Source organism: Catenulispora pinisilvae (assembly GCF_015356865.1).
GTDB lineage: Bacteria > Actinomycetota > Actinomycetes > Streptomycetales > Catenulisporaceae > Catenulispora > Catenulispora pinisilvae.
The window spans coordinates 1-56,318 of record NZ_JAAFZA010000040.1 but is presented as its reverse complement, the minus strand read 5'-3'; the positions used below and the strand labels follow the sequence as shown (position 1 = coordinate 56,318).

General features: G+C 70.4%; 51 protein-coding genes and 1 tRNA gene (1 of these 52 running past the window's edge). 22 read left to right on the top strand and 30 right to left on the bottom strand.

Annotated features, from left to right (window positions below; translation table 11 throughout):
• Positions 1-2,157: the 3' portion of a GH92 family glycosyl hydrolase gene (locus IZR01_RS13905; RefSeq protein WP_323746720.1), read on the top strand. It extends 519 nt beyond the left edge of the window; only the last 2,157 of its 2,676 coding nucleotides appear in the window; its start codon lies beyond the left edge, outside the window; its stop codon occupies positions 2,155-2,157.
• A 106-nt stretch (positions 2,158-2,263) separates the two neighbouring features.
• On the opposite strand, the gene IZR01_RS13900 is transcribed toward IZR01_RS13905, so the two are convergent.
• The 8 genes from IZR01_RS13900 to IZR01_RS13865 all read right to left on the bottom strand — a co-directional run bounded on the left by IZR01_RS13900 (position 2,264) and on the right by IZR01_RS13865 (position 12,484).
• Positions 2,264-4,384, bottom strand: a complete 2,121-nt coding sequence (locus IZR01_RS13900) for a serine/threonine-protein kinase (protein ID WP_194924055.1) — start codon at positions 4,382-4,384, stop codon at positions 2,264-2,266.
• A gap of 70 nt (positions 4,385-4,454) precedes the next feature.
• Positions 4,455-6,041, bottom strand: coding sequence for a fatty acyl-CoA synthetase (locus IZR01_RS13895; RefSeq protein ID WP_194924054.1), 1,587 nt, complete (start codon positions 6,039-6,041; stop codon positions 4,455-4,457).
• A 111-nt stretch (positions 6,042-6,152) separates the two neighbouring features.
• Complete coding sequence (locus IZR01_RS13890; protein ID WP_194924053.1) at positions 6,153-7,103, bottom strand: LysR family transcriptional regulator; 951 nt, start codon at positions 7,101-7,103, stop codon at positions 6,153-6,155.
• On the bottom strand, positions 7,100-7,327 hold the full coding sequence (locus IZR01_RS13885; protein ID WP_194896268.1) for a hypothetical protein: 228 nt from the start codon (positions 7,325-7,327) through the stop codon (positions 7,100-7,102). Before IZR01_RS13885 ends, IZR01_RS13890 begins: the two co-directional genes overlap by 4 nt.
• 123 nt (positions 7,328-7,450) lie before the next feature.
• Positions 7,451-8,725, bottom strand: a complete 1,275-nt coding sequence (locus IZR01_RS13880) for an ROK family protein (RefSeq protein ID WP_194896267.1) — start codon at positions 8,723-8,725, stop codon at positions 7,451-7,453.
• A gap of 92 nt (positions 8,726-8,817) precedes the next feature.
• The gene (locus tag IZR01_RS13875) at positions 8,818-10,134 is read right to left on the bottom strand and encodes a sugar ABC transporter permease (RefSeq protein ID WP_228555115.1); all 1,317 of its coding nucleotides are present in this window, start codon (positions 10,132-10,134) and stop codon (positions 8,818-8,820) included.
• Positions 10,131-11,108 carry an ATP-binding cassette domain-containing protein gene (locus tag IZR01_RS13870; protein WP_323746469.1) on the bottom strand — a complete coding sequence of 326 codons (978 nt, stop codon included), beginning with the start codon at positions 11,106-11,108 and terminating at the stop codon, positions 10,131-10,133. The genes IZR01_RS13875 and IZR01_RS13870 overlap by 4 nt, the downstream gene beginning before the upstream one ends.
• Positions 11,109-11,320: 212 nt before the next feature.
• Positions 11,321-12,484 carry a sugar ABC transporter substrate-binding protein gene (locus IZR01_RS13865; RefSeq protein WP_194896266.1) on the bottom strand — a complete coding sequence of 388 codons (1,164 nt, stop codon included), beginning with the start codon at positions 12,482-12,484 and terminating at the stop codon, positions 11,321-11,323.
• Positions 12,485-12,806: 322 nt separating this feature from the next.
• Between IZR01_RS13865 and IZR01_RS13860 the strand changes: the two genes are divergently transcribed.
• Entirely contained in the window at positions 12,807-13,589 is a 783-nt protein-coding gene (locus IZR01_RS13860) for a nucleotidyltransferase domain-containing protein (RefSeq protein ID WP_194924052.1), read from the top strand.
• A gap of 56 nt (positions 13,590-13,645) precedes the next feature.
• On the opposite strand, the gene IZR01_RS13855 is transcribed toward IZR01_RS13860, so the two are convergent.
• A complete protein-coding gene (locus IZR01_RS13855) occupies positions 13,646-14,479 on the bottom strand; it encodes a pentapeptide repeat-containing protein (protein WP_194924051.1) in 834 nt (277 codons plus the stop codon).
• Positions 14,480-14,521: 42 nt separating this feature from the next.
• The gene (locus IZR01_RS13850; RefSeq protein WP_194896263.1) at positions 14,522-15,448 is read right to left on the bottom strand and encodes an LLM class F420-dependent oxidoreductase; all 927 of its coding nucleotides are present in this window, start codon (positions 15,446-15,448) and stop codon (positions 14,522-14,524) included.
• Positions 15,449-15,603: 155 nt separating this feature from the next.
• Here IZR01_RS13850 and IZR01_RS13845 point away from each other — a divergent pair, with 155 nt between their 5' ends.
• Positions 15,604-16,767 carry a pyridoxal phosphate-dependent aminotransferase gene (locus IZR01_RS13845; RefSeq protein ID WP_194896262.1) on the top strand — a complete coding sequence of 388 codons (1,164 nt, stop codon included), beginning with the start codon at positions 15,604-15,606 and terminating at the stop codon, positions 16,765-16,767.
• Positions 16,768-16,805: 38 nt separating this feature from the next.
• On the opposite strand, the gene IZR01_RS13840 is transcribed toward IZR01_RS13845, so the two are convergent.
• The 3 genes from IZR01_RS13840 to IZR01_RS13830 form a co-directional block, all read right to left on the bottom strand.
• Positions 16,806-17,657 carry an SDR family oxidoreductase gene (locus IZR01_RS13840; protein ID WP_194924050.1) on the bottom strand — a complete coding sequence of 284 codons (852 nt, stop codon included), beginning with the start codon at positions 17,655-17,657 and terminating at the stop codon, positions 16,806-16,808.
• Positions 17,654-18,271, bottom strand: coding sequence for a TetR/AcrR family transcriptional regulator (locus IZR01_RS13835; protein ID WP_228559398.1), 618 nt, complete (start codon positions 18,269-18,271; stop codon positions 17,654-17,656). The genes IZR01_RS13840 and IZR01_RS13835 overlap by 4 nt, the downstream gene beginning before the upstream one ends.
• Positions 18,272-18,372: 101 nt before the next feature.
• The gene (locus tag IZR01_RS13830; protein ID WP_194896260.1) at positions 18,373-19,134 is read right to left on the bottom strand and encodes a dienelactone hydrolase family protein; all 762 of its coding nucleotides are present in this window, start codon (positions 19,132-19,134) and stop codon (positions 18,373-18,375) included.
• A gap of 100 nt (positions 19,135-19,234) precedes the next feature.
• Here IZR01_RS13830 and IZR01_RS13825 point away from each other — a divergent pair, with 100 nt between their 5' ends.
• Positions 19,235-19,849 (top strand): P-loop nucleotide/nucleoside kinase family protein, encoded by a 615-nt coding sequence (locus tag IZR01_RS13825; protein ID WP_194896259.1) that lies wholly within the window; start codon positions 19,235-19,237, stop codon positions 19,847-19,849.
• Positions 19,850-19,936: 87 nt separating this feature from the next.
• On the opposite strand, the gene IZR01_RS53215 is transcribed toward IZR01_RS13825, so the two are convergent.
• Both IZR01_RS53215 and IZR01_RS13815 read right to left on the bottom strand, forming a co-directional pair.
• Complete coding sequence (locus tag IZR01_RS53215) at positions 19,937-20,683, bottom strand: transglycosylase family protein (protein WP_194896258.1); 747 nt, start codon at positions 20,681-20,683, stop codon at positions 19,937-19,939.
• A 357-nt stretch (positions 20,684-21,040) separates the two neighbouring features.
• Complete coding sequence (locus IZR01_RS13815) at positions 21,041-22,498, bottom strand: alkaline phosphatase family protein (protein WP_194924049.1); 1,458 nt, start codon at positions 22,496-22,498, stop codon at positions 21,041-21,043.
• Between the two features lie 135 nt (positions 22,499-22,633).
• Between IZR01_RS13815 and IZR01_RS13810 the strand changes: the two genes are divergently transcribed.
• Positions 22,634-23,125 (top strand): nucleoside 2-deoxyribosyltransferase domain-containing protein, encoded by a 492-nt coding sequence (locus tag IZR01_RS13810; RefSeq protein WP_194896256.1) that lies wholly within the window; start codon positions 22,634-22,636, stop codon positions 23,123-23,125.
• A gap of 130 nt (positions 23,126-23,255) precedes the next feature.
• On the top strand, positions 23,256-23,831 hold the full coding sequence (locus tag IZR01_RS13805; protein WP_194896255.1) for a hypothetical protein: 576 nt from the start codon (positions 23,256-23,258) through the stop codon (positions 23,829-23,831).
• Positions 23,832-23,956: 125 nt separating this feature from the next.
• Here the strand turns inward: IZR01_RS13805 and IZR01_RS13800 are convergent, their stop codons facing one another.
• Entirely contained in the window at positions 23,957-25,420 is a 1,464-nt protein-coding gene (locus IZR01_RS13800) for an Ig-like domain-containing protein (RefSeq protein WP_194924048.1), read from the bottom strand.
• Positions 25,421-25,652: 232 nt separating this feature from the next.
• Entirely contained in the window at positions 25,653-26,396 is a 744-nt protein-coding gene (locus IZR01_RS13795; RefSeq protein WP_194924047.1) for an ArsR/SmtB family transcription factor, read from the bottom strand.
• Positions 26,397-26,461: 65 nt separating this feature from the next.
• Here IZR01_RS13795 and IZR01_RS13790 point away from each other — a divergent pair, with 65 nt between their 5' ends.
• The 5 genes from IZR01_RS13790 to IZR01_RS13770 all read left to right on the top strand — a co-directional run bounded on the left by IZR01_RS13790 (position 26,462) and on the right by IZR01_RS13770 (position 30,609).
• The gene (locus tag IZR01_RS13790) at positions 26,462-27,082 is read left to right on the top strand and encodes a flavin reductase family protein (RefSeq protein WP_194896252.1); all 621 of its coding nucleotides are present in this window, start codon (positions 26,462-26,464) and stop codon (positions 27,080-27,082) included.
• Positions 27,083-27,200: 118 nt separating this feature from the next.
• A complete protein-coding gene (locus IZR01_RS13785) occupies positions 27,201-28,844 on the top strand; it encodes a GMC oxidoreductase (protein ID WP_194924046.1) in 1,644 nt (547 codons plus the stop codon).
• Positions 28,834-29,919: an NAD(P)H-dependent amine dehydrogenase family protein gene (locus tag IZR01_RS13780; protein WP_194924045.1), complete on the top strand. Its 1,086-nt coding sequence runs from the start codon at positions 28,834-28,836 to the stop codon at positions 29,917-29,919. Before IZR01_RS13785 ends, IZR01_RS13780 begins: the two co-directional genes overlap by 11 nt.
• Complete coding sequence (locus tag IZR01_RS13775) at positions 29,916-30,395, top strand: carboxymuconolactone decarboxylase family protein (RefSeq protein ID WP_194924044.1); 480 nt, start codon at positions 29,916-29,918, stop codon at positions 30,393-30,395. Before IZR01_RS13780 ends, IZR01_RS13775 begins: the two co-directional genes overlap by 4 nt.
• A 4-nt stretch (positions 30,396-30,399) precedes the next feature.
• Positions 30,400-30,609 carry a hypothetical protein gene (locus tag IZR01_RS13770; RefSeq protein WP_194924043.1) on the top strand — a complete coding sequence of 70 codons (210 nt, stop codon included), beginning with the start codon at positions 30,400-30,402 and terminating at the stop codon, positions 30,607-30,609.
• Between the two features lie 152 nt (positions 30,610-30,761).
• On the opposite strand, the gene IZR01_RS13765 is transcribed toward IZR01_RS13770, so the two are convergent.
• Both IZR01_RS13765 and asnB read right to left on the bottom strand, forming a co-directional pair.
• Complete coding sequence (locus IZR01_RS13765) at positions 30,762-31,349, bottom strand: hypothetical protein (protein ID WP_228554888.1); 588 nt, start codon at positions 31,347-31,349, stop codon at positions 30,762-30,764.
• A gap of 145 nt (positions 31,350-31,494) precedes the next feature.
• A complete protein-coding gene (gene asnB / locus IZR01_RS13760) occupies positions 31,495-34,158 on the bottom strand; it encodes an asparagine synthase (glutamine-hydrolyzing) (protein WP_194924042.1) in 2,664 nt (887 codons plus the stop codon).
• Positions 34,159-34,420: 262 nt separating this feature from the next.
• Between asnB and IZR01_RS13755 the strand changes: the two genes are divergently transcribed.
• Positions 34,421-35,341, top strand: a complete 921-nt coding sequence (locus IZR01_RS13755) for a hypothetical protein (protein ID WP_194924041.1) — start codon at positions 34,421-34,423, stop codon at positions 35,339-35,341.
• Between the two features lie 3 nt (positions 35,342-35,344).
• Here the strand turns inward: IZR01_RS13755 and IZR01_RS13750 are convergent, their stop codons facing one another.
• The 3 genes from IZR01_RS13750 to orn form a co-directional block, all read right to left on the bottom strand.
• On the bottom strand, positions 35,345-36,667 hold the full coding sequence (locus IZR01_RS13750; protein ID WP_194924040.1) for a (Fe-S)-binding protein: 1,323 nt from the start codon (positions 36,665-36,667) through the stop codon (positions 35,345-35,347).
• 87 nt (positions 36,668-36,754) lie between these two features.
• Positions 36,755-36,829, bottom strand: a tRNA-His gene (locus IZR01_RS13745).
• Positions 36,830-36,957: 128 nt separating this feature from the next.
• The gene (orn, locus tag IZR01_RS13740; RefSeq protein ID WP_194895498.1) at positions 36,958-37,602 is read right to left on the bottom strand and encodes an oligoribonuclease; all 645 of its coding nucleotides are present in this window, start codon (positions 37,600-37,602) and stop codon (positions 36,958-36,960) included.
• Positions 37,603-37,751: 149 nt separating this feature from the next.
• On the opposite strand from orn, the gene IZR01_RS13735 reads away from it, so the two are divergent.
• Complete coding sequence (locus IZR01_RS13735) at positions 37,752-38,126, top strand: cupin domain-containing protein (protein ID WP_194895497.1); 375 nt, start codon at positions 37,752-37,754, stop codon at positions 38,124-38,126.
• A 227-nt stretch (positions 38,127-38,353) separates the two neighbouring features.
• Here the strand turns inward: IZR01_RS13735 and IZR01_RS13730 are convergent, their stop codons facing one another.
• The gene (locus IZR01_RS13730; protein WP_194895496.1) at positions 38,354-39,385 is read right to left on the bottom strand and encodes a GlxA family transcriptional regulator; all 1,032 of its coding nucleotides are present in this window, start codon (positions 39,383-39,385) and stop codon (positions 38,354-38,356) included.
• A gap of 290 nt (positions 39,386-39,675) precedes the next feature.
• Between IZR01_RS13730 and IZR01_RS13725 the strand changes: the two genes are divergently transcribed.
• The 3 genes from IZR01_RS13725 (at position 39,676) to IZR01_RS13715 (ending at position 43,241) form a co-directional block, all read left to right on the top strand.
• The gene (locus IZR01_RS13725; RefSeq protein WP_194924039.1) at positions 39,676-41,178 is read left to right on the top strand and encodes an FAD-linked oxidase C-terminal domain-containing protein; all 1,503 of its coding nucleotides are present in this window, start codon (positions 39,676-39,678) and stop codon (positions 41,176-41,178) included.
• A complete protein-coding gene (locus IZR01_RS13720) occupies positions 41,172-42,428 on the top strand; it encodes an FAD-binding oxidoreductase (protein ID WP_194924038.1) in 1,257 nt (418 codons plus the stop codon). Before IZR01_RS13725 ends, IZR01_RS13720 begins: the two co-directional genes overlap by 7 nt.
• Positions 42,429-42,692: 264 nt before the next feature.
• Positions 42,693-43,241, top strand: coding sequence for a glyoxalase superfamily protein (locus IZR01_RS13715; protein WP_194895493.1), 549 nt, complete (start codon positions 42,693-42,695; stop codon positions 43,239-43,241).
• Between the two features lie 21 nt (positions 43,242-43,262).
• Here IZR01_RS13715 and IZR01_RS13710 read toward each other — a convergent pair whose 3' ends face one another.
• On the bottom strand, positions 43,263-44,801 hold the full coding sequence (locus tag IZR01_RS13710) for an FAD-dependent monooxygenase (RefSeq protein ID WP_194924037.1): 1,539 nt from the start codon (positions 44,799-44,801) through the stop codon (positions 43,263-43,265).
• Between the two features lie 69 nt (positions 44,802-44,870).
• On the opposite strand from IZR01_RS13710, the gene IZR01_RS13705 reads away from it, so the two are divergent.
• Positions 44,871-45,491, top strand: coding sequence for a TetR/AcrR family transcriptional regulator C-terminal domain-containing protein (locus IZR01_RS13705; RefSeq protein ID WP_194924036.1), 621 nt, complete (start codon positions 44,871-44,873; stop codon positions 45,489-45,491).
• Positions 45,492-45,673: 182 nt separating this feature from the next.
• On the opposite strand, the gene IZR01_RS13700 is transcribed toward IZR01_RS13705, so the two are convergent.
• From IZR01_RS13700 to IZR01_RS50470, 3 genes are all read right to left on the bottom strand, one after another.
• Positions 45,674-46,144, bottom strand: a complete 471-nt coding sequence (locus tag IZR01_RS13700; RefSeq protein WP_194895490.1) for a DUF6114 domain-containing protein — start codon at positions 46,142-46,144, stop codon at positions 45,674-45,676.
• 3 nt (positions 46,145-46,147) lie between these two features.
• A complete protein-coding gene (locus tag IZR01_RS13695) occupies positions 46,148-46,762 on the bottom strand; it encodes a DUF6230 family protein (protein WP_194924035.1) in 615 nt (204 codons plus the stop codon).
• Between the two features lie 167 nt (positions 46,763-46,929).
• The gene (locus IZR01_RS50470) at positions 46,930-47,865 is read right to left on the bottom strand and encodes a TetR/AcrR family transcriptional regulator (RefSeq protein WP_228559396.1); all 936 of its coding nucleotides are present in this window, start codon (positions 47,863-47,865) and stop codon (positions 46,930-46,932) included.
• 236 nt (positions 47,866-48,101) lie between these two features.
• Here IZR01_RS50470 and IZR01_RS13685 point away from each other — a divergent pair, with 236 nt between their 5' ends.
• Together IZR01_RS13685 and IZR01_RS13680 are read left to right on the top strand one after the other, a co-directional pair.
• Positions 48,102-48,983, top strand: coding sequence for a hypothetical protein (locus tag IZR01_RS13685; RefSeq protein WP_228554886.1), 882 nt, complete (start codon positions 48,102-48,104; stop codon positions 48,981-48,983).
• Between the two features lie 7 nt (positions 48,984-48,990).
• Entirely contained in the window at positions 48,991-49,644 is a 654-nt protein-coding gene (locus tag IZR01_RS13680) for a Tat pathway signal sequence domain protein (protein ID WP_194924034.1), read from the top strand.
• A 99-nt stretch (positions 49,645-49,743) separates the two neighbouring features.
• Here the strand turns inward: IZR01_RS13680 and IZR01_RS13675 are convergent, their stop codons facing one another.
• Both IZR01_RS13675 and IZR01_RS13670 read right to left on the bottom strand, forming a co-directional pair.
• A complete protein-coding gene (locus IZR01_RS13675) occupies positions 49,744-50,871 on the bottom strand; it encodes a phosphotransferase family protein (protein ID WP_194924033.1) in 1,128 nt (375 codons plus the stop codon).
• Positions 50,872-50,975: 104 nt separating this feature from the next.
• Positions 50,976-52,277: an adenosylmethionine--8-amino-7-oxononanoate transaminase gene (locus tag IZR01_RS13670; protein WP_194924032.1), complete on the bottom strand. Its 1,302-nt coding sequence runs from the start codon at positions 52,275-52,277 to the stop codon at positions 50,976-50,978.
• A 200-nt stretch (positions 52,278-52,477) separates the two neighbouring features.
• Here IZR01_RS13670 and IZR01_RS13665 point away from each other — a divergent pair, with 200 nt between their 5' ends.
• The 3 genes from IZR01_RS13665 to IZR01_RS13655 all read left to right on the top strand — a co-directional run bounded on the left by IZR01_RS13665 (position 52,478) and on the right by IZR01_RS13655 (position 55,444).
• Positions 52,478-53,668, top strand: coding sequence for a L,D-transpeptidase (locus tag IZR01_RS13665; RefSeq protein ID WP_194895484.1), 1,191 nt, complete (start codon positions 52,478-52,480; stop codon positions 53,666-53,668).
• Positions 53,669-53,815: 147 nt separating this feature from the next.
• Complete coding sequence (locus tag IZR01_RS13660; RefSeq protein WP_194895504.1) at positions 53,816-54,940, top strand: aldo/keto reductase; 1,125 nt, start codon at positions 53,816-53,818, stop codon at positions 54,938-54,940.
• Positions 54,941-55,144: 204 nt separating this feature from the next.
• Positions 55,145-55,444 (top strand): DUF2218 domain-containing protein, encoded by a 300-nt coding sequence (locus IZR01_RS13655; protein ID WP_194895483.1) that lies wholly within the window; start codon positions 55,145-55,147, stop codon positions 55,442-55,444.
• A 33-nt stretch (positions 55,445-55,477) separates the two neighbouring features.
• Here the strand turns inward: IZR01_RS13655 and IZR01_RS13650 are convergent.
• Positions 55,478-56,318, bottom strand: an 841-nt coding sequence (locus IZR01_RS13650) for an epimerase (protein WP_194924031.1), incomplete at its 5' end; no start/stop codon positions are given.

The following is a 56,318-nucleotide window of genomic DNA, read 5'->3' as shown; positions in this document are numbered from 1 at the left end:
GCCCGGTTCACGTTCCCGGCCACCAACCAGGCCGACGTACTGCTCAAACTGCTGGACAGCCAGAACGGCACCAGCGCCTCCAGCGCACAGCTGGTCGGGAACAACGAAGTGGTCGGCACCGCGACCTCCGGCGGCTTCTGCGGCGAGGCCGGCAGCTACACGCTGCACTTCGACATGGTCTTCGACCAGTCGTTCACCTCGGCCTCGCAGATCGTCACCGAGAGCGGCCAGCCCGGCCCGAACTCGGTGTTCCTGCAGTTCGACGCCAGCTCCAACCACGTGGTGCAGGCCAAGGTCGGGCTGTCCTACGTGAGCGCCGCGAACGCCACCGCGAACCTGGCGGCGGAGAACTCCGGGTTCAGCTTCGACGCGGTCCACACCGCCGCGCACAACGCCTGGAACGCCCAGCTGGGCAAGATCCAGATAGCCGGCGGCAGCGCCACCCAGCAGCAGCTGTTCTACACCTCGCTCTACCACGCGCTGCTTCACCCGAACACGGTGACCGACGTCAACGGCCAGTACATCGGCTTCGACAACGCCGTGCACACCGCACCGGCCGGCCATCCGCAGTACGACCAGTTCTCCGGCTGGGACGTCTACAAGGGACAGACCCAGCTGGAGGCGATGCTCGACCCATCGGTCGCCTCCGACGCGGCACAGTCCCTGGTCAACGACTATGCCCAGGGCGGGACCTTCCCGCAGTGGGGCTTCATGAACTTCTACAACTGGGTCATGGACGGTGACCCGGCCACGGCCGCGATCTCGAACTACTACGCGTTCGGCGGCACGAACTTCGACACCTCCACCGCGTTGTCCGACATGCTCACCGAGGCCACGACCAACAACAACGTGCGCCGCGGCACCTCGCTGGAGAACCTCTACGGCTACCTGCCGTCCGACCTGTACACCTCGGCGCTGGGCTGCTGCAACGTGCGCGACACGGCCTCCAGCCTCATCGAGTACGACAACGCCGACTTCGCGCTGTCCCGCTTCGCCAACTCGATGGGCGACTCCTCCGACGCCACCAAGTTCAACGTCCGGGCCAACAACTGGAAGCACATCTTCAACCCGGCCAACGATTTGCTGAACCCCGTGCAGAGCAACGGCACGTTCGACAGCATCACCACCTCGACCACGACCGGCTTCACCGAGTCCACGGCCGCGCAGAACCGCTTCGACGTCGGCTTCGACCAGCCGGCCCTGGCCGCGCTCTACGGCGGGAACAGCACGATCAACGCCGATCTGGACTACTACTTCCAGAGCACCAACAGCGACCAGCCCGACCAGTCGTTCCTGTCCAACGAGGTGGACCTGGGCACCCCCTGGTTCTACGACTGGACCGGCGAGCCCTCGCACACCCAGTCGGTCGTGAACCGGGTGGAGAACCAGCTGTATCAGGACACTCCGGCCGGCTTCCCGAACAACGACGACCTGGGCACCATGTCCGCCCAGTACGTCTGGGGCGCTCTGGGCATGTACCCGGTGACCCCGGGCAGCGCGGACCTGGCGTTCAACAGCCCGCTGTTCACGCAGATCGCCATCCACCTGGACTCCGGCAACACCGTCGCCATCAACGCCCCGGCCGCCTCGGCGAGCAACTACTACGTGCAGTCGCTCACCGTCAACGGCACGGCCAGCACCCACACCTGGCTGCCGGCCGCGAGCTGGAAGTCCGGCGTCACGCTGAACTTCACCCTCGGCTCCACGCCGTCGAACTGGGGCACCGGGGCCGGCGACGCGCCGCCGTCCTACGACGCCAGCACCCTGCCGGGCACCGGCCCGCTGGTCTCCGGCATCGCCGGCAAGTGCGCGGACGACAGCAACCGCGGCACCACCGACGGCACCAAGGTCCAGCTCTACACCTGCAACAACTCGGTCGCCCAGCAGTTCACCGTGCGCTCCGACAGCAGCCTGGGCATCATGGGCGGCTGCCTGGACGTCAGCCAGGGCGGCACCACCAACGGGACGTTGGTGCAGCGGTACACCTGCAACCAGAGCGGGGCCCAGGTGTGGCAGCCGCAGTCCAACGGATCGCTGGTGAACCCACAGTCCGGGAAGTGCCTGGACGATCCGAACAGCACCACGACGGACGGGACGCAGTTGCAGATCTACACGTGTGACAACACGCCTGCCCAGGTGTGGAAGTTGCCGTCATGAGGTTCGCGCTGATCGCACTGTTCGCGCTGTGATGTGAAGTGAAGTGAAGTGTGATCAGGGGCCTGGTTCATGCGAACCAGGCCCCTGATGCATTGTTCGATCGCTTCTACGGCGCCGAGCCGTGGCTGCCGTTGCACATCGGGACGTTGCCGTAGGCGCCGTTGTTGTCGCCGCCGTGGGCGTTGACGGCGTTGACCCAGCCCCACTTGGAGTCGTTGGCCTCGGTCCAGGCCCACCAGCTGTTGTAGTACTGGCCCTGGGTCACGGTCGATCCCTGGGCCTGGCAGATCACCCAGTTCGAACCCTGAGGGAGGTAGCCGACGGTGGTACCGCCACTGACGACTGGGGACCCGCCGGTCGAGCCGTTGCCAGCGGGGTCGAAGCCGCAGTAGATCCCCGTGCCCTGCGAAGTCGACTTGGTCCCGCTGCACGGCACCGCAGCGGGCGCCGGGGCCTGCTGCGACGTCGACGGCGGCACGACGACACTGCTGTGCGTCGGCGGCGGGGCCTGCGACGTGGTGTGCGACGCCGGGGCGCTCGACGAGGCCGCGGACGTGTGCTGGGCCGAGGACGAGGACTGACCCTGACCGGTCGGACCGCCCTGCGCGGGCGCGGATCCGGAGGCCGAGCTGGTGCTGCTCCCGGCGGGCGGGGCGCCGCCTGAGGTCGGCAACGCGTCGCCGGGCTTCGAGGCGGCGCCGCCCGGGAGGTCTCCACCGTCCTTGCCGGACACGCTCTGGGAGGCCGCCGCGTTCGCGCCGTTGCCCTGTGCCGTCGAGTTCGACTTGCTGCCGCCGGAGGCGAACGCGATGACGCCGACCGCCACCGCGACGACGGCTGCCGCCGCCCCGCCGATGAGTAGGGCGGGCTTCTTGCGGCGCTCCGGCAGTTGCTCGGTGTCGCCGGAGCGTCGCGGCGGTCGCTGGCCGTGCGGAGCGTATGGGCCACCCGGACCGCCGGGACCACCAGAACCACCAGAACCGTCGCGCCCGGACATGTCCCCGAAACCGGCAGCGTTGTGGGCAGCGCCGGTGAGACCGCCGGCACCGGCGTTGGCACCGGGTCCGAAGTCGACGCCGAAACCGGCCGCACCGCCCGACCCACCAGGTCCGCCCGGCCCGCCGGGCCCGCCCGGACCGCCGACCCCAGCCGGACCGCCGGGCCCGCTCGGAGTCGCGGCGCCGCCCGGGCCGGAGCCCGCGCTCGCACCCGCGGCCGCGAACCGGGGATCGTTGTGCACGTTCAGCCGCGCCGTCTCGGCCGCCGCGTGCGCCGCCGTCAGGTCGTAGTCCCGCACCGTGTGCATGGCCAGCGGCTTGGGCAGCCAGCTCGTGGCCAGCTCCAGCGTGTCGCCGGTGGTGCCGCCGCCGGACCAGTCGGTCAGGGACATCGGCACGCCGGGCCAGTCGCTGGCGCCGCGCAGCCGGGCGGCCTCGCCGGCCATCTGGACGGCGTCCGGCCGCGCCGCCGGATCCTTGGCCAGGCATTGCGCCACCAGCGGCCGCAGCGCCTCGGGCAGCTCGGCCAAGTCCGGCTCGGCGTGGACCACCCGGTAGGCGACCGTGACCGGCTCGCCGCTGCCGAAGGCCAGCTTGCCGGTGGCCGCGAAGGCCAGCACCACGCCGCCGGCGAAGACGTCGCCGGCCGGCAGCATCGCCTGGCGCTCGATGCGCTCCGGCGCGATGAAGCCGGCCACCCCGAGGACGCCGGCGTGGGTGGCGGTGAGCTTGGTGTCGTCGGTGGCGCGGGCGATGCCGAAGTCGATGATCCGCGGGCCGTCGGCGGCCAGCAGGATGTTGTTCGGCTTGATGTCCCGGTGCACCACACCGGCCGCGTGCACGGCCTCCAGCGCCTGGCCCAGGCACTGCGCCAGCACCGCGACGGTCTCGGTGGGCAGCGGCCCGAACCGGTTGACGGCGGCGTCCAGCGTGGGGCCGGCGACGTACTCGGTGGCCAGCCACGGCGACTCGGCGTCCGGGTCGGCGTCCAGCACCCGGGAGATCCACGGCCCGCTCACCCGGCGCGCCGAGGAGATCTCGCGGCGGAAGCGGGCCCGGAAGTCGGGGTCCTGGAGGAAGTCGTTGCGGACCACCTTCACCGCCGCCGGTCTGCCGGCCGGATCCCAGCCCAGGTAGACACTGCCCATGCCGCCGGCTCCCAGCCGACCGGTCAGGACGTACGGTCCGATCCGGTGCGGGTCCCCGGCACCAAGCGTCTGCATCGTCATCGGCCCCCATCCCGTTCTGCGACTGACGATCAGATGGTTACCATACCGATGATGGGCATGATCGTGGTCATCAACCGCCGTGGAGCGCGCGCAATTCGCGCTTGAGGACCTTGCCGGAGGGGTTCTTGGGCAACGCCGCGACGATGACCACCTTCTTGGGCGTCTTGAACCCGGCCAGCCGTGCCCGGCAGAACGCGACGACGTCGTCCGGCGCCAGGTGCTCCCCCGGCTTCACGACCACCGCCGCGCAGACCATCTCGATCCAGTACGGGTCCGGCACGCCGAACACCGCCACCTCGGCGACCGCCGGATGCTGATAGACGGTCTCCTCGACCTCACGGCTGGCGACGTTCTCACCGCCGGTCTTGATCATGTCCTTCTTGCGGTCGACGACGCGCAGGTAGCCCTCGTCGTCCATGACGCCCAGATCGCCGCTGTGGAACCAGCCGCCGCGGAAGGCTTCGGCGGTGCGTTCGGGGTCGTTCCAGTAGCCGAGCATGGTGTGCGGACCGCGATGCACGATCTCGCCGACTTCGCCGCGCGGTACCTCGCGTCCATCTTCGTCGACCACGCGGGTCTCGACGTTGAGCGCGGCGCGGCCCGCCGAGCCGGGCTTGCGTTCCTGGTCCTCCGGGCCGAGGACGGTGGCCACCGGGGACATCTCGGTCTGGCCGTAGAAGTTGTAGAGGCGCAGGTCGGGTAGGCGGCGGTGCAGCTCGGCCAGGATCTCGACCGGCATCGCGGCGGCGCCGTAGTAGCCCTTGCGCAGGGTGCTGAGATCGCGGGCGTCGATGTCGGGGTGGCGCAGCAGGGCGATCCAGACGGTCGGCGGACAGAAGAGCTTGGTGGCGTGCTCGTCCTCGACGGTGCGCAGGATGGCTGCGGGGTCGGCGCCGGGCAGGACGACGCTGGTCGCGCCGAGCTGGATGTCGGGGGTGAGGAAGCAGTGGAGCTGCGCGCAGTGGTAGAGCGGGAGTGCGTGCACTTCGATGTCGTCGGCGCTCATGCCGCCGGAGACGATGGCGCTGGTGTATTGGGCGGTCAGGTTGCGGGTGGACATGACGGCGCCCTTGGGCCGGGACTCCGTGCCGGAGGTGTACATGATCTGGACGGGGTCGTCGTCGGTGACGGCCGAGTCCGGTTCCTCGGCCGGGGCTTCGCGGTAGGCGGCTTCGAAGTCGAGCCAGCCTTCGGGGACGGCGGCCGCGCCGGAGCCGATGGCGACTCTGAGCGCGGGCGCGGTGTCAGCAGCCTGCCACGCGCGGTCGGCGGTGTCGGCCAACGCGTCCTCGGCGATGACCGCGACGGCACCGGAATGCCTGATGACGTAAGCGATCTCATCGGGCCCGAGCATGAAGTTCACCGGCACGGACACGGCACCGAGCCGGGCCAGCGCGAAGTAGGCGACGACGAAGCCGTGCGAGTTGTGCGCCACCATCAGGACCCGGTCACCCCGGCGGATCCCCCGCGCGGCGAGGGCGTTCGCGGCGCGGTTGACGGTCGCGTCGAGCTCGGCGAACGTCTGCCGCACGGCGCCGAACACCAGCCCCAGCTTGTCCGGCTCCCGAGCCGCGGTCCGGCGGAGCAGGTCGGCCAGCGTGTTGCGGCGGGCGACGGACTGGTCGGGGGTCGGGTGCCACGCGGGTTGGACCGTCATCGGTCCAGGCAAGCGGAGGGGGTGGGCGGCGTCAAGGGTTGGTGGTTCGCGGCGGGCCGGTCACCGTGAGGCGCGTGAAGGCGCGTGCCGTGAACAGCGCGACCTACAACTTCACTCATCGCCGCTGACAGGCCCAGTCCCAGTCTCGGCCGCAAGCCCAGCCCCGGGCCAAGTCCGCAGCCCGCGCACCAATCCCAGGAACGCGCGCTCAGCCGGCGACAGCAACCGGTCGCGCCGGTAGGCCACCACCACCGGCCGCGAGCGCAGTGGCGGGTGCACCTCCAGCACGGCTAGGCGGCCGTCGCGCACCTCGGCGTCGATGGCGTGCTCGGAGATCAGGCTGATGCCCAGGCCCGCGGCGACCGACTGCTTGATGGTCTCCGGGCCCCACATGTCGGCCTTGGCCATGTCGTCCAGGTCCCAACCGATCAGGGCCGCCTCTTGGAGGTCGCGGGTCTGGGAGCCGGGTTCGCGCAACAGGAAGCGCTCGCCGGCCAGGTCGGCGGGGGCGACGGTGCCGGTGTTGGCGAGGGGGTGGCCGGGGGCGGCGACCAGCAGCAGGCGTTCGTCCAGGACGGTCTCGGTCTTGAGTTGGGGCGCTCCGGGTTGGCCGGCGACGATCGCCAGGCCGAGTTCGCCGTCCAGGAGCCGCTTCATGATCTGTCCGTTGTTGCCGACAACAATGTCGCACTCGATGTTGTGGTGGCGGTCGCGGAAGCGGGCCAACAGGTGCGGCAGCAGGTAGGTGCCGACGGTGGTGGTGCCGCCTACTTCCAGGCGGCCGGTCTGGACCCCGGAGACCTCGCGGATGGCCGCGACCGCCTCCTCGGTGAGCAGGAAGACGCGGCGGGCGTACTCGACCAGTACTTCGCCCTCGGCCGTGGGGCGGATGCGGGGGCCCGAACGGTCGATGAGGGTGGTCTGGAGGGACTGTTCGAGGTTGCGGACGTGGTTGGAGACCGAAGGCTGGCTCATGTAGAGCTTCTGCGCGGCGGCCGAGAAGCCGCCGGTCTCGACCACGGTCATGAAGATCGACAAGCGGTGCAAGTTCAGCTGCGTCACGGTGAGTCCACTTCCCACGCTCCCTGCCCCGTGACCGTCAGCCTAATCAGCCGGGTTAACAACGCGCGGCCGCTCAGCGACCGGCGCGGATCTTGGAGATGGCTGTTTCCAGCGAGGTCGGGAATCATCGTCGCCGGCTCGGGCACCTCCTCGATGGAGATGGCCGTGATCAGCGCGGCACGCGGGCTCGCGGTGGCACCGGAGCCACTGGGGTTCGCGGTCATGAAGCTCAGGCTAGGCGCGCGATCATGGACCGCGCGATGGCGGTTCCGGCATGGCGGCCATAGCCGAAACCGTGGTGCGGCCGGGGATCGCGCTTTCCCGACGCGGCAAGCGTCAGTCCCGCCTCAGCTCGCTTCGGCGCCGGACCGGGCGCCGCCGCGGCGCGCCTCCTGCTGCACGAACCCCAGCGGGTCGTCCAGCAACGGCTGGAACGCCTTCTCCGCCGCGCCGATCAGTGTCGAGTCCGCACCGAGCCCCGGCGTCACCAGGCGCACGCCCTCGCGCACCACGCCCAGGCTGCCGGACAGCAGGTTCGTCCGGATCTGACCCTGCACGGCCGGGAACACGTCCCCGAACAGCCCACCGAAGATCACCATGCTCGGGTTGAACACCGTCACTATGTTGGCCACGCCCAGCGCGATCCAGCCGCCGATGTGCTCCAGCGCCCGCACTGACTTCTCGTCCCCGGCCGCGGCCTCGGCGACCAGTTCGGCGACCGTGGCCCGGCGGCCGTCGGCGTGGCCGGCGGCGGCCAGGATCGCCGGTTCGCCGATCTCGGTCTCCCAGCAGCCGCGCGCGCCGCAGCGGCACAGCCGGCCCGAGGGGTTGACCACCATGTGGCCGACCTCGCCGGCGTAGCCGTCGTGGCCGGACATGGCCTCGCCGCCGGCGATCACCCCGGCGCCGACGCCGACCTCGCCGACCAGGTACACCACGTCGTCGCAGCCGATCGCGGCGCCGCGGGTGCGCTCGGCCAGCGCGCCGAGGTCGGCGTCGTTGGCCACGGCGACCGGCGCGCCGATCCCGAAGGTCTCCACCAGCCGCCGGTGCAGGATGTCGCCGAGCGGGGCGTCGCCCCAGTCGTCCCAGTTCATGTTGGGCACGAAGCGGAGCATCCCGTCGGTGGAGCGGACGGCGGCCGGGACCGCCGCGCCGACTCCGGCGCACAGGGCGTCGGAGGGGATGTCACCGGAGGACAGGAGTTCGCCGGTGAACCGTTCCAGGTGCCCCATGACGTCTTCGATGTCGTAGTCGCCGCGCGGGCGGTAGAGCTCGCGCCGGTCGAGCACCTGGCCGCCGAGCCCGACCCGGGCGGCGACCAGGAAGTCGACGCCGATCTCGTAGGCGAGCGCGAAGACGTGCTCGGCCCTGGGGACCACGACCAGCGAGGGCCGGCCGGCTCCGAGGTGCCGGCCGGGCAGTTCCTCCTGGACCAGTCCCACCGAGGACAGGTCGGCGGTCAGCGCGCCGATCGTCGAGCGGTTCAGGCTCATGCTGGCGGTGAGCACGGCGCGCGAGGTCGGTCCGTGTTCGTGGACGTAGCGCAAGAGGGTCGACAGGTTGTGCCGGCGCAGCTCCTCCTGGGTCACTCCGTAGGCGAACCCCTTGCGGGCCCTCATGGTTCTCTCCTCGCTGCGCGTTTCCGACGCCTTTGGGCCGGTTCCAGCCAGTCTCGGCCATTATCGGCCGAGACTGGCGCCTTTCACGGCCCTCAGCGCGAGTCGGCCCCGCCGACCCGGCGGGACGCCGCGTCGAACCCGGCTGCCAACAGCAGCACCAGCCCGGTCACGATCCACTGCCAGGCCTGGCTGTTGGCGCCCTTGATCAGGTCGCCCATGCCGTTCTGGATGACGGCCACGACCAGCCCGCCCCAGACCGCGTCCATGATCCGGCCGCGCCCGCCGAACAGGCTGGTGCCGCCGATCACGGCCGCGCCGACGGCCAGCAGCAGGGTGTTGCCGGCGCCGAAGTTCGAGGCCACCGACTCCAGCTGCGAGGCCTGCACGACGCCGGCCACCGCGGCCAGCAGCGAGCACAGGACGAACACCGAGATGCGGATCCGGTCGACCCGGATACCGGCCCGGCGCGAGGCCTCGTCGTTGCCGCCGACGGCGTAGACGTGCCGGCCGTAGCGGGTGCGGCTCAGCAGGAAGGTCAGCCCGACGGTGAGGACGATCAGCAGCAGGACGACCCAGGGGATGCCCTCGATCTTCAGGTTGTTGAAGAAGGCGTTCTGCTGGATGGCCCGGTTCTCGCCCAGGATGTAGACGAAGATCGCGCCGAGGATCACCATGGCGGCGGTCTTGGCGACGGTCACCAGGGTGGGCTCGGACTCCAGGCCCGCGGAGCGCCGGCTGACCGCGATGCGCAGCTTCACCAGGGCGTAGCCGCCGGCCACCACGGCCAGCATGACCCAGCCCAGCCACAGCGGCATCAGGTTGTTGTTGTAGCCCTCGAGGGTGATGATCGGCTTGGCGGCCTGGTCCGGCAGCGAGATCGAGCCGGCCTTGCCGACCTGCATCAGCACGATGCCCTGGAAGGACAGGAACGCGGCCAGGGTGACGACGAACGAGGGGATCCGCGCCTTGGCGCGCAGCCACCCGATCACGAACCCGAGGACCGCGCCGGTGATGACGGCGAGCAGCACCGCGAAGTACCACGCCATGTTGTGCCGCACGATCATCACGGCCATCAGGGCCGCGCACACACCGGAGGCGGTGCCGGCGCTCAGGTCGATCTCGCCGAGCAGCAGCACGAACACCAGGCCCATGGCCAAGATGATGATCGGCGCGGCCTGGGTGACCAGGTTGGCGATGTTGTACAGCGACAGGAAGCCGGGCTGCACGATCCAGAAGAAGACGACCAGGACGATCAGGCCGGCGACGGCGGGCAGGGAGCCCATCTCCCCGCCGCGGGCCCGCTCGACGCGCTCGCGGCCGTAGCCCAGCAGCGTCGTGGCCGTCCTGGCGGGCGGGGCCGCGTCCTGGACCGGGCCGGGCTTGTTCTCGGTGGCAGGCTGGGTGCTCATTCGGCTGCTCCCTGAACCCCGTCGGTTCCGTCTGTTTCCTCGGTGCCGGCCGCCGCTTCGGCGTCGGCGGCCGCGTCGGCGACTGCGGCCGGCTCGTCGGCTATGCCGTCGGCGATGCCGAGCACCTCGGCCACCTGGGCCGCGTTGCCGTTGCCGTTTCCATTGCCGTTGGCAGTGGGCAGCAGGCCGATGTTCCCGGAGTGCCCGGCCGTGATCAGCTCGACGATCTGGGTCTGCGTCACGTCGGCCCGCTGGACCTGCGCGGCGGTCTTGCCCAGGTACAGCGCCACGATCCGGTCGGCGACCTCCAGCACGTCGCGCATGTTGTGCGAGATCAGGATGACGGCCAGGCCGCGGTCGGCCAGCCGCCGCACCAGATCCAGCACCTGCGCGGTCTGGGCCACACCCAGGGCGGCGGTCGGCTCGTCGAGGATGACCACCTTGGAGTTCCACAGCACCGACTTGGCGATCGCGACCGTCTGCCGCTGACCGCCGGACAGGCTGGAGACCTGCTGGCGCAGGGACTTCACGGTGCGCACCGACAGCCCGGAAAGGGTCTCCCCGGCCATCCGCTCCATGGTGTTCTCATCGAGCGTGCGCCAGCCGGAGACCCGCTCGCGGCCCAGGAACATGTTGCCGACGATGTCCAGGTTCTCGCACAGCGCGAGGTCCTGGTAGACGATCTCGATGCCCAGCGAGGCCGCGTCGCGCGGGTCGTGCACCTTGACCGGCGCACCCTCGAACAGGTAGTCGCCGCCGTCGATGGAGTACGTGCCACCGATGCACTTCACCAGCGTGGACTTGCCGGCGCCGTTGTCGCCGACCAGCGCGGTGACCTCGCCGGCGTGGGCCTCGAAATCGACGTCCTGCAGGACGTGGACCGGGCCGAAGGATTTGTTGATCGCCCGCAACTTAAGGATCGGCTCGCCCGATCCCGCCGTCCGGGGTGTCGCGGACGTGGTGGTTTCCGTCACCTCACACCTCTCTCAACTCATGACGCCCAGCAATCGAACGGTCGAGCCAGAGCGGTCGAGCCCGAACGGTCTTGCGTGACCGACCGCCGGTTCGCGGTCGTTCCATGGGCTTCGCAGGGGATTTCAGAGCTCCCGCGGAGCGCTGGAGACCGGCGGCCGGCAGCACCGGGGAGTGGGAACCCGGTGCTGCGGCCGCGAGTCGGGACAGCTGCTTACTTGATGCCGGCCGCGGTGCACAGCGCCTGGAAGGAGCCGGTGCAGACGTCGGAGGCCTTCTGGTAGCCGTCGGTGAAGGGCAGCGTGATGTTGGTCTTGTCCACCATGACCGGGGTCGCCAGGTAGGACGGCACGTCACGGTTGCCGGTCGGGTCGTGGACCGTCGACGGAGCGGTCGGCTTCTGACCGGACAGGATCTGGCTGGCCAGCTGGACGGCCACGTCGGCCTCGCCCTTGACCGGCTTGTAGATCGTGAAGCACTGGTCGCCGGTGAGGATGTTCTGGATGCCGGAGACCGTGGTGTCCTGACCGGACACGGCGACCTTGCCGTTCAGGCCCTGCTGCTTCAGGACGGTGATGGCGGCGTTGGCCATCTCGTCGTTGGCGACCATGACCGCGTTCAGGTCCGGAGCGCCCTGCAGCAGCTTCTGGAACACCGACTGCGCGGTACCGGCCGGGTTGTCCCAGTTACCGGACTGGTCGCCGGCCTGGGTCCAGCCGGGCTGGGCCTTCAGCACGCTGTCGTAGCCCTGCTTGAACAGCGTCGCGTTGTTGTCGGTCGCGGCGCCGTCCTCCTCGACGTACTTGACCGCGGCCTTGCCCTTGACCTGCGGGCAGTTGACCAGGGACTGGCCCTGCAGCTTGCCGACGGCCACGTTGTCGTAGGACACGTAGTACTGCGCGGTGCCGCCGAGCGTCAGCCGGTCGTAGTCGATGGTGACAACGCCCTTGGCCTGGGCCTGGGCCTCGATCGCCTTGGCCGAGCCGGAGTCCAGGTTGACGATCATCAGGACGCCGACGCCCTCGTTGAGCATCGACTGGGCCTGGGAGGTCTGCGTGGTCGCCGAGCCGTTGGCGTTCTGGATGTCGCACTTCAGGTTGTACTTCGTGCACATCGTCGTGAGCTCGTTGGGGTCGGAGTTGACCCAGCGCGGCGAGGAGTTGGTGTCCGGAAGCAGGACGCCGACCTTGTTGTTCTTGTAGCTCGTGGGAATCGAACCACTGCTGCTGCTGCTCGAGGAGCCGGTGCTGGCGGCGGTCGAAGTGCCGCCTGTCGAGGAAGAACTCTTGCTACCGCTGCTCTTCGAGCTGCTGCAACCGGCTGCGCTCAGTGTCACTGCGACGCCGAGTGCGGTGACGACGAGGATCGCCTTACGCATTGGAGCTTGCCCCTTTCTGGTCCGCACGTCGCCTACCCCCGGGAGGCGCCGCCGATATGTTGACGCGGAAAACCTATTCGTGAATCTGCCATGATCGCCATGAACTTGGGGACACGAATACGCCATGAACGCGTTACGAAACGGCAACGTAGGCGATCGCCTCGCTGGCGGAGGCCGGGGGCAGGTCGCGGCGCGGACCTCAAAACTCTCAACGTCAGCGGCCCGGTGCCGTTCCGTAGCCGGGCTGACACTCCTCGGCGCGACCCGCGGCTTCGGGCGGGGCTGCGCGGGAACCGGAACCCGGCCGTCTAGCGTTTCGTCCATGTTCACCGCGAGCGAGCGCGACCAGATGCTCAGGACCCTGATCGAGCGGGCCGAAGCCGATCCCGACGTCACCGGCGCCGTGCTGCTCGGCTCCTGCGCCTCCGGCGAGGCCGATCGGTGGTCGGACCTCGACCTCGCCTTCACCGTCGACGGTGCGGCGCGGGCCGGGGTCGCGGGGGTGGCCGAGCACTGGACCGACTGGTTGGCGGCCGGGTCCGGTGTCGTCCACCACTGGGATCTGCCGACCGGGACGGCGCAGCTCATCCGGGTCTTCCTGCTGCCGAACGGCCTGGAACTGGACCTGAACTTCTATCCCGAGGGCGAGTTGGTGCGGCGCGGGCCGGCGTGGCGGCCGGTGTTCGGCGACTTCGCGGACGACGCGCACAGCGCGGGCGGTGCCGACAAGGAGGCCTGGACGCCCACGCCGAACCCCGCTGCCCAGACCCAGGAGATCGGCCTGACGTGGCACCACCTCCTGCACGCCCGCACCTGCGTCGAGCGCGGCCGGGACTGGCAGGCCGAACACTGGATCGGGCAGGCCCGGACCCACGTCATCGCCCTGGCGTGCCTTCGGCTCGGCTACCCGACCGCCTACGCCAAGGGCGCGCATCTGCTGCCGGCCGAGGTGACCGATCCGTTGCGCGGCACGCTGGTGCGCTCGCTCGATGCGGACGAGCTTCGACGGGCTCTGATGGTCGCGGTGGAGGCTTTTGATCGGGAGATGCGGCTGCATGACCCGGCGCTGGCCGAGCGTTTGAGGCCGCTGTTGGCAGAGGACTGATGGCGATCGGTCTGATCGGTCTGATCAGGCCGATCAGGCCCAGCGCGAAGGCCGCGTCAGGCCGGTGAGTCCCAGTGCGATGGGCGGGTCAACCCAGTCGGGATCTTCGTGCCCTGATCCCCCAGCGCCGCGTTGACCTGCGCCTGCGTCAGGAATATCGCACCGGTCAGATCAGCCCCGGCCAGGTTCGCGTCCCGCAGATCGGCGCCGATCAGATCAGCGCGCCGTAAATCAGCCCCCGAAAGATCGGCGCCGATCAGGTAGGCGCCACGCAGATCGGCGCCGCGTAGGTCGGCACCTTTCAGCCGTGCGCCGATCAGGTCCGCGCCGCGTCTGTCCTTCTTCCTACCTCCGCCGACGCCGGCGCGGACCAGGGCACTGACTTCGGAAAGCAGCTCGCTGACACCGGCTCGGTGCGCGGCGACATCGAGCGCTAACAACTTATTGATCGGCAGTCGCGACAAACGCTCGGTCTCCTGGGCCGACCAGCCGAGTTCGGTCCGCAGCGCCGAGGCCGAAGCCAGGGTCTCGGCCTCGGCCAGGTACCACAGCATCTCGTGGAGTTGGCGCAGCACCGGCAGGGCGGCGAACATCTGCGGGGCGGTGTGCGGTGCCTCGCGCCACGACACGCCGCCGAACGTCTCCTGCGACAGCCGCTGGCCGGCGCCGAAGCAGTCGTAGACCGTGCAGCCCTGGAAGCCGCGGCCGCGCAGGCCGGTGTGGATCGAGCAGCGGTCGTCGGCGGCCAGGTTGGGGCACGGCGTCCCGGGGGCCTTGTCGATGGCGAAGTCCTGGGACGCCGTGAACGCCAGTCCCACACAGCACAGCGCGAAGCAGTTCGCGCAGTCGGCCGTCAGGTCGGCGCGGTCGGTCCGCTCGGCGCTGGGCATGTGTGGTCGTACCTACTTCTCGCGGCTACCGGCGTGCCGGACTCAGAGCTGCCGCATCACTTCGTTCGCGATCAGCTCGATGTGGTCCAGGTCCTGTAGGTCGAGGATCTGCATGTAGACGCGCTGCGTGCCGATGCCCGCGTAGCGCCCCAGCTTCTCGACGACCTCGGCCGGGGTGCCGGCCAGGCCGTTCTCGCGCAGCTCGGCCGGCTCGCGGCCGATCGCGGCGGCGCGCCGGGCGAGTTCGGCCTCGTCCCGGCCGACGCAGGCCACCAGCGCGGCGGAGTACGTCATCGACTCCGCGGCGCGGCCGTTGGCCGCCACTGCCTCGCGGACGGTGCCGAACAACTGCTCGCTGTCCTCGAAGGACTTGAACGAGGTGTTGTACTCATCGGCGTATTGCGCGGCCAGGCGCGGGGTGCGCTTCGGGCCGCCGCCACCGATGACGATCGGCGGGTGCGGCTTGGTGACCGGCTTGGGCAGCGCCGGGGAGTCGGTGAGGGTGTAGTGCTCGCCCTTGAAGCTGTAGGTCTCGCCGACCGGGGTGTTCCACAGCCCGGTGATGATCTCCAGCTGCTCCTCGAACAGGCCGAACCGCTTCTCCGGGAACGGGATGCCGTAGGCGGTGTGCTCGTCGGCGAACCAGCCGGTGCCCAGGCCCAGCTCCACCCGGCCCGGGCCGGCCATCGCGTCGACCTGCGCCACCGAGATGGCCAGCGGGCCCGGCAGCCGAAAGGTCGCCGGGGAGACGAGGGTGCCCAGCTTGATGCGGCGGGTGTCGCGGGCCAGGCCGGCCAGGGTGATCCAGGCGTCGGTGGGGCCGGGCAGTCCGGTGCCGGAGCCCATCTTCAGGTAGTGGTCGGAGCGGAAGAACGCGTCGAAGCCCAGGTCCTCGCTGGCCTTGGCGACGGTGAGCAGAGTGTCGTAGTCGGCGCCCTGCTGGGGCTCGGTGAAGATGCGCAAGTCCATGGGGACTAGCCTCGCACATCCGGCAATGCTTCCGGGGGCGGCCCGGGGCTTACGGGGCGCGGGGCGTCACCGGCCTGTCGCCTTACGAGCCGGGTCGCCTTACGGGCTGGGCCGCCTTACGAGCCGGGTCGCCGCCGGTACGGCAGGATGGCGGCATGCGCATGCCCTACGTCAACAGCCGCCTGGCCCCGATGGGCACCACCATCTTCGCCGAGATGTCGGCGCTGGCCGTCGCCACCGGCTCGATCAACCTGGGCCAGGGCTTCCCGGACACCGACGGGCCCGAGGAGATCAAGCGGGCGGCGGCCGAGGCCGTGCTGGCCGGCCACGGCAACCAGTACCCGCCCGGCGCCGGCATCCCCGAGCTGCGGGCCGCGGTCGCCGCGCACCAGAAGCGCTTCTACGGCCTGGACTTCGACCCGGACACCGAGGTGCTGGTCACGGCCGGCGCCACCGAGGCCATCGCGGCGGCGCTGCTGGCGCTGCTGGAGCCGGGCGACGAGGTCGTGGCGTTCGAGCCGTACTACGACTCCTATACGGCGTGCATCGCGATGGCCGGCGGCGTGCGGGTGCCGGTGACGCTGCGTCCGCCGCACTTCCGCCCCGACCTGGACGCGCTGCGCGCCGCCGTCACCGACCGCACCCGCCTGCTGCTGCTGAACACCCCGCACAACCCGACCGGCATGGTCCTCACCCGCGCGGAGTCGGAGGCGATCGCGGAGCTGGCGCGGGAACGGGACCTGCTGGTCGTCACCGACGAGGTCTACGAGCACCTGACGTTCGGCCCCGAGCACATTCCGCTGGCCACGCTGCCGGGGATGCGGGAGCGCACGGTGACGATCGGGTCGGCGGGCAAGACGTTCTCCTTCACGGGGTGGAAGGTCGGCTGGGTGACCGCTCCCCCGGCGCTGGTGTCCGCGGTTCGCAGCGCCAAGCAGTTCCTGACCTACGTCGCCAGCGGGCCGTTCCAGTACGCGGCCGCGACCGCGCTGGCCTTGCCGGACGAGTACTTCGCGACGCTGCGCTCCGACTTGGAGCGCAAGCGCGATCTGCTGGCCGACGGGCTGAGCGCGGCCGGGTTCGAGGTGTTCCGGCCAGACGGGACGTACTTCGTCACGACGGATATCAGTGGGCTGAGCGACCAGGACGGCATGGCGTTCTGCCGGGAGCTGCCGGAGCGGTGCGGGATCGTCGCGATCCCGAACCAGGTCTTCTACGACGACACCGAGGCCGCGCGGAGTCTGGTGCGGTTCGCGTTCTGCAAGAAGGACGAGGTGTTGGCTGAGGCCGTGGAGCGGTTGGGGCGGTTGAAGGGGTAGCGCCGCGCCGGTGGGTCGGTATCGGTATCAGGGCTGTTTCACGCACTCGCCGCGAGATGGTCGGCGACGCTGCGCGGTTCGCGTCCCAGGAGTTCGGCGAGCAGCGGATCGACCCCGGCGAAGCGGCCCTGGCGGGATGCCTGGAACAGCGTGAGCATCATGCGCGCCCTCGGTTCCGGCGTACCGGCGGCGACCTGGTTCGCGATCCACTCCTCGTCGTCCACGACGACGCGTTCGACCGGGCGGCCGCCGATCGTCGAGGCGATGGCGGCCACGTCGTCGAAAGTCACGGCCCGACTCGCGGTGAGCGTCACCGGACCGTCGAAGGTGCGGCCGTCGGCCAGGATCACCGCTGCCGCCTCGGCGGAGTCGGCGCGATCGGTCCAGGAGACGGGACCGTCAGCCGGAGCGGTGATGTTGCCTTTCTCCTGCCAGGGGCCCAGGAACCAGGTCAGGCTGTGGGCGTAGAAACCGTTGCGCAGCGAGGTCCAGGCGACACCGGAGGCGGCGAGCAGGTCTTCGGTCGCGGCGTGGTCGCGGCCCGGCGGGAAGGGCGTGTCGGCTCCGGCGCCCTGGTGGCTGGTGTAGAGGATGCGCTCGGCTCCCGCGGCGACGGCTGCCTCGATGCCGGCGCGGTGCAGCGCGACGTGGCCGTCGTGCGGATCGCTGGACGAGACGAGCAGGACCTGCTGGGCGCCTTCGAAGGAGTGACGCAGCGCGGCCGGGTCCTCGTACGAACCCTGACGCACCCGGACGCCGCGATCCGCGAAGTGCCGCGCCTTGGCGACGTCGCGGACGCTCACGCCGATCTGCGCGGCCGGGAGGTGCTTGAGGAGCTGCTCGACGGTCGCGCCGTTCAGCGCGCCGGTGGCTCCGGTGACAACGATCATGCGGGTGTTCCCTTCGTACTACGCAGTACGGGCAGGAGCACGTCGTCGACGACGTGCTCGATGAAGCTCTGGTCGCAGGGTTCGTTGGCGACGACGACGCGGCGCAGGATCACCGCGGAGGCGACCTCGACGAACAGTTCCGCGGCGTCCGGCACCAACGGCTCGCCCCGCTCGGCCGCCACGCGCAACGGCCGCTCGGTCATCGCGGCCCCGTCGCGGTTCAGGATGCGGCGCATCTCCTGCGCCAGCCTCGGGTCGCTGCGCATCCCGGCGAACACCGCGCCGAGCAGCCCGATCTCCTTCTCGGCGATCTGGTCCGCGAGCCAGCCGACCAGAGCGAGCAGGTTCTCGCGCAGGTCCTCCGAGGCCGGCTCGGGCGGCGTGCTGGGCGCGCGGTGGTCGACGGCGGCCGCGACGAGGGCGGCCTTGTCGCGGTAGCGGCGGTAGACGGTGGTCTTGGCCGTGCCGGAACGGCCGGCGACGGCCTCCATGGACAGCTGCTCGTAGCCGACCTCGGTGAGCAGGGCCAGGGTGGCTTGGAGGATCGCCACGTCGCGGCTGGAGTCGCGAGGTCGGCCCATGGTGCTGGACGTGGTGCTGGGCGTGCCGGTCATGATCCTACTTCCGATACGCTACGGTTTCGTATCGAAAGTAGTCCGGCCCGGTGGGCTGGGTCAAGCCGGTTTGTTTCTCGGCTGGTCTCTCGACCGGGGCCTCAGCCGTCGACGAGCGTCCGGCGCAGGAGGCCGAGCAGACGGTCCCAGTGCAGCTGCCGCGCGTCGGAGTCGAAGGCGTCGGTGTCGGACATGGTGAAGCCGTGGACGGTGCCGGGGTAGATCTCAGAGCTGTGGCCGACACCCGCGGCGTCCAAGGCCTCGTTGAGCTCGTTCAGCGCTTCGGGTGTCATGTCGGAGGCAGCGTGGCCGAGGTGGACCTCGGCAGTGATCTGGGAAAGCAGTCGGTGCAGGCCGTCGGGACCGTCGGCGACCACCGGGCTGTGGAACCCGGCGAAGGCGGCGACCTGGCCGGGGTGGGCCGCGGCGGTGCGCAGCGCCCACAGGCCGCCGATGCAGTAGCCGGTCACCGCGACCGGTCCGGCGCCGACCTCGGGCTGAGCGGTGAGGAAGCTGAGATAGGCCTCGGCGTCCATCAGGACGCGTTCGTTGGTGTGCGCCGCGATCATGGGCATCAGCCGGGCGAAGATCGCGGGCCTGGCCTCTTCTCCGATGTAGTCGGGAAGTTCGATCACCGGTGCCGGGCCGGTCCGGTAGAAGTAGTTGGGGACGAGCACGTAGTACCCGTGCCCGGCCAGTTCGCCGGCCATCTCCCGCAACACCGGCCGGATGCCGAAGCCGTCCGGGTACATCAGCACCCCCGGGTGGCGCCCGCCGTCGTCGGGGAAAGCGGCGAAGGCGTCGGACTGACCGTCAGGGGTGGGGATCTGCAACGCTTTGGTGGACACTGAAGCTGCGGGCATGGGTCCAGGCTAGGCGATGGTGACGACGATCGGTGTTACGGCGTTCGCCGTCAGCGAATGCGCACCCACTTCAGCCGGGCGCCCGCCTAGGCTCGGTTCCATGACCGATGACGCCGCGATGGCCGACTACGCGTTCGGAGTCTACGAGCGCCTGACTCCGCTGGACCCCGATGCGACACCGGTCGCGGTGCTGGTCGCCGGCGTGCCGGGGGCCGGGAAGAGCACGCTTGCCGAGGGCCTGGCCCGGGAGCTTCGCGCGGCGGTGTTCTCCATGGACTGGCAACTCGGTGCCCTGACACCCTTCCGGGTGCTGACGGACGACAACCTGGACCCGCTGGCGGAGATGATGATCGTGGCGGCGCTCGCCCGGCAGTTGCAGCTCGGGCTGGACGTGGTGCTCGACGTGACCGGGCACGAGGTCCAGGCCCGGGAGCGGTATCGGCGGGTGACGGAGAACCTCGGAGCGCGCCTGGTCGGCGTGGAGTGCGTCTGCACGGACGCGGAGCTGCACCGCTCGCGGGTGGAGGGCCGGGACCGGGGCATCCCCGGCTGGCGGCCGACGGTGCCGTGGGAGCACGTGCTGCGGATGCAGGGGATGTGGGAGGCGTGGCCGGAACCGCACGCGGTGATGGACTCAGCGAAGCAGGACGCTGATACCTCGCTGAAGCTCACGCTGGAGGCCGTCGCGGCGGCCCGCGGAACTTCGGTTTCATAAGGCCCCGAATACACGCCTCGAACACGAGTCACAGCCCCGGCCCGCACCAGGCGGGCCGGGGCCGAGTGAAGCAGTGTGCTGTGCACCTTAGAGCTTGATGACCTGGCCCGGGAAGATCAGGTTCGGGTTGGAGATCTGGCTCTTGTTCAGCTGGGCCAGGCTCTGCCAGCCACCGGCCACGTGGTGGCTGACGGCGATCTGGGACAGGGTGTCGCCGCTGACGATGGTGTAGGTCTGGCCGTTCGGCTGGGCCTGGACGGCCGGAGCCTGGGTCTGAGCCGGAGCCTGGACCGGGGCCTGCTGGGTGTTCTGCTTCGGCGCGCTCCAGTCCTGGGTGTTGGACTGGGTGTACTGCTTGGGCGCCTGCTGGGTGTACTGCTTCGGCGCCTGCTGCTGGGTCTGCTGGGCCGGCTTGCTCTGCTGCTGGGTGCTGCTGCTCGACGAGCCGCCGCTGGTGTTCACGTCGGCCGCGGCGCCGCCGGCGCTCAGGCCGGCGCGCGGGCCGCAGACCGGCCAGGCGCCGGGGCCCTGCGAGGCCAGCAGGTGCTCGGCGACGGCTATCTGCTGGTCCTTGGTGGCCAGGTCGGCGCGCGCGGCGTACTGGCCGCCGCCGGCGCCCAGCCAGGAGCTGGTCGAGAACTGGAGGCCACCGTAGTAGCCGTTGCCGGTGTTGATCGACCAGTTGCCGCCGCTCTCACAGGAGGCGACCTGGTCCCAGGTGGAGACGCTCGCGGCGCTGGCGGTGGTGGCCATCAGGGCGGGCAGCACGACTGCGGCACCGGCCACGGAGGCCACGACGATTCCGGTCTTCTTGCGGTTGGACAGCTTGAACATACTCGGCTCTTGCTTTCTCTCCGCCACGCCGGCGGACGACTCGGGGCCGTCCGCGTCCTGCTCCGATCACGGGGGTCGGTTTCAAATGACTCTCGCGGTCCGGGGCAGGAAGAGGCGTGCCGGCCGGCGAGGTCCCCGCTCGCGGCGGGGCATGACCCAGACGGTAAGCACAAGCCTGAGCAAATAACAAGAACGATGACATGTAGTTGATATAGGACGCACTGGCGGTGAGGGTTTCGGGTGCTTTTGGCCACAGGCCTCACGATGCGTGGCGGCCGGATCACTGTCAGGGCAACCGGAACTGGGAAGGGCCTGAGGCGTTCTCAGGACCTTCCCAGCGTTAACAAAAGGGACTATTCACCCCACCCGGCGGCGGCGTCCCGGGTCCTGGCGCGGCATGCTCTGCTCCGTCGGCGGCACCGGCGCGGGCAGCGTCGCGACCTCGTTCAGTTCGGTCTGGTACAGCGCCTCGGCGTCCGGGAGCTTCGGGAACGCGCGGTGCGGCTCATGCATACGCAGCGTCCGTGTGAGATCACCGACAGTACGGCGGCGCCAGTCGCTGATGTTCGGCTCCCAGATGCCGAACCGGCGCTCCAGGAAGCGCAGCGTCGAGGTGTGGTCGAAGACCTCCGAGCACACGTAGCCGCCGGCGCTCCACGGCGAGACGACGAGCGTCGGCACCCGGAACCCGAGCCCGTTGGGGCCCGCGAAGCCGCCGCAGTCCGCCGGCAGCGGGTCGGCGGTGATCCACTCCCCCGGCGTGCCGGGCGGCGCGGTGGGCGGCGGCACGTGGTCGAACTGGCCGTCGTTCTCGTCGTAGGTGATGATCAGCACGGTCTTGGCCCACACGTCGGGGTTCTGGCCGAGCGCGTCCAGCACGTCCCAGATGTACTCGGCCCCGGCCGCCGGCAGCCCCGGCGGGTGCTCGCTGGCCTCCGGCAGCCCGATCGAGGGCTGGTACTGCGAGTTCAGCCAGCTGACGGCGGGCAGGTCGCCGTTGGCGATGTCGTCGGCGATCGCCTGCGGCGGCCGGGCCTGCACGCCGTTGATCCACAACGAGGAATCCTTGGGAGCGTCCTGGAAAGCCTGGAACCAGCCCAGATCCGAGCCCGCGGTGTTGGCGACGTAGTAGCGCCAGCTGATGCCGGCGGCCTCCAGGCGTTCGGCGTAGGTGGTCCAGCCGAACGGCGCCGGGTTGGCATTGCTCACCACCGGACCGCCGGCCACGCCGTGCGGGTCGTTGGTGCCGCTGATCGCCATCACCCGGTTGGGATGCGTGGGGCCGAAGACCGAGCAGTGGTAGTTGTCGCACACGGTGAAGGCGTCAGCGAGCGCGTAGTGGAACGGCACGTCCTGGCGCGTGTGGTAACCCATGGTCCAGGGCCCGCCGTCGGTGACGCGGTGCGCGGCCAGCCAGCCGTCCATCGCGCCCTGATTCCAGGACGCGTGCTGGGCCGGCCAGCCGTGGTCGGTGCTGGGGTACTTGGCCCCGCTGGTCTTGGTGGTGTCGACACGGAACGGCAGGGTGTAGCCGTCGGGATTGGCGGCGTCCGGCTGGTAGAACACCGGACGGCCGTCGGGCAGGCGGATGGCGTCGCGGTCCCCGAACCCCCGCACCCCGGACATCGTGCCGAAGTAGTGGTCGAAGCTGCGGTTCTCCTGCATCAGGATCATGACGTGCTCGATCTGGTCCAGCGAGTGCAGCCGCGGATCCGGGGCGGCCGCGGCCATCGCCTCGGTCAGCGAGGGCGGCAGTAGGGACAGCGCGGAGGTGGCGGCGGCTGTGGTGACCAGACGACGACGGGACAACGACATACGCGGGCTCCTGTCTTCGACAGAGGATTGAGATGTCGCTCTTCCTTCGCAAAGTAGCCGCGGATGATGGATTCGGGGAGAACTCCGGGTGCCGAGCGTTGCCAGAAGGCACGCGGTTCCCCTGATGATGACCGCATGACTGTTTCCGTCGTGTGGGCCCGCCAGCCGATCCCGGCCGGGCCGAGCGTGTTCCTGGCCGGTCCGACCCCGCGCTCCGAAGCCGTCGCCTCCTGGCGTCCGCAGGCGATCCAGGCGCTGGACGCCGCGTGGACCGCGCCGGCGACCTTGCACATCCTGATTCCGGAGCACCCCGGCGGTCTGTCGGACACCGAGTACGAGGACCAGATCGAGTGGGAGTGGGACGGACTGGACCGCGCCTCGGCGATCCTGTTCTGGATTCCGCGCGATCTGCGCACTCTGCCGGGTTTCACCACAAACGTCGAGTTCGGGTTCACCGTGCGCTCGGGCCGCACGGTGCTCGGCTGCCCGCCGGACTGCCCGAATCCCGAGCGGAACCGCTATCTGGTCCGGCTGGGGCGCAGGTTCGGGATTCCCGTGACGGAGACGCTGGCGGCGACGGTCGCCGCGGCGCTGGAGATCGTCTCAATGGTCGACATCACGCGATGATCGCGAGCCGCTCACGTTTGACATCGTTTTTAAGGGATATCCCTCCGGTCTGTGCACTCGACGTCAACCCGTTGCGGTAGCGTGGCGAGGCACTTCGCACGCTCGATACACAACAATGGGGGTAACACCAATGTCCACCACGCGTGGCGTCCGGGCTCTCGTCGGCGCGGCCCTGGCCTCGTCGGTGATCCTGCTCGGGGGCTGTTCTTCGTCCGGCACGACGCCCGGTAGCAGCAGCAACCCGCTCACCGGCGGCCAGACCGGCCACACCTCGGCGGCGGGGTCCACCGGCGGCACCTCCTCGACCGGGGGGTCCTCGACCGGCGGCGCTTCCTCTTCCGACACTTCGGGCACGACCGGCGGCGACTCGTCCTCGGACGACTCCAGCTCGACCGGCGGCACCACCGGCGGGCTCGGCGGCAGCGATCCGGGGTGCCAGGCGGCGATGACGGACCTGTCCACCCTCGGCTCATCGATGGGCAGCGTCGGCACCAACCCCGCAGCCGCGATCGCCGCGTTCAAGACCCTCGGCGACAAGTTCCACGCTGACGCGGCCAAGTCGACCGACCCGTCGAAGGCCGCGGCGATCAACAAGGTCGGCGACGACCTCACCAACATCGCCAACGCCGCCTCCTCCGGCAAGCAGCCTGACGAGACCGCGGTCACGACTGACATGACCGCGCTGGGCACGACCTGCGGCGCCTGAGGTCCGCACAACCCGCGGGCGGAACGTGACGACGCGACGCCCGCCGCGCCCGCTCGACGAACGGCCTGGCCGGGGATCCCCCGGCCAGGCCGTCACTTTTCGCAGCTCCTATCTCATCTCAGTTCTCAGACACACCCGTGGATGTCACTCGTCGACGAGGCCACGATCGTGTCCAGCAGCCCGGGCACGATCACGTGCACCGCGTTGACCGTCAGCGTGTGGTCGGTGCCGGTGCCGGTGGGGATCTGCTCGTTCAGGATCAGCTTGATCCCGAGCAGGTTCACCGTGGTGTTCGGGCCCGGGGTGACGCTGACCGGTACCGCGATGCCGCCGACCGTGATGGAGGCGATGGTCGCGCCGCCGGTGCTGCCGGCGCAGACCGAGTGCGAGGTGGATGTGACCGCACCGATCTGGATCGCCGGGAGGCCGAGCAGGCCGATGCCGACGTGCTGTACCGAGGCGTTGGCGGTGGAGGAGTCCGGGGCGACCGCGGTGGTGACGTTCGCACACAGCGTGCCGGCGTTGATCAGGCCGCTGATGGTGACCACGCAGGGCGGGGAGCTGTTGCTCGCCACGGTGGTCGCGACCGGGCCGGCCTGGGGTGTCGGCGTGATGCCCAGCAGGCCGGAGGACTCCAGAGCGTAGGCGCGGCCGGTCAGCAGGATGTCCCAGATGACGCTGACGTCGTTGGAGCTGACGGTGCCGGCCGGGTTCGACGTCGAGGAGCCGACTGTGTCAGTCCCCGAAGTCGTACTGGTATAGCTGAACGTCGCGTTGCCCGCGGCGTCCGTGGTCCCGGTGCCGGTCAGGCCGCTGTTCGGGCCCGCGGAGACCTTGAACGCGATCGGCGCGCCCTGTAGCGGGTCGCCGCAGCTGTTGACGTAGTCGGCGGTGACAGAGGCCTGAGAACCGACCGCGAGTTCCTGCTGGTTCGGCGCCAGAGTCAGGATCGAGCCGGGGCAGGAGACGCTGCCGACCGGCGCCCACTGCTGGGACTCGTTGCCCATCCCGCAGGAGGCGCCGTCCACGCCGCCGGTGTTCAGGATCTTGCCGGTGTCGTTGAAGTTGCTGACCACACCGTCGATGGACACCGTGACGACCGGGACCACGCCGGACTGATTGCAGTTCCCGGACCAGTCCGCGCCGTTCGGCCCGATGTCGGAGGTGTCGAAGGAGCCGTCGGTGGTGCAGCCGGAGCTGAAGGAGTTGATCGTCTGGGTGAGGATGTACTGCCCGTTCATTCCAAGCGGTACGTTGTGCCGCCAGATGTCGAACACGCAGGTACCGAAGCTCACCTTCACGTAATCGACGTTGACGTTGACCCCGGTGTTGTTGATGACCCGCACCGCGCCGGCGTCGAAGGTGCAGCCGCCGGTACAGCCGCCGTAGGTGACGTTCGGCGCGCCCTCCCACGGAGTCGGGAAGTTGTTGGGATTGGCCCGCGCGTTGTCGGCGTAGCCGAGCTGCACCGCGACGTTGGCGGCGGCGTGCGCCCGGCCGGCCGGCGCGACCACCAGCGCGGCGGCCGTGAGCACCAGCATTCCGAGGAACGCCAGGGCTCTTCGCACACTGATTGAGGATGCTGACATGACTCCTCCACCCCTTGTCGAACCCGAATGGGACGCGCGGCGCCCTCCCACTGGTACCCGAAGAACTGGTTCGCCGGAAGCCGACCGCGTGCCGGTGACCCTATTCGTGCTCTGATTCGATGTCGCTCCGGCGCGGCCGGGCGATGGCTGGCGCGGCGCCGCACCGCCCGCTACCGCAATGCCGCATAGCACCGCGACCGGCCGGGGCCGATGAGTGAATCAGAGAACTGAGTCAGTTCCCGGCCGGGGTCAACAGCTCCGCGGACAGCCCCAGCCGGGCGGCCAGGACGTCGCGGCCGGCCGGGGTGACGAGCACCGCGCGGCTGCTGCCGACCCGCCGGATCCAGCCCTGGTCCAGCGCGTGGCCGCACAGTGCCGCGCCGACCGCGCCGGCCAGGTGCGGGCGGCGTTCGGTCCAGTCCAGACACGGCCGCAGCGCCGGGCGTTTGGCCGAGGCCGGGACGTCGATCGCGAGCTCGGCGAGCCAGCGTTCGCCACCGGGGGTGAGCCGCGGGCCGTGCTCCCACTCCACGAGCGCGCGCTCGGTCATGGCGTCGGCGATCGCCACGCCGACCCGGCCGGCCAGGTGGTCATAGCAGGTGCGGGCGTGGGCCAGCGCGCGCCGCCGGCTGTCGGCGGACAGCGTGCGCGCCGCGGGGGCCGGCCGGACCGGTGCGGCGGCGGCCATGGTCTCGATCAGCTCGGCCATCTGCTGGTCGGCCAGCCGCACGTAGCGGTGCCGGCCCTGGCGTTCCTGGACCAGCAGCCCGCCGGCGACCATGGTGTTCAGGTGCTCGGTGGCGGTGGACGGCGCGACGCCGGCGTGCCGGGCCAGCTCCGTCGGGGTCCAGGCGCGGCCGTCGAGCAGGGCCAGGCAGAAGGTGGCGCGGGTGCCGTCGGCCAGCAGGCGGGCCATCGCGGCCAGGTCGGAGCCGACGAGGGTGGGGTCCGCGGGGACGGGGCCGGTGGTGCTCATACCAGCGATTATGGTCCGGCCACGGTTCGGCCGCCGCCGAAGTGTCCGCTGCCTACGGTCGGCTCATGAGCGAGCATGTCCCGATCGAGCCGACGATCCTGTACTTCGGCACCCCGGTGGTCCTGCTGTCGACGGAGAACGACGACGGCTCGGCCAACCTCGCGCCGATCTCCTCGGCGTGGGCACTGGGTTACACGATCGTCATCGGCCTCGGTGCGGACGGCCAGACCGCCTACAACCTCGCGCGGCGTCCGGAGATCGTGATCAACGTGCCCGGACCGCATTTGTGGAAGCAGATCGAGTCGCTGGCCGGGGTGACGGGCCGGTTCCCGGTGCCGGAGAGCAAACCGGCCGGGATGCGGTACGAGCCTGACAAGTTCGGTGTATCAGGGTTCACATCTCAGGAGTCTGTTCTTGTCAATCCGCCGCGGGTCGCGGAGTGCGGGTTGCAGTTCGAGGCCCGGGTGGCGCCGGCCCGGCTCGACGTCACCGGGGACTTCCTCATCGTCGAGGCTCAAGTGCTGAAGGTGCACGCCGATCGGGCGGTCGTGATCGCCGGGACGGACTATGTGCAGCCGGCGGCGTGGAGTCCGCTGATCTACAACTTCCGGCACTACTTCGGGCTGGGTCCGGAGTTGGGGCACACGTATCGGAGTCAAACCCCTCGGCGCGCCGATACAGCATGATCTACCTGCGGTTTTTGATCTGATGCTCCGTTATATTACTCGTCAGTAAGTGCGTGACTTCTCACGGTGGCGGTAGTAGAACAAGTTCTCAAAATCCGCACCGTGTGAGGAGCGTCACATGAGCGCAACAGCAAGGCGGGGCCCAGGAGTCCGAGGTCTGTCACGGCGCGGATTCCTGGCGGGAACCGGTTCTGTTCTAGGCGCGGCGGCGCTGGGCGGCTTCTCCGCCGCGAAGGCCGCCGCCGCGGCGCGGCGCGCCACCCCCATCGGCAACGGCGCCCACGTCCAGGCGCTGGTCATCGGCACCGGCTACGGCGGCTCGGTGGCCGCGCTGCGGCTGGCCCAGGCCGGCGTCGCGGTGGAGATGATCGAGATGGGCATGGCCTGGGACACCCCGGGCTCGGACGGCAAGATCTTCTGCAACCTGACCAGCCCGGACCAGCGGTCGTTCTGGCTGCGGACGGAGACCAAGCAGCCGGTCGGCTACTTCCTCGGGATCCCGATCGACCGCGCTATCGCCTCGTACACCGGGATCCTGGACGCCGAGGACTTCGCCGGGATCACCGTGTACCAGGGCCGGGGCATCGGGGGCGGGTCGCTGGTGAACGGCGGGATGGCGGTGACCCCGAAGCAGGCGAACTTCGGCGCGATCCTGCCCTCGGTGGATCCGAACGAGATGTACAACGTCTACTACCCGCGGGCCAACGCCGGGCTCGGCGCCGGGGTCATCCCCAACGGCTGGTTCAACACCACGCAGTGGTACGAGTTCGCGCGGGTCGGACAGAAGCAGGCCGGTCGCTCCGGGTTCCCGTTCGAGTTCGTGCCGGACGTGTATGACTGGAACTACATGCAGCAGGAGGACGCCGGCACGGTCCCGCGCTCGGCGCTGGCCCAGGAGCTGCTCTACGGCAACAACTACGGCAAGAAGTCCCTACAGAAGACGTACATCCCGGCCGCGCTGGCCACCGGCAAGGTCAACATCTCCCCGCTGCACAAGGTGACCTCGGTGTCCCCGGCCTCCGGCGGCGGGTACACGGTGCTGATGAACCAGCTGGACACCTCCGGGAACGTGGTCGCCACCAAGGAGGTGACCGCGGACAAGGTGGTCTTCGCCGCGGGCAGCGTGGGCACCAGCAAGCTGCTGGTGCAGATGCGCGACACCGGGCAGCTGCCGAACCTGAACGACCAGGTCGGCCAGGGCTGGGGCGACAACGGGAACATCATGGTGGGCCGGGCCAACCAGATCTGGGACCCCACCGGCGCCAACCAGTCGACCATCCCCTGCGGCGGCATCGACAACTGGACCGCCGGCGGCGCGTTCGCCGAGGTGGCCCCGCTGCCGATCGGGATCGAGACCTGGGCCTCGCTGTACCTGTCGATCACCAGGAACCCGCACCGCGCGCAGTTCTCCTGGAACAGCTCCACGCAGAAGGTGGATCTGAGCTGGCAGCAGGCGTGGAAGCAGGACGGGATCACGATGGCCAAGACCATCTTCGACAAGATCAACTCGACCGAGGGCACCATCTACCGGACCGACCTGTTCGGGACGTACAAGACCTGGCAGGACGAGATCACCTACCACCCGCTCGGCGGCGCGGTACTGAATCAGGCTACTGATAACTACGGGCGGCTGACCGCCTATCCGGGGCTGTACGTGATGGACGGCGCGCTGATCCCCGGCAACACCAGCGTCAACCCGTTCGTCACGATCACGGCGCTGGCCGAGCGCAACATCGAGAACATCATCGCCAATGGCGGATGAGATCCCGACCCTGGTGTGGGGCACCGGGAACATCGGGCGCGCGGCGATCCGGGCGGTCGCCGCGCGCCCCGGGCTGAGCCTGCACGCGGTGCTCGTGCACGACCCGGCGAAAGTCGGGCGCGACGCCGGGGAGTTGGCCGGGCTGGGGCGCCGGCTGGGGGTCGCGGCGACCGACGACGTCGCGGCGGCGCTGCGCGGGGCGCGGGCCGTGGTGTACGCGGCCTCCGGGGACGTGCGGCCGGATGCGGCGTTGGCGGACGTCATCCGCGCGATCCGGAGCGGGGCGGTCGTGGTCACGCCGGCTTTGTACGCGTTCTACGACCCGCCGAGCGCGCCGGCCGGCCAACGGGAGCAGGTGCTCACGGCGGTGGCCGCCGGCGGCGGGTCGCTGTTCGCGTCGGGGGTGGATCCGGGGTGGGCCAACGACGTGCTGCCGCTGCTGATGGCCGGGTTGGGGACCTCGATCGAGGCGGTGCGGTGTCAGGAGATCTTCGACTACTCGACGTACGACCAGGAGGACTCGGTCCGGTACCTGGTCGGCATGGGGCAGCCGATGGACTACGAGCCGCCGATGACCGCGCCGGGGGTGCCGACGATGGTGTGGGGCGGCCAGATCCGGCTGATGGCGCGGGCATTGGACGTCACGGTGACGGAGATCGAGGAGCACGTGGAGCGCGCGCCGCTGCCGGAGTCGGTGGACACGACGACGATGGGGCGCTTCGAGGCCGGGACCCAGGGCGGGGTGCGCTTCGAGGTGCGCGGGCTGGTCGGCGGCGCGGCGCGGATCGTGGTCGAGCACGTGACCCGGATCCACGCCTCGGTGGCGCCGCGGTGGCCGCAGGCGCCGGACGGGGTCGGGGCGCACCGGGTGCTGATCGAGGGCCGGCCGCGGATCGAGGTCACGGTGGAGGCCGCGGACGAGGGCGGGAACCGCTCGGCGGGCGGCAACGCGACGGCCGCGGGGCGGCTGGTCGGGGCGATCGGGTTTTTGGTGGGGCGGGAGCCGGGGATCTACGACGCGCTGAACGTGCCGATCGGGGCGCCGGTCGGGCTGTGGGGAGGAGAATCGCAGTGATCATCGATGTACCCGAGGGCAAGGAGCCGATCGGCTACGTGTGGGGCGAGATGGTGCCCGGCATCGGACCGGCGGCGGCCGCGTTCTCGATGGCCGTGTACCAGCACACGACTTTGGGGCTGCGGGAGTTCGAGGCGGCCCGGTTGCGGACTGCCCAGATCAACGGCTGCCTGTTCTGCCTGGACTGGCGCACGGAGCGCGATGGCGTGAAGGTCGAGGAGGGCTTCGACGCGGCGGTCGCCGAATGGCGAACCGCCGAGGCACTGGACCGGCGGGCGAAGCTGGCCGCCGAGTATGCCGAGCGCTACGCCCTGGAGCACCACGGCCTGGACGCCGAGTTCTGGCAGCGCATGCTCGAGGACTATTCGCAGGCTGAGATAGTCGAGCTGACGATGTGTCTGGGGTCGTGGCTGGCCTTCGGGCGGCTCAACCATGTGCTGGGGATCGACGCGGTGTGTGTGCTGCCGGGACACTGATCGGGTGGCCGAGGACTGGGATCCCGATGATCTGATGGTGACCGTCGAGCATCCGATGGGGACCGTCGAGGTACCGCTCAGCAAGTGGATCGCGCGGGGGCCGGGGCCTCGGCGCCTGCTGCGGCCGACGGCCGTCCGGTCGCGCGCCACCGGCGAAGCGCTGCCCTTGAGTGTGATCCCGGAGCGCTACCGGAACGAGCGCCCCGGCCGATGACGGGGCGGCGCCGTTGCCGCCCGCATCGATCCGGGTTGTTTTCCTTGTGCCGTATGTGGAACTTGCCGTGCCTGGAGCTTGCCGTGTCTGGAGCTTGCCGTGTCTGGAGCTTGCCGTGTCTGGAGCTTGCCGTGTCTGGAGCTTGCCGCGCCTCAGCGCGAGAGCTCCACCATGGTGTCCTCGAAGTCCGGGAACTCGTCCCGGGCCGCGGCGACCACCTGGCGGGCCGTCATCGGGCCGGTGCCGGCGTGCTTCTCGGCGACCGCCGTGAACTCCGGATGGGGCCGGCTCCGGCGGGTCGGGTGCTCCACCGCTTCGTAGGGTCCTGAGCCGTCGGCCACCAGCCACAGGAACGAGGGCAGGTCGCAGGCGACCACGCCGGTCTCACCGTCCGAGCCGAGGAACACGATGGGCTGTTCGGCCAGTGCGGCGTCTTCGCGGACCAGCCAGAAGGCGGCGTAGCCGCCGTCCGCGCTCTGGCCGAAGACGCGGAACTGGTCGGCGTCGGCGTCCTGGTTGGCGGTCCAGCCGCGTAACCAGTCGGCGGTGTCGTCGGGGTCCAGGAACTCCTCGAAGGGTTCGAAGTCCACCGGGGGGTCTGCGGGCGCGTCGTCCTCGTCGGGCTCGGCGCGCTCCTCGTCCTCGTCCTCGTCGGCCTCCAGATCCTGCGGGAAACCGATCGCGGCTATCGCGGCCAGCGCCGCGGGCAGGGCGAGGTCGTCGTCGTCTTCGATAGTCACGAGCCGTAGATTAGCTGGGCTTGGGCCGTCTGCTCCAGCGTTGGGGCAATGGTCTGTGTCTGACGGGGTGTTCGAACACGCGGCAGGCCCGGTCCGCGAACGGAACCGGGCCTGCCGACCTGGTGATCGATCAGAGTCTGAGCACTTACTTCTGCTTCGGGAGCACCACCACGGCCAGCGGCGTGCGCTGCGCGCCCTGCCCCAGCGGGTTGTCCTTGAACATCTCCGCGATCTTGTCCTCGCCGACCGTGGTGGCCTGGCCGAGGATGTTGCAGCCCAGGTCGTTGGCGTCGATGATGGCCACGCCCTGGAAGTTCTCGGCCGCCGTGGCGGGCAGCACCTTGCGGATCCGGTCGGCCAGCTCGGCGGCGGCCTTGTCGGGCTGCGCCGGGGCCAGCTTCGCCGAGACGTTCGACGGGTACAGCGAGTACTGCGTCGGGCCGTCGATGGCCCGCACCGCGGGGCCGGCCAGCTGGTAGAACAGGCCCTTGCGGCCGACGACCTTGCCGACGGCGCCGGCCGCGGAGGCGGCGACGATGCGCGGCAGGCCGGCCTCCTGGATCGCCAGCTGCATGGTCTCCGGGGAGCCCAGGCCGATGCCGGCCGGCGTGCGGACCACGAACTTCTGCAACTTGCGGGCCGCGAAGGAGGGCTTGATCTCCCACAGGAAGTAGCTGCGGCCCTGGGAGATCGCGACCACCTTCTCGCTGACCGCCAGGAACCAGGGGCTGTTCAGCGCCTCGGCGTGGTCGTCGGACTCGGCCGCCTTGGCGGCGAACTCCGCGCCGTACTCGGAGATCTTGGTGTGGAAGTCGTCGCCCTTGGCGAAGGCGTCGGTCTGGATCGGGAAGCGGAGCACCTGGCCGCTGGAGGCGGTGCTGATCGCGATCTGCTTGCCGGGGTTGGCCGCGAAGTACTCCTTGACCGCCGAGGTCGTGGAGTCGACGTGGGTGCCGGGGGCGTCGACGAAGGTGCGCAGCCAGAGTTCGACGTTGAGCATCCGCCAGAACAGCATCGTGTCGCTGTTCTTGCCGGCGATGAACTCCTCGAACGCGCGCAGCACCGAGGCCTGGTCGAAGTACGGCCGCGAACCGAAGGAGTCCGAGCGGAAGACCGTGTGCACGTGGTTCTTGATCCGCAGGAACCACTCGCGCTCCGGCGTCGTGAAGCCGATCTTGTTGCGGCGGTCCACGATCTGGTCCGGCAGCAGCCCGCGCACCGAGTCGCGCAGGATCCTCTTGTTCCAGCCGCCCTTGATGATCGCCTCGGGCTCCAGGGTGAACAGGTAGCGCACCAGGTTGAAGTCCAGGAACGGGACCCGGCCCTCCAGCGAGAACCGCATGGTGTTGCGGTCCTCGTAGCGCAGCAGCGAGGGCAGCGAGTTGGCGAAGATGTCCTCGACCAGCCGGGCCTTCAGGTCGTCCGGCACCGGGCTGAACGTCTCACCCTTGTGCTGCTTGGCGAAGCCCTTGTCCAGCATCTGCCGGATGTCCACCGGCTGGTCCAGGCCGATCTTGCCGCGGACCACCTGCTTGCCGTAGCGGGACAGCACGTCGGTGGAGGAGACCACCTCGCGCATCAGCTTCCCGTACTGCTTCTCCTTGCGCAGCTGGCGCAGGTAGACGAAGTAGTACGGCAGGTACCCGGCCATCATCTCGTCCGCGCCCTGGCCGTCCAGCAGGACCGTGACGTGCTTGGTGGCCTCCTGCATCACCTTGTACTGCGCGTAGGGGCCGGTGGAGATGGTCGGCTCCTCCTGGGTCCGCACGAAGTCGGCGAGGTCCTCCAGGAACTCGTCCGGGTTCGGGTGGATCTTGTGGCAGTTCACCGGGCCGTCGGCCTTGGCCAGGACCGCGTCGACGTAGCGCTCCTCGTCGTTGACGCTGCCGGGGAAGACCGCGGAGAAGCTGTTCTGCTCCGAGCCGACCGACTCCACGTCCTTCGCGTGCTGCTTCATCAGCTTGCTGATGACGGCGACCACCGTGGAGGAGTCCAGGCCGCCGGACAGCGCGGTGCCGACGGGGACCTCACCGACCAGCCGCATCCGGATCGACTCCGTCAGCCGCTCCTTGAACTCCTTGGTGGTGTCCTTGGTGAACGGCGAGCGCGGGCCGTCCGCCAGCAGGTCCTCACGCAGCGTGGTGAACATCCGGCGCTGCACGTCGGCGCCGTCGACGACCACCAGCTCGCCCGGGCGCACCTTCTCGATGCCGGCGAAGAAGGTGCGGTCGGAGTCCTCGTGGATGCGGAAGCGCAGGTAGCGGTAGAGCGTGGCGTCGTCCGGGGCCGCCTGGACCAGGCCCGAGGCCAGGACCGCCTTGATCTCCGAGCCGAAGACCAGCCGGTGGCCGTCGTCGGCGCCGGTCACCGAGGCCAGGTAGAGCGGCTTGATGCCGAAGTGGTCGCGGGCCAGGTAGCTCTTGCCGGTCTCGGTGTCGTGGATGGCGATGGCGAACATGCCGTTGAAGCGGTCGAAGGCCGCCTCGCCCCACTCGGCGAAGGCCTGGACCACCACTTCGGTGTCGCAGACCGTGCGGAAGGTGCGGCCGAGGGCTTCCAGCTCGGCCATCAGCTCCCGGTAGTTGTAGACCTCGCCGTTGTAGACGGCGGCGTAGCGGCCGTCCTCGGTGACGAACGGCTGATCGCCGTGCGCCCGGTCGATGATGGCCAGGCGGCGGTGGGCGTAACCGACCTTCGCCCCGTCGCTGTAGACGCCCTCGCCGTCGGGCCCCCGGTGGGCGATGGCGTCGCCCATCCGCTTGAGCATGGCCTCGTCATGGGCCCCGAAGACACCCGCGATACCGCACATGTGCCGTGCCACTCCTCGCCGTATGTTGAACCTGCCGCGCGCTGAGCCAAACCTATACGACGAGCGGGTGACGCCCGTGCGACGCCGAGTAGTGTGATCTTCGAGCGGGCAGGGGTACCGGCGTGATCCGTCCCAACGTCGTCCCCCGACGCGCCCGGCCCGGCGTGGGATCTTCCGACGTTGCTACCATCGAAGGCGGAGGCGAATTTCCAGCGCATCCGCCCATGCCGGACGCCACGGCTACCGATCCGGGGGGACGACGATGGCGAATGACACCGTGACCGAAAGGACGCCGGGCCCGGCCGAACCCGGCCCCGAACCCGGCGGCGAACTCGGGGATTCAGTGGACGGCTCGGGCAGGCCAGGCAGTCCGGCCGATTCGGCCGATCCGGCCGGACCGGCTATCGGCGACCCGGTCGGGACCACCACTGCCCCGGCGGACCCGGACGCCCTGGACGTCCCGGAGCGCCACCGCGCGCCGGTGATCCGCTTCGCGCTGGCCGTCGGGCGCACCTTCGCCCGCGACATGGTCGTCTTCTTCTCGGTGCCGGTCCGGGAGCTCCGGACCCGCAAGCTGATGGCGATCCCGTGCACGCTGCTGTGCGTGCTGACGATCGGGATCCTGTGGATCCTGGAGTTGAACCGGCCCCACGGGCTGGCGTTCGTCCTGGACGTGGCCGGGGTCCGGCAGGGCGAGCCGATCTGGAAGCTGCTGCCGCAGCTCCCGCTGTCGCTGTTCGCCCCGGCCCCGGACCTGCCGGCCTGGGGCGCGATGACCCAGGTGCTGATCGCCTTCGGGATCGCGGAGTGCTGGCTGGGCTGGAAGCGGATGATCATGATCGCGATGATCACCAGCGCGGTCACCTCGATGGCCGCCCGGGTGATGGTCTACGCCAGCAACTGGCTGCACATCGGCACCCCGCAGATCGACAACTTCCAGGTCGACACCGGCCCCTCGGTCGCGGTGGTGTCGCTGCTGATCTACCTGGCGCTGCGGCTGCGCACGTACTGGGTGGTGGCGCTGACCGCGGTGTCGATGGGCGGCGAGGCGGCGATCCTGCCGAACCTGGCCGGCCGGGAGCACCTGGTGGCGATCAGCCTGGGCATCATCACGTACTTCCTGCTGGACCGGTGGTGGCCGGCCTGGAAGCGGCGAAGGATCCAGCGGGCCACCTCGGGCTGAGGGTCATGAACCGGTGCGCCGCCGCCGCGGATTGAGCGTCAGCCCCCTGATCGAGGCGTCGATGATCTCGATCGGATGCACCACCGGCGTGGCGTCCCCGAGATACCGCTGGATCTGCAACAGGCAGCCGGGGTTCCCGGTGGCCACCAGATCAGGGTTCGTGGCCCGGATCCGCTCGGCCTTGCGGCGTCCCAGCTCCTCGGCCGCCTCCGGCCGGACCAGGTTGTGGACGCCCGCCGAACCGCAGCAGAACGCCGCCTCGGCCGGCTCGGCCACCTCAAGCCCCGGCACGTCGCCGAGCAGCTTGCGCGGCTGCGCCCGGACGCCCTGGCCGTGCGCCAGGTGGCAGGCGTCGTGGTAGGCGACGCGGGCCCGGACCGGGTGCCGCTCGGCGATCGGATCGAGGTCGGCCAGGACTTCGGAGACGTCGCGGACCTTCGCCGCGAACTCCGCGGCCGGTTCGGCGTACTCGGGGTCGTCGGCCAGCAGTTCGCCGTACTGCTTCAAAGTGGAGCCGCAGCCGGCGACGTTGACCACCACCGCGTCCAGGTCGCTCAGCGGCACCGCGGTGGGCTGCGCCGGCTGCCGGAAGGAGTCGATGAGGTTGCGCGCGTAGCGCTTGGCCTCCTCGTCCCGGCCGGCGTGCAGCGACAGCGCGCCGCAGCAGCCCTGGTCGGGCACCACCACCCGGCAGCCCTCGGCCCGCAGCACCCGCGCGGTCGCGGCGTTGACGTCGCCGAAGAACACCCGTTGCACGCACCCTGCGACCAGGCCCACGGTGCGGCGCGGTTCCCCGTCCGGCAAGGTGCTGACCGGCAGCGAACTCCACGCCTTGCGCAGCGTGGTGGCCGGCATCAGCGCCTCCATGGCGGCCAGCTTCGGGAAGCGCCGCAGAAGTCCACTGGAACGGACCAGCGCCGCACCACCCGTCCGGCGGTACGCCACCGCGCCCACCGCCGCCACCCGCAGCCGGGCCGGGTGCGGGAACAGCCCGAAGACGAGTTCCCGGAAGGCGCGGTCGCCGCGGTGTTCGGCGTACGCCTGCTCCACCTCCGGCCGGAACTCCTCGATGATCCGGTCGTACTGGACGCCGGAGGGGCAGGCGCTGACGCAGGACAGGCAGCCCAGACAGGAGTCGATGTGCTCGGCCACCGCGTCGTCGAGTTCGGCCTGGCCTTCGAGCACCTGGCGCATCAGATGGATGCGGCCGCGCGGGGAGTCGTTCTCGTCACCGGTGAGCGCGTAGGTGGGACACGCCGGGAGGCAGAACCCGCAGTGGACGCACTTCGCGGTCAGGTCGTCCAGGTTCTCGCCGTACTCGCCCATGGCGGGCAGTGTACTGAGCGGAAGATCGCAGTAAAGACGAAAGCGGCCCCTGTTCTCGCTTGACGAGATCAGAGACCGCTCCATGGAGGGTGAGCGACGGGGCTCGAACCCGCGACAACTGGGATCACAACCCAGGACTCTACCAACTGAGCTACGCCCACCATGTTGCCCACGTCGCAGAACTCCCGTTCCCGGGGGCCCGCGCCGCGCTGGCACCGCCAAGCATACATGGATCCGGCGGTGCTCCGCACGACCCTTTCCGCCGGGCCCGGCGGTGCCCGATCGCGAGGTCAGGCGCCGGTAGCGCCCTGGTCGCGGGCCGCGGCCTGCTCGGCCTCGATCCGTCCGGCCAGCGTCCGCGCGGTCTCCGAGTCCGGGCCGGGATGCGGGACGAAGATCGCGTCCCGGTAGTAGCGCAGCTCGGCGATCGAGTCGCGGATGTCGCCCAGCGCGCGGTGGTTGCCGGTCTTCTTCGGGGCGTTGAAGTAGACCCGCGGGTACCAGCGGCGGGCCAGTTCCTTGATCGAGGAGACGTCCACGATCCGGTAGTGCAGGTGCTGTTCGAGCTCGGGCATGTCCCGGGCCAGGAAGCCGCGGTCGGTGCCGACCGAGTTGCCGGCCAGCTGCGCCTTGCCGGCCTCCGGCACGTGTTCGCGGACGTAGGCCAGGACCCGCTCCTGGGCCTGGGCCATCGGGATGCCACCGGAGAGCTCCTCCAGCAGGCCCGAGGCGGTGTGCATCTCCCGCACCACGTCCACCATGCCGGCCAGCAGGCCCGGCAGGTCCTGCGCCGGTGGCGCGACCACCACGTCGATCCCGTCGCCCAGGACGTTCAGCTCGGAGTCCGTGACCAGCACGGCCACCTCGATCAGGGCGTCCTTGTCCAGGTCGAGCCCGGTCATCTCGCAGTCGATCCACACCAGCCTGTCACTCATGGGGATCCACCCTAGTGGGGACGTGCGGGGACGGCCGAGGCAGCCCGGCCCGGGCAGATGGACAACCCGGTTGGCGATCTGGGCGGCCGGGCTCTAGGCTGGAGATCGACAACCACGTTGACCATTAGCGACACCCCCCGGAGGCTGCCATGTCCTTGTCCACCCTCGCCGACGCCCCGCACTTCGCCCGCGACGGCTTCACCTTCCGGCCGCTGGCCGTCCCCTCGCGGGGCAGCAGCGAACTCGCCGTCTGGGCCCTGGACCTGGAGCCCGGCGTGAGCAGCGAGACCCACAGCATGGACCGCGAGGAGGTGTTCATCGTGATCAGCGGCACCGTCTCGGCCACCGTGGCCGACCGCGAGGTGACCGCCGGCCCGGGCGACGCGGTCATCGTCCCGCCGCACGCGACCTTGCAGATCCGCAACGCCAGCGGGCGGGAACCGGCCCGGCTCACGGCCGCGACCTCGGTCGGGATGAAGGCCATCGTCGGCGGCGCGTCGTTCACGCCGCCGTGGGCCCAGTAGCCGGCCGACAGACGGCCGACAGATAGCTCTCGGAGCAGGCTGTATGCAGTAGGCAATAGCCGGGAGCCAGCAGCCGGAGCCGGTAGCCGGTAGCCGGACAGCGCGGCGGCTCGGGCGCCGCCGCCACCTGTCGACAGCCGGGGCCACGCCGTATTGGCGCGACCCGGCCGTGGCTGTCGGCGCAGGGTTGATCGTCGCTCGCTCGGATCAGGGACCGGGCGAGCGTCTCAGCCCTCGCGGCCCTCCCGGCCGCCTCTGGCCCGAGAGGCCAGGTAGGCCTCGCGGTAGCGGGCCGGCTGGGTCCCCAGCACCCGCAGGAAGTTGGCGCGCATCGCCGGGCCCGAGGCGAAGCCCGAGCGCCGGGCCACCTCGTCCACCGGCAGGTCGGTGGACTCCAGGATGCGCTGCGCCGCGATCACCCGCTGGGAGTTCACCCAGCGCAGCGGCGTGGTGCCGGTGACCTCCAGGAAGCGGCGGTCGAAAGTGCGGCGGGACATCGCCGAGTGCTTGGCGAACTCATCGACGTCGAAGGGTTCGGCCAGGTGGTCCAGGGCCCAGGCCATGGCATCGCCGATCGGCGTGCCGGCGCCGAGTTCGCTGGGCAGGTGCCGGTCGAAGTAGGCGGCCTGGCCGCTGCGCCGGCCGGGGCCGATCACCAGGCGGCGGGCCAGCGCGCTGGCCGCCTCGGCGCCGTGGTCCATCCGGACCAGGTACAGACACAGATCCAGGCCGGCCGCGGCGCCGGCCCCGGTGACCACGTCGCCGTGGTCGATCTGCATCGAGCGGGCGTCCACCTTCACCCGGCGGTGGTGGCGGGCCAGGGCCGGCGCGTACATCCAGTGCGTGGTGGCCCCGCGGCCGTCCAGGACGCCGGCCGCGGCGAGCACGAAGACCCCAGAGTCGAACGCGGCCAGCCGCGCGCCCTCCTTGTGGGCCTTGCGCACCGCGGCCAGCGCGGGTTCTGGAGGGCGCTCCCCCGGCGCCCGCCAGGCCGGCACGATCACCGTCCCGGCCTGGTCGGCGCCGGACAGGCCGAACGGCGTGGAGATCCGCAGCGACCCGGTGGTGGCCAGCGGTCCGGCCTCGCCGGCGCAGACGAGTAACCGGTAGTACGGCAGGCCCATGACGCGCCGGTCGACGCCGAACACCGAGATCGGAATCGAGGACTCGAACAAGGGGGCGTCCCGGAACAGCAGGACGGCGACGGTACCCCGGTCGCGCGTGGGGGCCAGGCGCGGGCGGGGGGCAGTCAGTGTCATTCGGCGGGCTGACCTCTCTGGTCCAGATGGATCGTCGGAACGAGCCATTTTCCTTTGTACGCAAAGGGAATTGCGACTTGGATCGGAAGCCGTGCCGGGCCGGTGATTATCAGAACACATACATGAAGGGGCCACAGGTGTCCACCCGGCGGCCGCTTCCGGCCGTACCCCTCACAGCTGGCGCATGGTGGTGATCTGTGCTGACCTACTAATAATCTGTGGTGATCTACTACAGGATCGGCCATGGGGACACACCCAGCGCGGGGGACGGCGGAAAGGGGGCACGGCGCGTGGAACTTCAGGCCGCCACGGATCGGCGGCGGGCGCTGGAGGCGGTCCTGCGGGACGTGATCGCCGAGTGCGGTCCGAGCCTGCGGGTGCTCTCCGGGCAGGCCGAACGCCGAGCGTACGAGACCGACGCGCTCACCGCGCACCGCGTGTTGCCCGGTCTGGTCCTGCTTCCGGCCGACCGCTCCCAAGTCGCCCCGATCGTCCGGGCGTGTCTGCGGCACGGCGTCCCGTACGTCGCCCGCGGCGCCGGCACCGGACTGTCCGGCGGCGCGCTGCCGGCCGAATCCGGCGTCGTCATAGCCCTGGCGAAGCTCAACCGGATACTTGATGTGGATCCGGACCGATTGGTGGCGATCGTGGAGCCGGGCGCGACCAACCTGTCCATCAGCGCGGTCGCCGGCGAGTTCGGGCTCTACTACGCCCCGGACCCCTCCTCTCAGGTGGTCTGCACGATCGGCGGCAACGTCGCGGAGAACTCCGGCGGCGCGCACTGCCTGAAGTACGGCTTCACCTCGCACCACGTCCTGGCGGTGGAGACCGTGCTGCCGGACGGCACCGTCGCGGTGCTCGGCTCGGACGACATCGAAGCCCCCTGCTACGACGCCCCCGGCTACGACCTGCGCGGCGTGTTCGTCGGCGCCGAGGGGACCTGCGGCGTCGCCACCCGGATCGCGGTGCGGCTGCTGCGCAAGCCGGAAGCGGTGCGCACGCTGGTCGCGGACTTCCCGGACGTGCCCTCGGCCTGCGAGACGGTCAGCGCGGTGATCGCCGCCGGAATCGTGCCGGCCGCCATCGAGATGATGGACAACCTGGCGATCCGGGCCTGTGAGGACGCCGTGCACGCCGGCTACGACCGTGAGGCCGCGGCCTCGCTGATCATCGAGCTCGACGGCCACGGCGAGGAGTGCGCGGAGCTGTTCGACCAAGTCAGCGCCCTGTGTTCGGAGCACGCCTGCACCCGGCTGCGGATCGCCGCTGACGAGGCGGAGCGGGCCGCGATCTGGGCCGGGCGCAAGGCGGCGTTCGCCGCGATGGGGCGGCTTTCCCCGGAATTCCTGTTGCAGGACGGCGTCGTGCCGCGGACCCGGCTGGCCGAGGCGCTGGCCGGGATCGCCGACCTGTCGGCGGCCGCCGGGTTGCGTGTTGCCAATGTCTTCCACGCCGGCGACGGCAACCTGCATCCGCTGGTTCTGTACCGGGAAGCCGACGGCCAGGGACCGGCCGCCGAGAAGCTGGCGGCCGACATCGCCGAGCTGTGCGTGGCGCTCGGCGGCTCGCTGTCCGGCGAGCACGGGATCGGCGTGGACAAGGCCTGCTCGATGCCCAAGATGTTCTCCCCCGCGGATCTGACGGCCATGGACCGTCTGCGCGCCGCGTTCGACCCGTCAGGGCTGTGCAATCCCGGCAAGGTGTTCCCGACTCCCGCGTTGTGCGGCGAGGCCAGGGCCGGGGCTTATCAGCCACACCCGCTTGAAGAGACCGGAAAGATCCAGAGATGGTAGGCGCCCCCTCCTCCGCTTCCACCCCCGACGGGAAGCCCGCCCCGAACGGGACTTCGCCGGCTGACGGCGCCGCGGCGGCGTCCGAACCGCCGGCCAGCCCGCGCTCGATCACGCCGACCACGGTGAAGGACCTGCGCGACGCCGTCTCCACGGTCGGCGCGGTCCTGATCCGCGGTACCGGGACGGCGACCACCTGGGGCGCGCCGGTGCGCGACGCCCGCACCACGGTCTCGCTGGCCGGTATGGACCGCGTGCTGGACCACCGGCCGGCCGACATGACCGTGCACGTCCAGGGCGGGATCCGGCTGGACGTGTTGCAGGCCGAACTGGCCGAGCACGGGCAGTGGCTGCCCTACGACCCGGCGCGCTCGGAGGCGACCATCGGCGGGCTGCTGGCCACCGGCGACGCCGGACCCCGCCGCCTGGCCTACGGCTCGCTGCGGGAGCTGGTGATCGGCGCGACGATGGTGTTCCCGGACGGCGCGATCGCCAAGAGCGGCGGGCACGTCATCAAGAACGTGGCAGGCTACGACCTGGCGAAGCTGTGCCACGGCTCGCTGGGCACGCTGGGCGTCGTCGCAGAGCTCGTATTACGGGTGCACCCGCTCCCGGCGACCTCCCGCACGGTGATGGTCCGCGACGTCGACACCGCGTCGGCGCAGCGTCTCACCTGGGCCCTGACCAGGTCGGCGATCGAGCCGAGCGCGGTGGAGTGGTGCGAGCCGGAGCAGGTGCTGGCGGTGCGCTTCGACGGCACGGCCGACGGCGCGGCGGCGCGCGCGGCGGCGGCCCGGTCCATGCTCACCGGCAGCCTGGCCGAACTCGACGCCGGCGAGGCGCACAGCTTCTGGGAGTCGCACGCGGCGCGGGTCGTCGCCGAGCCCGGCGACACCGTGATGCGCGCCGCCACCCGGCCCGGCATCGATCCCGGACTGGTCGGCGCGCTGTCCGCGTGGGCCGACCGGGCCGGGGTCAAGGCGCTGCTGACGTGCAGCCCGGCCACCGGGGCGTACACCGTGCGGGTCACCGGCTCGGACGCCAAGGCGCACGCGGAGCTGGTGAAGAACTGGCGCGCGTCGGTCGAGGCCGTGGGCGGCTTCGTGATGCTGCGCCGGCGGCGGCCCGGCGTGGACGCGATGGTGGAGTCGTGGGGGCGCGCGCCGGGCAGCGTGGAGGTGATGCGGCGGGTGAAGGGGAACTTCGATCCGGAGAACCGGTTCGCGCCGGGACGGTTCGCGCCTTGGTTCTGAGGCGGCGCAATGGTTCTGGGGCGGCGGGTTGGTCCTGAGGGCAGCGGGTTGGTTCCGGGCGGCGCCTTGGTTCCGCGGCGGCGGGGTGCTTTGGTTCCGCGGCACCGGGGTCTACCATCGGTACCGGCTTGGTGCAGCCCGCCGCTCGCGCCCTTCGGGGTTCGGTGAATGCATCAGAGGACCTTCGGCATCCGCACTTCCTGATCGCGGCGCCGGCCGACAACGCGGGCATCGGCAGGATGGGCCGCGTGGAAGGCTGACGCTATGGCGTCCATCGAAGCAGACCGGGCCAAGGCCCTGGCCAAAATCCTGCGGGAGGAACTGGCGGTGGCGGGGTTCGACATCCCGCACAGCCTCGCCCTGGAGGTGGTCTCCCACCAGGTCGGCGCGAAGGACTGGAACGTGCTCGCCGCCCTGCTCGGGCAGTCGGGAAAGGCCGCGCCGCCCGAGATCAGCCCGGGGATCCCGGTGTTCCGGGTGCTGTCCGTCGAGGCGGCGCTGCCGTTCTACCTTGATTTCCTGGGGTTCACGCTGGACTGGGAGCACCGGTTCGAGCCCGGAACGCCGCTGTATGTGCAGGTGTCCCGGTCCGAGGCCGTGCTCCACCTGTCTGAGCACCACGGCGACGGCAGCCCGAACGGGGTGGCGTGGATCCCGGTCGCCGACGTCTTCAGTCTGCACGCGGAGGTGCTGGCCCGGCCGAACGCGCCGGTGCGGCCGGGCCTGGAGCGGAACGCGCCGGGCGGGCCGACGTTCAGCGTCATCGATCCTTATGGCAACATCCTGAGGTTCGCGCAGCCTTCGGCGGCGTAGGCGGCCGAAGGCTGCGCGAATTCATTCGCCTTCCGCGGGGCCGAACCAGCGTCCGAGTACTTCGGTGAGCGGCTGCTCCGACTCCGCGGTCCAGGCGATGAACCCGTCCGGGCGGACCAGCACCGCCCGCGACGGGGCTTCGGCACTGGTGCCGCCGCCGGTGCCGGTGCCCACTGTCACTTCGACGCGGTCGCCCCATTCGGCGGCGGTCTTGATCCACAGTGCAACGTCAGGCGTCTCCTGCTCGTTACCGACGAACAGCTGCCCGCGACCGGAGCGCAGCCGTTCGGCCAGGCGCACCGGGCCGTCGAGCGTGTCGAGCCGCAGGTCCGGGCAGAACCGGCCGACGGCGTCCAGGTCGGAACCCACGTCATAGCGCAGGTCGTCGCCGCCCATCATGTCGGTGAGCCAGCGGTTGGCGTCGTCGTGCGCCAGGAGCTTGGCGAAGATGCCGCGCAGCGCGTCGGCGTGCGGGCCCGGGCGCATGAGCGCGACCTGGGCGCGGGTGTTGTCCAGGACCCGCGCGGCGACCGGGTGGCGCTCGGCGGTGTAGGTGTCGAGCAGGCTGTCCGGGGCCTGGCCGCGCGCCACCAGGGCCAGCTTCCAGCCCAGGTTCATCGCGTCGCCCAGGCCCAGGTTCAGGCCCTGGCCACCGAAGGGCGAGTGGACGTGCGCGGCGTCCCCGGCCAGCAGGACGCGGCCGTCGCGGTAGGTGTCGGCCTGGCGGGCGTTGTCGGTGAAGCGGGTCACGGTGGTGATCGCCTTGACGCTGACCTGCGTGCCGCTGATCCGGCGCAGGGCGGTCTGCAACTCCTCCGGGGTGACCGGGGCGTCGCGGTCGGCCGGCGGGCCGTCGAAGCCGACCAGCAGCAACCGGCCCGGGTTCGGGCCGTTCACCACCATGCCGTGTTCGCGGCGGTTCCAGCCGAGCGGGACGAAGTCCGGGTCATCGAGCTCTGCGATGGCCTGGTAGCCGGTGATGATGCCGTCGGTGCCGGGGAAGGTGAACGCGCCGCCCTTGCGGACCAGCGAGCGGCCGCCGTCGGCGCCGATCAGCCAGTCGGCGCGGAGTTCGTAGGGTTCGGCCTCAGCGCCGGCCTGGGCCTGCGGGCCGGGTTCGGACCCGGCCACCCGCAGCGTCACGCCGTCAGAGTCCTGATCCCATGCCAGGACCCGGTGCCCGCGCCGGACGTCGACGCCGAGTTCGGCCGCGCGCTCGTTCAGCACCTCCTCCAGCGCCTGCTGTGCCACCGGCAGCACGGGCTCGCCGCCATAGCTGCCCTCCCGGAGCACGAACATCCCGGAGAAATGCCCACGGATTCCGTGCTCCCGCATCAGGTTCTGGAAGGCCAGCAACCGCTCCCCGCCGGCCTCGCGCACCCGGTCGGCCAGCCCGCGCCGGTCGAGGGCGTCCACGCCCCGGCCCTGGATCGCTCCGGCCTTGATGGTGGGGTCGATATCCGGGCGGCGCTCCAGCACCACCGCCTCGATGCCATAAAGCCGCAGCTCACACGCGGCCATCAGACCCACCGGACCGCCCCCGACGATGACGATACGCATCGTCCACCTCCTTAACAGTGTTAAGTGCTTCGCGACCCAGCATCTCCTGAACACTGTTAAGCTGTCAAGGTGAAACTGGAGCGCCAAGCGATCATCGACACGGCGATCGCATTACTGGACGAGGTCGGCCTGGACAAGCTGTCCATGCGCCGGCTGGCCAAGGAGTTCGACGTCCAGGCGCCGGCGCTCTACTGGCACTTCAAGAACAAGCAGGAGCTCCTGGACCACATGCTGGTCGCGATGAGCCCCGCCGAACTCCGGGTCCCGCGCCCCGGCCAGGCCTGGGACGACTGGCTCATCGAACGCTCCCGGCTCCAGTACGGAAGGCTGATCAGACACCGCGACGGCGCCCGCCTGGCAGCGCAGACCAAGCCCACCGAGGACCTGTTCCCGGGGCTGGAATCAATGCTCGAAGCGCTGGGCGCCGCCGGCTTCGCACCGGAAGAGGCGCTGCGCGGCCTGCTGGCCATCAGCAGCTACATCACCGGCTCCGCGCTGGAGCGCGAAGGGGCACGGGGCCACGCCGCCGAGGCCGAACCAGCGGAACAGCCTGACGGGATGCCGGACATGTCGCAGTACCCGAACCTGGTAGCCGCGGTCGGCGCCGCACGCGATCCCGACGCGGTATTCGATTACGGCCTGAACGCCATCGTCGCCGGTATGCGCGCCGAGCTGGAGAAGCGCGGGTAGAAGCGCGGGTAATGGACGGGCCGGCGGGCTGGACACCGGTCAGGTCGCCAGCGATGCGACCAAGTTCGGAATCGCGACGGCAGCATGCATCGCCCGCGCCGCCCCGATCGGCAGCGCGGCGCGCGGGGCACTCAGAGGTGCAGAACCGTCTGGAGTGCGGGACCGTCAGGAGTGCGGGACCGTCAGGCGGTCGGCAACCCTTCGGGTTCCTTCTCCTGCACCGGCGCCGACTCTTCCTCAGGTTGCTGCGATTCGGCCCAGCCGAAGGCCAGCGAGGCGCCGGTCATCGCCAGCAGCATGCCGATGATGAAGCCGCCGAGGTTGCTGGTCATCCAGCTGGCGACGGCGAACAGCAGGGAGAGCACCGAGTAGAAGGTGCGGTGCGGCGGGTCGAAGATCAGGCTCAGGCCCAGGATCACCAGCAGGACCGGGACGAGATAGCCGCCCAGGCCGTACAGGCCCATGTGCATCGTGTCCTTCAATGACGCGCGATACAGCGCCAGGATCTCCCCGCCGCCGAGGGTCACCAACAGTCCGCCCCAGAAGGGCCGGGTGCGACGCCAATGCCGGAAGGCACGGCGCACCCCGCGCCGTTCCTCGGGGGCCGGGGCCTCCGGGAAGACGAGGGGCGCGCCTTCTTCGTGCTCTGTCACCGCTCAGCAGCCCTTACTCTGGAAGGACATGTCCAGGCCCGGCAGCGAGAACGTCGACGCGGTGGTCGCGTAGCTGTCCTGCCGGACGTTGTCGATGTCCACCGTGTCGGCCTGCTGCCCGAAGGTGTACTTGTTGCCCACCACCTGGTCCTCGCTCAGGTTGGACGCGTCCCGGCCGATCTGGATGTTCTGGAAGGTGGCGTCACCGGAAAGGTCGGTGGAGTCCAGGATCAGGTTGGTGGCGTGCACCGGGGTGCCCTTGTTGCCGGCCCGGATCACCAGGTTGATCCCGACCAGGTTGACGCTCTGGCACAGGTTGGTGATCGTCGCGTCGCCGATCACCGAGGTCATCACCACGGCCTGGCCGTTGGAGCTCTTCAGCCAGGGGTTCTTGCTGTCCAGGGCGTTGTCGAGCCCGCCGAACTGCTCGAAGTTCTGTCCGTGCAGGTGGTCCGCGGTCACCACGAACGGCATGCCGGAGATCGCGAACTGGACGCCGAGCGCGCCCTGCGCGGTCGCCATCACGAGCCCGCCCGTGACGGCCAGCGCGGCTATCCCGGGTATCGCGGCACGGCGGTAGCGGACCTTGCCCTCCGCCTTGCCGGGTTTGGTCGCCATTCGGCTCCTTCCATTCCTGTCACCAGGCGTTCGTGAAAGGCCGGCGCGGTCGGAGGAGATCAACCAGCACCGGCACAGCTGGATGTGACATGGATCACCCGACACAGGGTGACTGGCCGGTAACATACTCTCAGGGTTTTGAATCGGTCAACCGTTCGGACGCTGATTCACTCACCGGCGACACCGGCATCGGCCTGCGTCGGGACACACGGCGCCACCGAACGGGGATGATCGGCGGACGCCGCCTTCGCCGCCTGCGCCGCGCTCTGCGGTCCGGCGAACGGCGCGACCACGAAGTAGACCAGCCCCGGCAGCAGTTCCGGCAGTTCGGCGATGCGGCCGCCGGCGATGTACCGGTACAGCGTCCCGTAGGCGCCGGAGACCACGCTGTTCACCACCTCCCCTCGGGGCACGCCGTCCGGGACCGACGGCGCCAGGGCGAAGAAGGACTCGAAGTCACGCAGCCGTTCGGCGCGCGCCTGCCGCCCGGCCGGGCCCACGGCGTCGATCTCGACGATCGCCGCGGTGGCGAACGCCGGGACGCTGCTGAGCACGTCGAGCAGGACGGCGAGCACCGAGCAGGTGGCCCGGGCCCAGGTCTCGATGTCGGCCTCGATGTCGGCCTCGGGGGCGTCGTCGGCCTCGTCGGCGCCGGCGTCGGTTCCGGCCGGCGGGCACGGCGCGTCGCAGTCGGCGGGCGCGTGCGCCGTCCCGACCGTCACGGCCGGCTGCCCCGTCTTGCCCGTCCTGCCCGCCTCAGCGGCCTGACGCGCCTCCGCGGCATCGTAGAAAGCCTGCCGCAGCATGGCGAACAGCACGTCGGTCCCGTGCCGGTAGGCGGCCAGGAAGGCCCCCTGTTTGCTTTCGAAGTGCTCGTAGAACGCCGGCCGCGTGACGCCGGAAGCCCGGCAGATGTCGCTCACCGAGGCGTTGGCGTATCCGCGTTCGGCGACGGTGCGCACCAGGCCGTCATAGAGCCGGTCCCGTTGCGTGGCCGCCACTTGCTCGCGCGGCACCCGGCTGGGCCCGCGTTTGATCGCCCGCTGCGGATCGCGCGGGGAGCGCGCGCCGGGCAGCGGGGCCAGAACGGTAGAAACACCCATCTTCTCCCCCGGGGACTTGACTGGCGAACCCTGCGGAGTTACAACTCCCACGAGTTTTGTTACCGGCCGGTATCAGTGTGTGATCCAGATTCGGATCACCAGCAGCGTTCTTCTGGGCTCAACAGGCGTCATCGCGACGCAGTCCCCGCACCATCTGACATCCCCGCTGACGAGGGAGCGTGAACATGGCTTTTCCCGGCCTGTTCCACCGGTTCCGAAAACGTACACTCTGCGCGATGGCTGCCGCCCTGGCGCTGGTCGCGGTCACCGCCTCACCGGCTTCCGCGGCCACCAGCCAGCCTTCAGGCCTGTATACGGGTATGGGCACTTGTCCCACCTCCAGTACCCAGATGCAGGATCCTAATCAGGCCATCGTGGGCTGCGTCGTGGCCACGATAGGCGGTGGCGGGTTCACCGTGGGTTCCACCCAGGTGAACTTCACCTCACCGATGACCGTCGCCTTCGGCGCCACCTGGGCCAAGGGCGGCCCGACCGTCACCTTCCCGGACAAGACCACGGCGACGCTGTTCTCCACGGTCGCACCGACCGACGGCGACGAGCTCCAGTCCAGTCCGCTGGACGTGCCGATCCCCGGCCTGTCCAACTTCTGGCCCGGGGTGACCAGTGCCATCGTCCTGATCGAGCCGGCCGGCCCGATCACGGACTTCGCCCCGCTGTCCGCCGGCGAGAACTACCCGCTGTTCCAGCTGCCGATCAAGCTGCATCTGCTGAACGCGTTCCTCGGCCTGGACTGCTACGTCGGCTCCGACAGCACGCCGATCATGCTGGATCCGACGTCCGGCACCACCAGCCCGCCGCCGCCGAACCAGCCGGTCAAGGGCAGCACCGGCGCCATCTCGATCAAGGCCGACCCGAACGGTTTCAAGTCCACGGTGGTCGGTTTCGCCGGCGCGACCATGGTCGACAACGCCCTGCCCGTCCCGGGCGCCAGCGGCTGCGGCCTGTTCGACTCCGCGGACTGGATCGTGAACCTGCTGTTCGGCCTGCCCTCGGCGGCCGGCCACAACGCGATCACCCTGTCCTCGGTCACCACCACGCTCGCCGTCGACTCCAGCGACAGCGACCTGACCAACGCCATCAACGCCAGCAGAAAGTGAATCCGTCATGCGTATCCGTACCCTCGCCCTGACCGCCTTCGCCGTCTCCGGCCTCGTCATCGGCGCGGCCGGCCAGGCCGGCGCCGCCACCGGCGGCGTGCTGACCGTCGGCAGCGCCGGCGGCACCAACGTCAACGTCGGCGACGTCCTGACCGGCCCGATCAGCAGCGACTTCCTGTTCACCACCAGCAGCGGCACCATCGACTGCAGCACCGGAGCGTTCTCGGCCAGCGCCACCGCCAACGGCTCGGCCCCCGGGACCGCCACCGAGAGCATCACCCAGCTGCACGCCGACCCGGCGAACTGCAGCTCGACGATCGGCGGCACCACCAGCGTGGTCAGCGTCGAGCTCAACGGCGACGCCACCGGCATCGTGACCGACGGCGCCAGCCCGACCCTGGCGGTCACCGGCCTGGACGAGCAGGTCACCCTGGGCACCATCCTGGGCGGCAACGTGACCTGTGACTACGGCAACAACGCCAGCGGCGACGCCGCGATCAACGGCAGCCTGACCAACGGCAACAACGGCATCAGCTTCGCCACCCAGAACGTCGCCCTGCTCAGCGGCTCCGGCCTGTGCCCGAGTTCCGGGACGTTCGCCGGGGCGGTGGGGCCGATCACCGACACCACGCAGAGCGCCGGGCTGGTCTTCGTCAACTAGCCTGACAACGGTTCGCAGAACCCAATACTCTGCAACCGCCCCACAAGCGGCAGGGGCCCGGTCGGGCTCCGGGCTCCTCCGCTTCCTCCGGCACGCCGGCTACCTGGTCCGATCCAGGTAGCGGCGGCCGGCCTCGACCAGCGAGGGCACCGCCGTGCCGGCCTTCTCGAAGCCCTCGCCCAGGGTCAGGCCGTGCTCGTGCCGGTAGTGGATGCCCTCCAGGATCACCGCGAGCTTGTAGTGACTGAAGGCTACGTACCAGTCCAGGTCGTCGACGATCAGCCCGGTCGCGGCCTGGTAGCGCTCGATGAGGTCGCGGCTGTTCAGGAAGCCCTCGTGGTTGGTCAGGCCGCCGCCGCTGGCGGTCAGGATGCCCTTCGGCGGGTGGCCCGGGTCCTCCCAGTAGGTCAGGAGCAGGCCGAGGTCGGCCAGCGGGTCGCCGAGGGTGGACATCTCCCAGTCGAAGACCGCGGCCACGCGGATTTCGGCGGTGTCGGCGCTACTACCGGCGCCGGCACCGTCGGCGTTGCCGCCGGCCCCGGCATCGTCAGTGCCGCCGGACAACCGCACCATCACGTTGTCCAGCCGGTAGTCGCCGTGCAGGATCGTCGAGCGCTGAGTCACCGGAACCGCCGCGCGCAGCCCGTCGCCGAGCTCGAACAGGCCCCTGATCTCACGGCTCTGTGACGCCGCGTACTGCCGGTCCCACCGGTCCAGCTGCCGGTGCAGGTACCCTTCCGGCCGACCGAAATCGGCCAGGCCGACCGCCGCCGGGTCCACGGCGTGCAGCGCGGCCAGCACGTCCACCAGGCTCTCGGCCGCCGACCGGCGCTGCGCCACGCTGAGCGCCGCGCACTGCGCCCGCGTCCGCAGCACCACGCCCTGGACCTTCTCCATCACGTAGAACGGCGCACCGATCACGTCCGGATCTTCGCAGAGCACGTATGCCCGCGCGACCGGCACGGTCCCGGCCAACGCCGAGATCACCCGGAACTCACGCCGCATGTCGTGCGCCGTGGGCAGCACGTGCCCCAGCGGCGGCCGGCGCAGCACCCAGGCACGGCCGTCGGCGTCGCGCAGTTCGTAGGTGAGATTGGAAAGACCGCCGGCGATCAGCTCGGCGGTCAACGGGGGCCGGGCCCCCAACTCCGGGGCCTTGGCGGCGAGGAAATCAGCGACGGCGGCCGGGTCGAGCCCGGCCAAGGCGGGCGCGGCGGGGTCAGTCACGCTTCGAAAGGTATGGCCTAACGATCCATCGCGGAAGAGGTCAAGATTGCGGACGGACCCCGGCATCCGCACCGACGCTGACAGGCGATGACCAAGGGCGGGATCTAGGCCGCGGAGCCGGCCCCCGAAGCCCGAGCCGCCGCCACCAGCGCCGCTGCGATCCGCTCGACGTCCTCCTCAGGCGTCACATAAGGCGGCATCACATACAGCAGCTTCCCGAAGGGCCGGATCCACACCCCCTCGTCCATCGCCGCCTTGGTCGCCGTCCGCATATCGGTCGGCTGCTCCATCTCGATCACGCCGATCGCGCCCAGCACCCGCACATCCGCCACGCCGGGCAGCTCCCGCGCCGGCTCCAGATGCGCGGTCAGCAGCTTCTCGATCCCGGCCACCTGCGCGCGCCACGTCCCGTCGAGCAGCAGCCCGGTGGAGGCGTAGGCGACCGCGCACGCCAGCGGGTTCGCCATGAACGTCGGTCCGTGCATCAGCACCGGGGCCTCGCCGCTGGAGATCCCGTGCGCGACGCCGGTGGTGCACAGCACCGCGGCCATCGTCAGGTAGCCGCCGGTCATGGCCTTGCCGACGGTCATGATGTCCGGGGCGAGGCCGGCGTGGTCGGCGGCGAACAGCTCGCCGGTGCGGCCGAAGCCGGTGGCGATCTCGTCGAAGACCAGGAGCAGGCCGTGTTCGTCGCAGATGGCGCGGAGCACCTTGAGGACTTCGGGGTCGTAGAAGTGCATGCCGCCGGCGCCCTGGACGACCGGTTCGACGATGATCGCGGCCAGCGTGTCGGCGTGCCGGGCGGCCAGATCCGCCAGGTGCGCGGCGTACTCCTCGGTGAGGGTGGCCGGCGGGCGGTCGGCGAAGACATGCCGGGGCAGGACGTCGGCCCACAGCTGGTGCATGCTGCCGGCCGGGTCGGTGACGGCCATCGCGCCGAAGGTGTCGCCGTGGTAGCCGCCGCGGACGGTCATCAGCCGGGTGCGGGCGGCGTGGCCCTGGGAGCGCTGGTATTGCAGGCACATCTTGATCGCGACCTCGACCGAGACCGAGCCGGAGTCGGCGAAGAAGACGTGCGCCAGCCCGGCCGGGGCCAGGGCGGTCAGCCGCTCGGCCAGGCGGACGGCCGGGGCGTGGGTGAGGCCGCCGAACATGACGTGCGCCATGGAGTCCAGCTGGTCGCGGGCCGCCTGGTCCAGGACCGGGTGCCGGTAGCCGTGGATCGCCGACCACCAGGAGGCCATGCCGTCGATGAGTTCGCGGCCGTCGGCCAGACGGATGCGGACGCCGTCGGCGCCGACCACCGGGAACGGCTCGACCGTGGAGGGCATCGGGGCGTAGGGGTGCCAGACCGTGTCCCGGTCCGCGCTCGCCAGTTCCGGGGTCCACTTATTCACGTCGCTCACCCCGGAATGAAACCACTTTCCCCCACCCGGCTCCCACCGCCGCCCGACATGGAGGCGCTGCGCGTCGCTGTTCAAACATCCGGGGGACAACTCAGCGCGCCTTCCGCCGTTCGGCTCATCGATCGGCATATATGAGGAGGAAGCGGCGCACATGTATCGGTATGCACCGCTCATCCGCCACGAACCTGAGGAAGACCAGAGTGCGCACCGGGACCCCGCGCCACCCCCGCCGGACCCTCGGCGTCGCCGCCGTCGCCACGTTGCTCGGCGGCGCTCTAGGCTCGGCCGCGGTGCCGGGCACCGCGAACGCCACCGTGCAACCGGTGGCCACGCCGATCCCCCTGACCAGCGTGCCGACCGACGGCGCCACGGGCATCCGGACCGAGGTCCCGGTGAGCGTGACGGCGCAGTCCGGGGAGCGGCTGGCCGACGTGACGCTGGCCGCCCCGGACGGCGCCGCGATCCCGGGATCGCTGAACCCCGACGGCACGGTGTGGACCGCCGACGACCATCTGCGCACCCACACCCACTACACGCTGACGGCGACCGGCGTCGCGGCCGACGGCACGCAGGTGACCCGGTCCTCGACCTTCACCACCTTCGCCCCGGGCGCCGAGGAGCAGCTGAAGTTCCAGACCACCGAGCCGCAGAACGGCGACACGGTCGGCGTCGGCATGCCGATCCTGGTCCAGTTCACGCACCCGGTGACCGACCGCGCCGCGGTGGAGAAGGCGCTGGTCGTGCAGACCACGCCGGCCCAGGCCGGGCACTGGAGTTGGCTGTCGGACTCCCGGCTGGACTGGCGCCCGGAGAGCTACTGGCAGCCCGGCACCAAAGTCCAGGTGTCGCTGAACCTGGACGGCGTGCCGGCCGGGGCCGGGAAGTACGGCGGCAACGACACCTCGTTCGGCTTCACCGTCGGCCGCAGGCAGGTGTCGGTGGTGGACCTGTCCAAGCACGAGATGACGGTCTACCAGAACGGCAGCGCGATCCGCTCGATGCCGGTGACCGGCGGCATGCCCGGTGACGACACCTGGGGCGGGACCATGGCGGTCATCGACAAGAACGCGTCGATGACGATGACGTCGCAGTCGGTCGGCTTCGGCGACGCCTACGACATCCCGAACGTGCGCTACGCGATCCACCTGACGTATTCGGGCACCTACATCCACGCCGCGCCGTGGTCGGTCGGGTCTCAGGGCTATGCGAACGTCAGCCACGGCTGCGTGGGCCTGTCGCTGGACCGGGCGGCCTGGATGTTCCAGAACACCATCCCCGGGGACCTGGTGCAGGTGGAGAACTCGCCGAAGACGGTCGCCCCGGGCAACGGGTACGGGGACTGGCAGGAGAACTGGAACCAGTGGCTCAGCGGGAGCGCGGTGAAGTCTTAGGACTTCGCCGCGGCCCCGCGGGGGTCGCGGGGCTGCGGGGTCGCAAGATCGCACGGCCGCAAGGTCGCACGGCCGCAGGGTCGCCCGTCCGGCCGGGCTCCGCTTGACCTGGAGTCAACTCCAGGTCGTAGCGTCCCGGCCATGACGATGAACTACCGCGTCCTCGGTGCCACCGGCATCGAAGTGAGCACCTACGCCCTCGGCGCCATGATGTTCGGCCAGATCGGCAACCCCGACCACGCCGACGGCGAGCGGATCATCCACGCCGCCCTGGATGCCGGCATCAACTTCGTGGACACCGCGGACATGTACTCCGCCGGGGAGTCCGAAGAGATCGTCGGCAAGGCCCTGAAGGGCCGCCGCGACGACATCGTGCTGGCCACCAAGGTCCACTTCTCGCTCGACGACCAGCGCAACCACGGCGGCAACTCCCGGCGCTACATCACCCGCGCCGTCGAGGACAGCCTGCGGCGTCTCCAGACGGACTGGATCGACCTGTACCAGGTCCACCGCCCGGACCCGACGACGGACATCGAGGAGACCCTGGGCGTCCTGACCGACCTGGTCCGGGCCGGCAAGATCCGGAACTTCGGCTGCTCCACGTTCCCGGCCGAGCAGATCGTCGAGGCCTGGCACGTGGCCGAACGCCGCGGCCTGATGAAATTCCGCACCGAGCAGCCGCCCTACTCGATCCTCACGCGGAACATCGAGCAAGCGGTCCTGCCCACCGCCCAGCGGCTGAACATGGGCGTCCTCACCTGGAGCCCGCTGGCCTGGGGCTTCCTGAGCGGCAAGTTCCGCCGCGGCCAGGACGTGGACTACAGCGTCGGCCGCGCGGCCCTGCGTTCCGACCGCTTCGACCCCTCGCTGCCGGCCAACGCCGCGAAGTACGACGCGGTCGAGGAGCTGTTCAAGCTCGCCGAAGAGGCCGGCGTCACCCTGCCGCAGCTGGCGACCGCCTTCCCGCTGGCGCACCCGGGCGTGACCTCGGTGATCATCGGCCCCCGCACGATGGAACAGCTGGAATCCTCCCTGGCCGGCCAGGAACTGACCCTGGACGACGCGATCCTGGACCGCATCGACGAGATCGTGCCGCCCGGCACCGACCTGGCGTGGGTGGCGGAGGGCGGCGGCTGGCTGCCGCCGGCGCTGAGCCAGCCGCGACTGCGGCGGCGGGCGGCGGACGATCGGGCGGCGGCTTCGGCGGCTTCGGCTGATGACGAGGCTTCAGCTGATGGCGAGGAGGGTGCGGGGGACGACGCGGGGAAGTGAGGGGCGCGGCCTGGATGCGGGGCGCGGCCCGGATGTGAGGCGCGGCCTGGATGTGGCGCGGGGGTGCGACTCCGGTGCAGCAGCGCGCGGCGCGGGTTCGGGGCGCGGCTTGAGTCCCGGGGCGCGGCTCAAGTCCGGCGCACAACCGACGTGCCCCGGCTCGCGCGAAGGGCGGGTGCGGGGCAGCGCGGCGATAATCGGCACATGATCGAATCCGTCGCGAATGTCCCCACCGAGCGCCCCGAGCGCTACCTGAAGCAGCTCCTGGCGCACCTGGGCCGCGAGGTCGACGCCGAGCAGGCGGAGGACGGCCGCTCCGGCGCCCTGACCTTCTGCTCGGGCAATTGCACCCTGACGGCGCAATCCGGCGCCCTGTACATGAAGGCGCAGGCCGACGACATCGAACGCCTCGCCGCGGTCGAGAACGTCGTGGCGCGGCATCTGGTCCGCTTCGGGGAGAAGGACGAGTTGGTGGTGGAGTGGTCGGCGGCCGCGCAGGTGTAGCCGATTGCGGCGACGGCAGTCAGCACTCCCCGGTCAGCGCTCCCGGCCGGCACGCGTGCGGCGCACCAGATCCCGCGCCGCGCCGTGCCAGGCGGGGTAGCCGAACCGGAAGCCCGCGTCCGGGAGTCGGCCGGGGATGACTCGGCGGCTCTTGAGCAGCAACTCGGTGTCGGAGCGCAGTGCGAACGCGCCGATCGCGGCCATCTGCTTAGTCGCCGGGAGTCCGATCGGCATGCCCCACGCTTGCCGAAGCGCGCGCATAAAGCTGCGCTGAGGCAGCGGTCCGGGAGCGGCCAGATTGACGGCGCCGCTGAGCTCGGGGTGGGCGATCAGGAAGTTCAGGGCGGCCACGAAGTCCTGGTCGTGGATCCACGACACGTACTGCCGTCCGCCGGCGACGGAGCCGCCAAGCCCGAGGCGTGCCAGCCAGGACAGGTAGTCGAAGATGCCGGCGTGCGACGGGCTCATCACCATCGCCGAGCGGAGCGCGACCTTGCGGGTGTGCGGGGTGTCGGCCTCGGCTTGTTCGCGTTCCCAGTTCTTGGCGATCTCGACGCTGTAGGCCCAGTACGCCGGCACCCCCGCCTCGCCGCCGCCGATGACACCGCGCTCGTCGTGCGGCGGGCCGAAGGTGTGGGCGTAGATCGTGGCGGTGCTGGCCTGGAGCCAGAGGCGCGGGGGCTGCTCGGCACGGCTTATCGCCTGGCCGACCACGCGGGCCGACCGGACCCGCGAGTCCATCATCTCCCGCAGGTTCGCCCGCGTGTAGCGGCAGCTGACGCTGCGGCCGGCCAGGTTCACGACGACATCGCACCCGTCGATCTCCCCCGCCCACGCCCCCAGCGTCCGCCCGTCCCAACGCACCTCGTTAGCC

Bases quoted from the DNA above. Each gene is read 5' to 3' on its own strand.
- IZR01_RS13845 (WP_194896262.1), top strand. From the start codon at position 15,604: ATGCGCATGCCCTACGTCAACAGCCGCCTGGCCCCGATGGGCACCACC.
- IZR01_RS13730 (WP_194895496.1), bottom strand. From the start codon at position 39,385: ATGACACTGACTGCCCCCCGCCCGCGCCTGGCCCCCACGCGCGACCGG.
- IZR01_RS13825 (WP_194896259.1), top strand. From the start codon at position 19,235: ATGACCGATGACGCCGCGATGGCCGACTACGCGTTCGGAGTCTACGAG.
- IZR01_RS13655 (WP_194895483.1), top strand. From the start codon at position 55,145: ATGATCGAATCCGTCGCGAATGTCCCCACCGAGCGCCCCGAGCGCTAC.
- IZR01_RS13780 (WP_194924045.1), top strand. From the start codon at position 28,834: ATGGCGGATGAGATCCCGACCCTGGTGTGGGGCACCGGGAACATCGGG.
- IZR01_RS13880 (WP_194896267.1), bottom strand. From the start codon at position 8,725: ATGAGGGCCCGCAAGGGGTTCGCCTACGGAGTGACCCAGGAGGAGCTG.
- orn (WP_194895498.1), bottom strand. From the start codon at position 37,602: ATGAGTGACAGGCTGGTGTGGATCGACTGCGAGATGACCGGGCTCGAC.
- IZR01_RS13735 (WP_194895497.1), top strand. From the start codon at position 37,752: ATGTCCTTGTCCACCCTCGCCGACGCCCCGCACTTCGCCCGCGACGGC.
- IZR01_RS13855 (WP_194924051.1), bottom strand. From the start codon at position 14,479: ATGCCCAGCGCCGAGCGGACCGACCGCGCCGACCTGACGGCCGACTGC.
- IZR01_RS13800 (WP_194924048.1), bottom strand. From the start codon at position 25,420: ATGTCAGCATCCTCAATCAGTGTGCGAAGAGCCCTGGCGTTCCTCGGA.
- asnB (WP_194924042.1), bottom strand. From the start codon at position 34,158: ATGTGCGGTATCGCGGGTGTCTTCGGGGCCCATGACGAGGCCATGCTC.
- IZR01_RS13750 (WP_194924040.1), bottom strand. From the start codon at position 36,667: ATGGGCGAGTACGGCGAGAACCTGGACGACCTGACCGCGAAGTGCGTC.
- IZR01_RS50470 (WP_228559396.1), bottom strand. From the start codon at position 47,865: ATGGGTGTTTCTACCGTTCTGGCCCCGCTGCCCGGCGCGCGCTCCCCG.
- IZR01_RS13875 (WP_228555115.1), bottom strand. From the start codon at position 10,134: ATGAGCACCCAGCCTGCCACCGAGAACAAGCCCGGCCCGGTCCAGGAC.
- IZR01_RS13865 (WP_194896266.1), bottom strand. From the start codon at position 12,484: ATGCGTAAGGCGATCCTCGTCGTCACCGCACTCGGCGTCGCAGTGACA.
- IZR01_RS13900 (WP_194924055.1), bottom strand. From the start codon at position 4,384: ATGACGATGCAGACGCTTGGTGCCGGGGACCCGCACCGGATCGGACCG.
- IZR01_RS13710 (WP_194924037.1), bottom strand. From the start codon at position 44,801: ATGCGTATCGTCATCGTCGGGGGCGGTCCGGTGGGTCTGATGGCCGCG.
- IZR01_RS13680 (WP_194924034.1), top strand. From the start codon at position 48,991: ATGCGTATCCGTACCCTCGCCCTGACCGCCTTCGCCGTCTCCGGCCTC.
- IZR01_RS13850 (WP_194896263.1), bottom strand. From the start codon at position 15,448: ATGGACTTGCGCATCTTCACCGAGCCCCAGCAGGGCGCCGACTACGAC.
- IZR01_RS13685 (WP_228554886.1), top strand. From the start codon at position 48,102: ATGGCTGCCGCCCTGGCGCTGGTCGCGGTCACCGCCTCACCGGCTTCC.
- IZR01_RS13840 (WP_194924050.1), bottom strand. From the start codon at position 17,657: ATGATCGTTGTCACCGGAGCCACCGGCGCGCTGAACGGCGCGACCGTC.
- IZR01_RS13785 (WP_194924046.1), top strand. From the start codon at position 27,201: ATGAGCGCAACAGCAAGGCGGGGCCCAGGAGTCCGAGGTCTGTCACGG.
- IZR01_RS13695 (WP_194924035.1), bottom strand. From the start codon at position 46,762: ATGGCGACCAAACCCGGCAAGGCGGAGGGCAAGGTCCGCTACCGCCGT.
- IZR01_RS13815 (WP_194924049.1), bottom strand. From the start codon at position 22,498: ATGTCGTTGTCCCGTCGTCGTCTGGTCACCACAGCCGCCGCCACCTCC.
- IZR01_RS13715 (WP_194895493.1), top strand. From the start codon at position 42,693: ATGGCGTCCATCGAAGCAGACCGGGCCAAGGCCCTGGCCAAAATCCTG.
- IZR01_RS13805 (WP_194896255.1), top strand. From the start codon at position 23,256: ATGTCCACCACGCGTGGCGTCCGGGCTCTCGTCGGCGCGGCCCTGGCC.
- IZR01_RS13895 (WP_194924054.1), bottom strand. From the start codon at position 6,041: ATGACGGTCCAACCCGCGTGGCACCCGACCCCCGACCAGTCCGTCGCC.
- IZR01_RS13885 (WP_194896268.1), bottom strand. From the start codon at position 7,327: ATGACCGCGAACCCCAGTGGCTCCGGTGCCACCGCGAGCCCGCGTGCC.
- IZR01_RS13830 (WP_194896260.1), bottom strand. From the start codon at position 19,134: ATGCCCGCAGCTTCAGTGTCCACCAAAGCGTTGCAGATCCCCACCCCT.
- IZR01_RS13860 (WP_194924052.1), top strand. From the start codon at position 12,807: ATGTTCACCGCGAGCGAGCGCGACCAGATGCTCAGGACCCTGATCGAG.
- IZR01_RS13795 (WP_194924047.1), bottom strand. From the start codon at position 26,396: ATGAGCACCACCGGCCCCGTCCCCGCGGACCCCACCCTCGTCGGCTCC.
- IZR01_RS13755 (WP_194924041.1), top strand. From the start codon at position 34,421: ATGGCGAATGACACCGTGACCGAAAGGACGCCGGGCCCGGCCGAACCC.
- IZR01_RS13790 (WP_194896252.1), top strand. From the start codon at position 26,462: ATGAGCGAGCATGTCCCGATCGAGCCGACGATCCTGTACTTCGGCACC.
- IZR01_RS13720 (WP_194924038.1), top strand. From the start codon at position 41,172: ATGGTAGGCGCCCCCTCCTCCGCTTCCACCCCCGACGGGAAGCCCGCC.
- IZR01_RS13660 (WP_194895504.1), top strand. From the start codon at position 53,816: ATGAACTACCGCGTCCTCGGTGCCACCGGCATCGAAGTGAGCACCTAC.
- IZR01_RS13835 (WP_228559398.1), bottom strand. From the start codon at position 18,271: ATGACCGGCACGCCCAGCACCACGTCCAGCACCATGGGCCGACCTCGC.
- IZR01_RS53215 (WP_194896258.1), bottom strand. From the start codon at position 20,683: ATGTTCAAGCTGTCCAACCGCAAGAAGACCGGAATCGTCGTGGCCTCC.
- IZR01_RS13810 (WP_194896256.1), top strand. From the start codon at position 22,634: ATGACTGTTTCCGTCGTGTGGGCCCGCCAGCCGATCCCGGCCGGGCCG.